The sequence below is a fragment of the Flavobacterium jumunjinense genome (assembly GCF_021650975.2).
Taxonomy (GTDB): domain Bacteria; phylum Bacteroidota; class Bacteroidia; order Flavobacteriales; family Flavobacteriaceae; genus Flavobacterium; species Flavobacterium jumunjinense.
On record NZ_CP091285.1, the window covers coordinates 3,400,604 to 3,458,274 of the forward strand.

Here is a 57,671-nt window from a genome sequence, read left to right on the forward strand (position 1 = left end):
TTCCACTTTCATTGATAACTAAACGCAATGCTTTTCTTGCTGTAATTAAAAGATCCTTACGAATTGGTTCTTTTAGACTCGCTAAATCATTGCTATATTTTTCTAAAAACACTTTATTGCTACTTGAAGCGGCAACAACTTGTAATATGTTTATTAATTCTTCTTGTTCCGCTTTTATTGGAGCAGTAAAAGCTGCCCAAGCTGCTTTTTTTCCAGCAAGAACTTCTTTTTTTGTTGCAGAGTCAATTTCTTCAATTTCTTCTTCAGTTGCAATGTTGTTGTCGATCATCCAAATCTTCATTTGTGAAAGACAATCGAATTCTGTTTCCCATTCTAAACGGTCTTTACTTTTGTATCTTTCATGACTTCCAGAAGTAGAGTGACCTTGCGGTTGTGTTAATTCATTAACATGGATTAATACAGGTACATGTTCTGTACGAGCAATTTTGGAAGCTTTTTGATAGGTTTCAACCAAAGCAGGGTAATCCCAACCTTTAACTCTTAAAATCTCATATCCATTAGTACCATCTTCTCTTTGGAAACCTTTAAGTATTTCCGAAATATTTTCTTTTGTAGTTTGATATTTTGCGTGTACAGAAATTCCATATTCATCATCCCAAACACTCATTACCATTGGAACTTGTAAAACACCAGCAGCGTTTATAGTTTCAAAAAATAAACCTTCAGATGTTGATGCATTTCCAATTGTTCCCCAAGCTACTTCATTTCCTTTATTAGAAAAATTAGTTAGATTTTCTAAACCAGAAACGTTTCTAAATATCTTAGAAGCTTGTGCTAAACCAAGTAATCTCGGCATTTGCCCAGCAGTTGGTGAAATATCTGCACTCGAATTTTTTTGCGCAGTTAAGTTGTTCCAGTTTCCATTTTCGTCTAAACTATGTGTTGCAAAATGCCCACCCATTTGACGACCAGCACTCATTGGATCATTATTAAGGTCTGTGTGACCATATAATCCTGCAAAAAACTGTTCAATATTTAAAGCTCCAATTGCCATCATAAAAGTTTGATCGCGATAATATCCTGAACGGAAATCACCATTTTGGAAGGCTTTTGCTAATGCTAATTGAGGCACTTCTTTTCCGTCTCCAAAGATACCAAATTTAGCTTTTCCAGTAAGAACTTCTCTACGTCCCAAAAGACTACATTCTCTACTAGTTATTGCTATTTTATAATCATTGATGACTTCAGTTTTGAAATCTTGAAATGAAAGTGTTTCTTTAGCGACAGAATTACTCATAGATATATAAATATTGATGTTGCCACAAATGTAATTAAATAGCAATAAAAATGCAATACCTAAAAGCTTATTTTTTTTATAATTAGTATTAATATTGGATTTTTTATAAAAATATACTATTAAATATGGTTTTAAGATGAGTTTTGTTGAAGATAATTCAAAGAAAATGAAAATGTTCAATTAAAACCATTTTCTCGTAAATAAAGAAATTAATGTTTTTGGACTTATTGTAATTATAAAACGAATTTTTTGTCCATAATTATCATCATTTAACTCAAAACCATTTTTAGAATATACTGGCAAAAATAGCTCAAAATAATCAGGAACCAAATTTAAATGTATACCAGAATCATAAACAAATTCGGTAGGCATAAATTTATTTTTTAATAACCCAACATCACCATAAACTTGTACCCAATTCCAAATGTTGAATGAAGCATTAATGGTTGTCATCCATTGGTTTGCATACCTTGTTTTTAATCGTGATTTAAATCCGCCTTCTTCACTAACAAACTGCTGACTAAATAATCCTGTTGATTCACTTCGCCCTATTAGGTTAGTTTGGAAGGTATAATCGGTTGGTTTGTCTAGACCAAAACTAAAGAAATTAGATCCAGTACTTCTATAAATGAAATTTCCAGCAAACAATCTCAGACTCAATTGTCTATTATTCTCAAACAGTTTTCTATAGTTTATTTCACTTGTGATGTTTCCAAATGAATTGGAAATTTGAACTTGATTATTAATACTAAAGTGTTTTGTACTTTCGGATTGAATGTTTCCATAGGAAGCACTAAAAACCGAATATTTAGAAGCTATAGTATTTACTTTTACTGCTGAACTTGCTTCTTTATCAATAAATAGTTGTCTAATTTGGATGAACTCTTTTTTGTTTGTCCTTAAATTTTTATCTCTAAAAAGGAATTGTATTGAAGGGATAAAACGAGTGTATTTTGCGTTTGGTGCGTAATGAGATTGTATACCACTTAATGAATATATTATTCGGTAAAGTTTACCTTCGTCTCTAATATAATCATCTACTCTTACCGAAAAATTACCTATTATTTTTCCTGTATTTGTAGAATAGTAGGGTGCAACACTAAAATTGAATGGTTTGTTTAATAATGACTTATTATTCAACCGTGGGCCAATTGCGATTCCATCGTACAAATTGAATTCAAATTCTGGAACATAGAATAATTGATTAAAATGAGGTTCTTCTAAATCTGTATAAAAATTCAGCTTTAAAGGTCTGTTGTTGAATAAAAAACCACCTAATGATTTCCAGTTGTTTCTTAAATTATATTCAGGGACTTCATTTTTATAATTTAAAACGAACTTATCTATATTTTCTCTATCAAAGACAAGAATTGTGTCTTTTTTTATGTTTTCTATCCAAATTTTTGAAATTACAGAGTCATTCCTAAGTTGGTAAAGTGAGATTGGAACATTAGTATTTGTTTTGTTTTTTACTTTTATAGTTATTTTATCTTCAGTCTTGGTTATTTTTCCGAATTTAAAATCAATTAATTCCCTTGTTTCTATTAATGTTCTAAAGAACCAATTAATGTCTTTTTCTGTATTTTTCTTTAAGATAGTTTCAAAGTCTATTTTGTTGGTTTGGAATTCTTTGTTCAATTCTATGAATTCTTGAATTGAATTTAGAACAATATCTTTTTCTAAATAACTATCTAAATATTTAAAACTTAAACCAGCTCTGTATTTGTTTGCAATTTGTTCGTTAAATTTAATTAATCTGTTTTTTGGTTCATTTAAAGGTTGGTCTAGATTTTTTCTAGCCATTAACATGTATAAATAATTGTATTGTTGGTTAAAATCTAAATTTACAAAGTGAAAAGATTTTAATAGTTTAAACTGAGATAAACTTCCTGTCATTTTCTTTTCTGGATGAAACTCATCAATGTATTGCATCATTAAAAACACCTGAATTCCATCATAGATCCATTGTTCTTTTCTAGGTGTTAATTGTAATGAAGATTTGAGGTAGTTGTTTAAATATGTTTTCAGAAACATTAGCTCAAACATGAACTCATTTGTAAACGGACTTAAAAATGATGGTAATTGATTTAGTCCATAGAAAGGTTGACGACTATAATCTTCTTGAGATACAATTAATTTATTTCTAGGACTTTTTCCTATTTTTTCATTAACAAAACGTGTAATTTTATCTATAATTACCGCTTTTTCTACATCTTCTATTTTAGAATTAAAGTTAGAAGAAACCTCAATGATATCGTTTTTATAATTAACAAATTCTTGTTTAGTTGTAAATACAGCAGTAACATCAAACTTATTACTTCCTTTAAATTTAAATATATAATTTTCCTTGGTAGATTCTTCTGTCTCATTATTTGCGTTTAAATCAGAAGTAACGGTGTAGTTTTTTGGTATTTCAAATTCAATTTCATAATCTGATGGAGCATTAGAAATATCATCTAAATTTTCATTACTTTGAATTACAAACTGTCTGTTTTCGTATCGGGTAGGAGAAAGGAACCAGTTTTTAAGATACATTCTGCCTTCATCATTAAAACCATATTTCGTAAATCGATCATTTGGTATTTTTACAATGTATGAAAGTGTTATTTTTTGATTTGAAAAAGGTAGAATCGGATTAACTAAATCCAAATAAACAATATCAACACGATCTTCATTTCTATGCCACTTTAATTGTTGAAATTTTGAATCGAAAGCATTATTAATTTTTGTATATCCTCGATCTTCGTCTTTAGCTAAATGAAAAGCTCTTATAAATTCATCAGAAAACCGACGCGCTAAACCAGAAGTTTTAGATGAGAAAGCGTTATTCCAATCGTTAAAAACGATGGTTTTAATTGTATCTGCCGTTGCATTTACGTAGGTTAACTCTTGTTTAATTTGAAGTATTTTTTCATTTGGATTTACTCTAACTTGTAAAATAGAGTTGTGCTGGGCAAAGCCAAATGAAAAAAGGAATATAAAAATTAAACTTTTGATTTTCAAAATACTGTTTTATTTAAGATTGCAATTTTAATGAAAAGTTGCGTTAGTTTACTTTTAAATGTACTATAATTTATTAAATATGTCAAAATACTTTTACAATTTCCTTTTTTTTGAGGATTTGTTAATAAAAACAGCTATTCGAGATAGTTTTTTAGCAAATAAATAAACTAACTTTGAATTTAAAGATAATTATTATGCTCCAAAAATTACTTTCCTTAGCTCTTTTCTTGCTTTTTAATGTTTCTTTTTCACAAATTGTGATTAATGAAATTGACGTTGATACAGACGGAACCGATCAACTCGAATTTATTGAATTGAAGTCTTCTACAGCAAATTTTTCTCTAGATGGCTATGTTTTAGTTTTGTTTAATGCAGGTAGTTCTTCTCCATATTCAAATACAGTGAGTTATTTTACTTACGATTTGGATGGATTTACTACAGACGTTAACGGTATTGCTCATTTTGGAAACACAATGGTTTCTCCTTCTCCAATGGGGAGTTTTTTAAATGGAACTATTCAAAACGGACCTGATGTTATTGCCTTATATCAAGGTAATCCTTCCGATTTTCCATTGAATACTAATGCTACAGCAACAAATTTGATAGACGCAGTTGCTTATGCAACCAATTCATTTCAACCTTCTAATATGATGTCTATTTTAGGGATTACATATTGTACAAATGAAAATCTAAACGGGCAAAAAGATACACAATCGATTCAGCGAAAAAATGATGGTACTTATGAAGTTAAAAATCCAACTCCAGGAGTCAATAACGACGGTTCTGGTGTTACTATTAATTTTGTAACTGTTACAACAGATCAGGCTTTCTATACAGAAGGAGAAAACTTCATGCTTACTTTTACAACAGATACACCTGTAACCAATCAAAATCTAATAATTAATTTTACCCTTGTTAATGGTAATTTTATGGTTAATGATTATTCTGGTGGAGGAGGTTTAACTGTTACAATTCCAATTGGTCAAACTACAGAAAGTACGACACTTACACTTGTTGATGATTCAACAAATGAAGGAGATGAAGAAATGTTGATAGATGTACAAACGCTACCTTTTGGCTATAGTTCTAGCAACGATAATATAATTATTAGAATTTATGATAACGATTATATTGTTGAAACGTATGGGACTCCTTTAAATCCTACCTATGGATTAGTTACTCCAACAATTCCAGCAGGTTATTATGATTCTTTAGAAGGTTTGTCTGGTGCTTCATTGAAACAAGCTATTCAAGATATTATAGCAAATCCATCTGTGGTTCATGCACATAATTATGGCGATATTTATGACATCTTAAAGGTATCAGATATAAATCCTGAAAACTCAAATCAGGTTTGGGAAATGTATGTTGAATCGCCAATTGCAATTCTAGATCAGCAGTTTAGCTCTAGTAATATTGGAGTGTGGAATAGAGAGCATATTTTTCCACAATCTAGAGGAGGTTTTTCTGGAGGAACAGATTCTAATCCAGACGGAATTAATGTATGGTTGCCTACAAATGCAAACGATATTTTAGCGGGTCATGCAGATGCACATCATATTCGTGTGGAAGACGGAGCAGAAAATTCAGCTAGAAGTAATAAAGATTTTGGATTGGATTATAACGGACCAGTCGGAAGTCAAGGAAGCTGGCATGGAGATGTTGCAAGAGCGCTTTTTTATATGGCCGTACGATATAATAGTTTAGGTTTAGTTAACGGTGATCCGTCTGACAGTACAGACGATCAGTTGGGGGATTTAGCTTCGTTATTACAATGGAATACTTCCGATCCTTCTGATGATTTTGAAATGAATCGTAATAATTATATTTATACGTGGCAAGTAAATCGTAATCCTTTTATTGACTATCCTTTATTAGCAGATTATGTGTTTGGTTCTAATTATGGAGATACTTGGTCGTTTGCATTATCGAATCAGAATTTTTCTACTGCCAATGTAAAAGTGTATCCTAACCCAACAACCGATTATTTAATGATTTCAGGAATTGAAGGAGCTGCTACTGTTGAAATATATACTTTAACCGGACAATTAGTGCATAAAAAACCTTTCGAAAATGCTATTCGATTGAATATTGATTTGACGTCTGGTATTTATTTGGTAAAAGTTTTGAATGGTACTGAAAGTGTTGTTAGAAAAATAATTGTTCGATAAAACACTTTTAAACTCACTTGTTCCATTGTAATAATGGAATAAACTTATAAAAAAAGTCAAATAGAGCATTAAAAAAATGCTTTTTTTGACTTTTTCTACATCATTCAATGATTGATGTAATCATTTTTTAATTTTTATATTAGTCAAAGAAACAGACATACATCTAGAACATAATTTTATAGCTCAGATTAGGAATGATGATTGCTTCTCGATACATTTCTACGCTTTGATTGGTAAAATTAAATCGATGTCCAAAGTTTTCTTTATATCCATTAGCATTAATTATTTTTAAAGATAGTTTTTGAGATGTTTTGGCTTTATTCCATTGATAATTAGCTGTGAAATGTGATACAAAACTAGCTTGATTTTGCAAACTAAAAGGATTACTTTCATTGTAAATAACATCTTGTTGGTTAACAGAAGCTGCAACATCTATTGGGGAATAACGATCTCCGCCTTGATAACTTAATCTAAAGTTTAAACTAAATAAATTTTGGTTTTCTTTTCCTGTTTTGAATTCTTTCCCTGCTAAGCAATTGATAAGAAAATTTCTATTGAACTTGGTGTTAAACCATTCATTATTAGTGGTTTTAAATTCTGAATTGAATATTGAAGCAGAAATTAGATAATAAAATCCATTTGTAATATATTTTTCAAGCATAAGATCGATACCATAATTTCGTGCCATTCCTTTATTATTAAAAGTATCTGTAACGAACCAATTATCTGTGTTGTTAATTAGGGATTCGTTTGTGTTTTGTATAATAGGTACGTCGAATAAATGTTGATAATAGGGTTCAATTCGTAAATGTAAATTATTAGAACAGTTCCAATTATACCCTAATACAACATGATGTGCTTTAGTAAAATCTAAATTCTTATTCGTTTGTTCATTTGTGTTTAACGGTTTAGAGAAATAGATGTTCAAATTTTCTAAACGACTGTGAAGTCCATAACCAAAACTAATTTCATGGTTTTCTTTAACTTGATAAGCAATTCCTAATCTCGGTTCAAAAGTTTTGTTATTATTAAGTGTAAATAATTGTGTGTTTAATCCCAAATTAAAGGTAAATTTATGATGTGATAATGTTGTGTTATAAAAACCAGAAAGTAATGTACTTGTTCCTTTTTCTGAAATCAAGTTTTCATAAGAATTATTAATTGTTTCAGCTAAGAATAAATTATAATTCATAATTACAGCATTCATTCCTGCTTTATAGGAATATTTAGCGTGTACCTTTTTATTGAAAATAGATTTGAATGTGATATTATAATTGGTGTTTTCAATTTTACTTTTCGGTTGTAAATCAAAATTGGTGTCTAATTGTTGTGTAGTAAAATTTAATCCACTGGTAGAAAGAGCTAATGTAGTACTTAATGAACCCCCATTTTTAAGAAAGAAACGGTTATTAATACCTGTTGCACCCATATATTGTTTGGCAACTTCTTTTTCTTTATCTTCTTCATAGTTCCATAATTGACTATCTTTTTCAGATTCCTGACCAGATGTGTCAATAAGTCCAATTCCCCAAAAGGAGAATGTTCCCGTTCTTTTAGTTGGTAATTTAATTTTATAAGCTAAATCTTGGTATTTTATTCCTTCTGCTTCATCAGGTAGTAAAGATGAAATTAAACTTAATGTTGAGTATCTATAGTTGACTAAATAGGATGAGTTATTGTTCTTACTTAAAGGTCCTTCAGATGCGAAATCGATACCAATTAATCCAATTTCAGAAGTATGTTCATGATTTGAATTGTTTCCGTTTCTCATTTGCATATCAAAAACTCCAGACAGCGCATTGTTGTATTCCGATGGAAAAGCACCAGTAAAAAAATCTGAATTGGCTAATAAATTGCTACTTAAAGCACTAAGTCCACCACCACCAAAAGTACCTAAGTCAGCAAAATGATTTGGATTTGGAATTTCAATACCTTCCATTTTCCATTGCGTAAATTTGGGAGCATTTCCTCTAATTGAGATAGCGTTATTACCAATATTACTTGCAACACCAGCAAAAGAAGAGGCTAAACGAGCAGGATCGTCAAATCCACCTGCATATCTATTTGCTTCTTCAACGCTTAGCATTTTGGCACTCACTAAGGCTTGTTTATTAATTGATTTTTCTTTTTGGACTTTTGCTTTAACAATAACTTCATTTAAAGTAGCAATGTTTTCAGTAAGCCGAATAGTAATTTGTGCCTCCTTAGAAGAGGAGAGAAGTATGTCATTAACAATTATTGTTTCAAAACCTAAGAAAGTTGCTTGAAGATTATAGCGTCCAGGTGATAAATTCTCTAAAACAAAATTTCCGTTTTCATCTGTTGCGGTTCCAATAACATCTGTTGTGTTTAAAACAAGTATATTAACGAATGGTAACGGTTCTAAAGAAGAAGCATCAATAACTTGTCCTTTAATGTTTTGCTTGATTTCTTGTGCTTTCAATAGCTGAAGTGTAAAGCAAGCAATTATTGTAATCCAAATTCTTAAAAACATAGTTTAAATCTTTATCGAATGAGGAACAAAGTTATAAACGCATTAAGGTGACTACAATACTGATTTATCAGTATATTGTTAGGCTAAATTATGTTTCATTGCATATTCTATGGCTTCGAAAGAATTGTTTGCATTTAATTTTTTTAAAATGTTTTGTCTGTGTGTATTTACGGTGTGAATACTAATGGACAAATTATCTGAAATTTCTTTACTTAGAAAACCTTTTTTTACAAAGCTTAGAATTTCTTCTTCTCTTTTGGAAAGTAATATTTTATTGGTGCTTACTTCATTTACATTTTCTGTTTGTCCTGTTTTCACATTGACTAACTGACTAATGACACCGTTTGAATAGGTTTGATTTGGGGAAACATCAATAACGCTTAAAGCCAACCAAATATTTCCTTTTGCATCGAGTTCTAATACTAAGTGTTGTTCTATAATTCTAATATATTCATTATTACCGTTTAATATTCTATAATCGTTTTGAAGTTTGTAATCTTTTCTTTCAATTTCTGGTAATGTATAGTAATAGTTGAGTAAGGAAGTTCCGTTTTGAAGGAGAGTTAACATATCATCTGGATGAATTCTAGAATTGTAATATTCAGTTCCTTCGTTCTCAATTTTGTTTAAATCATATCCAAAAAGGTCATTAAAATTATAGGAATTATAAATATGCTCTTTTTTATGAAAATCAAACACAGATAAACCACTATTTTTAATAGTTGCCATTTGGTTTAAAAACGGAATTTGGTTTTCAAAAATGGAATAATCTAAAAGAGATTCATCAAATATTTGTTTCTGAATGGTTTGATAATAATTATTGAAAGCTTCTTCCATTTTTTAAAATTTGTAGTATAATAACAACGTTTTTATTAGGTATTTATTTCAAGTTTACCCTTTTGTTTAAAACTGAATCTAATTGAAATGATTAACCCAATTAAGCCTCCAATATAGCTAAAGTTATGCATTGAACCCACCATTATAAAACGGTCTTTATGAATAAGTTTATTTGGAAAATACCAATTAGGTGTTGAAGTAGTTAAGAATAATTTACCAAAAAGCAAACCCATTAGACCAATTACAAGCGCAATTCCCGTTGTAATAAGTATTGCTTTTAAAGTTATGAATAACATTTTTTTACCATTTTCATGAATTAAACCAACTGAACCAAGTAATAATCCAGTTAAGAGTCCAACCCACCAAGTTGCAATTACTCCAACTATTGTAACTCCTAATCTTGGGTTATATAACTTTAATTCAGGAGAAGATATGGTTCCTATGTCTTGACCAATATTCCAATTGTTTAAGCCAAACTGTATAAATTTGAATTTTGTATAATATTCTTCAGATATTGTAAAGGTAATTTGATCGTGAATAATTCCATATATACTACTTAATAAAATAGAAATTATTACTATAATTATAAAGGCATGTGATTTTTTCATCTATAAATTACTACAAGTTTTATACTGGATTAATTCTTTGCCAAATTCCTCTTCATTACAAGCTTCAAAATCTCTTGCTATAACAAGGAAATTATCAGATTTTTTAAATGATTTTGAAAAATCATAATGCATTAGTCGTTTGCAAACTTTCAAATAAAGATTAAATACTTGTTGATTCCATTCGTCAAAAGCATCTTCATCATTCCAACCAATTCGATTTGATATTTCACTTGTCTTTAGGTAGTCAGATTGAATTTCTAAAGGGTAGAAGTCAACATCAATAGTTTCATCTTCTGAAAAATAATGCATATCAGGAGCATTATAATGCACAATGAGCTCTTCTTCTTTTAAATTTTCTTCAATTTCTGAAACTAATCCGATTGCAAGTGTTGGTGGAAATGGGTTTTGCATTGAATATTCAAACAAAACGCAATAAACGGGTTCGTCTATTTTTACTTTTTCTAAAATTTGATTCCCAATGTCTTCTATTAAAAAAATTTCTAAACGGGCTAAAACAGATACTATATTTTCTTCATTATTGATAGCATTATAGATTATTCTTTCTTGTCCGTCAGAAGTTCTTTCAATAATTTGTGAAATATTATACTCTAAATCGTAACTAAATTCTCCAAAACACTGATGATTTTGATTTGGCCATTCATATTGATAGCTTTTTATTAAGTTATTTTCGCAAGTATATGTCTTTTGGGTTACTCCATATTCTGAACATTCAATATATTCGAAAGGCATTCCATCTTTGAAGTTGAGATAGCAAATTTTAATGGCTTTTTGTTGTTCGGTGTTACGATATACAGTTGTACTTTTGTAATAATTATCGGTATATTCATAAATAGTATCATAACTAATATCTCCTCCCAAATCTAATTTTTTGAAATAGGTTTTTCGTGTTTCTAAATCAATTTTGAAGTGGTATAAATCATCTGAATCAGGGTCATAATCATCTTCACTTTCAATGAGTAATTTAGCGTCTTTTGGAATTGTTTTGTTGATTATTTCTGAAAAATAAGGTTCAATTTCATATAGATTATGTGTAGAAAGCATTGTAACTAATTTTTCATAGTTAGTTATTGTTTCTTCTAAAAGCCTAAATGTATCTGTAAGGTTGTTAAATTCTTTTTGAATTTGATTTATTAAAAGCGTATTCATCTATTTTTTTGTCCGTTTTAAGATGTAAATGTAGGTTTTCTTTTTCGTAACTGTTCTTTTCTCTTTATCCAATATTCATTAATTGCTTCAATAGACATTGTCTGAATTTCTTCCCATTTTAATTCAGTATCTAAATAGTAATTTTCAGTTATTTCTAACATAAAAGCTTTTGTTTCTTGAAGAAAAGTATATAATTCTTGGTAATTACTGTCCTTATATTTTTGTAGTAATTCATCAACTTCATTTTTAATACAAAGTTCATGGAGAATTAATGTTTTGGTTAGGTGATGAATGGCTTCGTTTTCATTATTTTTATATAAAGACAAACGCATCAAATATAAATACGGTCGACTATAGAAGCCTTTCGACTCTTTTTCAACTATCGAAATAATTTCTGTAAGTTCATTAAGACTTGGTTTTTCAATATTTCCATTATATAGATAACAATATTCTAAAAAATCGGCATAATGTGAATGTGTAGAAGGGTTTTGTTTAATAGAAGTAAGGTGAACTTCGTAAAAGTCTTTTGCTTTTTGTAAAGATTCTTCTGCTTTTAGATTTTCTTGCTGTTGAAGGTAAATTTTCGAAATATCCTGCCAAGCCTTTGCCACATAATAAACCTCAAATGCGTTTTCATCAATGGCATCAATAACTCTTTGATACAATTGTATTGCTTTTTCTATTAAATCAATTCTACTGTATTCTAATCCTTGATTATGAAAAAAATGTGATGCGTCTGTGGTTTCGAATCGGGTTGTTTTTTCAGGATAATAATTTAAAGATTTGTCTAACCAATAATGATATATTGTGTTAGGAAAGTTGGATAAGTCGATTTTAGACCATTTTAAATGATCTTTAAGTTCTTTAAAAGAAGCAGCAAAATAATATGGTAATTGCTTGTTGTTTTTGGTAAATGACTCTAGTTTTTCTTGAATTCTATTTTGTTCATTTTGTTGCGCGTCATTAATTTTTTCTGAAAGAAATATTTTGCTTTCATTTTGAAGATAAGGAAAATAAATTAATTGTAAATAGAAACTCCAAGCCGTAATCTGTTCTAGATTCAATGCTAATGAATTTTCAATATGTAGTTTTGCTTTTTCCCAATAGTTAAATGCTTTTTCGTTGCTAGTTTTCAAAACCGTTTTGTAGGTAACCGCTAATTGATAATCAATTTCGTATGCACTATTAGGCGATTTTAATTTTAAATTCTCCAATGCAAAAACTGTATTCTTGAGTATTTCTTCAATTTGAATATCCTTTTTTGCGACCAAGTGTTCTAATAAAATACTGTAAGCTGCACTTCTTGGTCGCCATAGTTTTTTGCCTAATAAAACTTCCATTTTATCAACCATTGGCAATAAATTAAAAATACCAGTTTCTGTTAATTTTCCACAGGCATTATCATAGTTCATTTCCCAAAAAAGAGAACAATAACCTTTCTTGGCTAACTGTTTTCTCTCTTTTTTGGAAGTATATTGAGTTTTGGTTAGTTCATATAGATGATCTAATTGCGTAATATCATAATTATGAGCATATTCTTTAATCTGCTTTTTAAATGTTTTATCCATTTAAAACGTATTTTCTTCTTTTCCTTTTGTTACTTTTAAAACTTTTGCGGTAGATTGATTTTTATCTAGATAAATTTCTATTTCAATGGTTACATTGGTTTCTTGATACTCTCTATAGATTTCTAAATTTAATACTCCGTCTGAATAAATTACGCTTTTTATTTCATCATACCAACCATCATGAGTGTCTAAAGTAAGATAGTTTTCTGAATAGATTTCTTTATCTTGAATAATCTTGATGTATTCGTACTTTTTATCGCGTCCATTATAGAATAGAATTGGACTTTGGTTATCGCTACAGAATGAAAGTTCTCCCATTTCTTCATCATAAACGCCAATATTGAAGTTTTTTGTTGGAATAAACTTAAATATAGTAGAATCGATAGTATAATTTACTGCTCGATTTTTGTTTTCTTTTTCAAATACAAACTTACCATATATCCAACCCGAAAATTTTTCGTTCTTAACCCAGATAAAATTGTGTAAATCACATCTTTCATTTGTCTGTTTTAAATTTATTTTTTCTTCAGAAATGCTGTCTATAGTAATAATCTCTCCATATGCATTTGTTATTTTATCAATTATATTTTTGTTGATGTCGTAGATTTTGATTGTGTCAGTTAAAATTATAGCTTCATTTTGATATTTTTTTCTTTTGAAACTTAAACTTTGTTCTGTTTGGATATGTTCAGGTGTAGGTTTGTCAATTTCTGAGTCGTCTTTACAACTCGCTAAAGTAAACACTAGTAGTAGTAGGGTAAATTTTCTCATTTTGTTTTTAATTATTAAATTCTAACTTTTTTTGAATTTGTAACTATTGTTTATTAAGTAGTTACAATTTTTCAATACAATAAAGCTAATTTTCTAATTTTAAATAAGAAGATAGTTGAATATAGAATTCAATCTATTTTTTATTCTGTCTATACTGTTTTTATTAATCTCTTAAAAAAGTGATATTGTATAGATGGAATAAAGGTAATCTTTTCATTATTTTAGTTATAGCACAACAAATATAGTAAAACCTATTATTTGTAAATAATATCGTACTGAGTATTTTACATTCAATATGTTTTTTTAGAAACTAATTTTCGTAATAATGAAGTTAAGAGTAGTGTTTTATAAAAATCGAATATACAAAAAATATATTAATAAGTTACTGATTTAGTGTAGTAATTGTTAATATTAAGAAAAATTAATATTATTTAAAAGAATCCATAATTCCGTTTGGTATGCGTTTTGAGCTTTAGTTAATTCTTCACTATTAAAATCAATTTCATTAGAATAGATGGGAATGTGTTTCTTTAGTGTTTGTTTATGACTCAATTTTGTTTTACTAGAAATTTTAGGAATTTAAAAAAGTTATCCAAATTAGTGAACTACTTAATTTTGATATCATCATTCGTATTTAGAACTCCATCTTTACCTTTTGAAATTATTATATATTTAGTGCGATTGTTCTCTACTTCATAATGATATTCGTTTCCCCAAAGGTCAATAGTTATATCTTTTCTTAATGGGTTATTTCTAATAATATCGCTTAGTTTTTCAGGATATATTCCAAAAGCTTCTTTGTTTTTTTCTAAGAGGGTTTCAATTTTAGAAATTTCATCTAAAGTATCATTTTTATTAGAATAGTTATACCTGTAAAAACCTATTAAACAAAAAATAGAGGAAAGAATAAGTAATAAGATACCGTAAATTTTAACATTAGGATGAATCATTGTTTTCTTTGGAAGGCTATTTGCTCTTTCAAACTCTCTTCTTTTCTTTTTCTCTTTTAGAAAATCAAAATGAAGATAATGTAATAGAAAATCAATAATAATATCTAACATTTTTTATAGTTTATTAAAATCGAATATAGGAAAAATAAAGTAGTTGAAGTTGCTTTTTATTTCTCAATTAATTTTTTCATAATTGGAATTACTAAATCCCAACCTCCTTCTGATTCTTCATACCTTTTTTTTGCATTTTCAGAATCATTGAAATCACCTTGTGTAATTGTTAATTTAGTTCCGTTTTCAAACTCAATTAATTTGTAAGTCAGAACTACATAATTTTTTGGAATATCCTTTATTCCAATATTTGGATCGAACATTGTAAATGATACACTTTTTCCTTTTGTAATATCAGTTATTTTTCCTTTAACATAAATAACTTCTTTTCCATGTTCAGTAAATCCTTTCCAAATAATTGAGCTTCCAACACTCCAATGGGATATTACTTCACATCCAAACATATATTGTTTCGTCATTTCAGGGTTGGTTAATAAATCCCAAATCTTTTCATTCGTAGCTTTAAAAGTGACTTCTTTTTTTATAATCATCGATTTATTCATCATTTTTTATCTTTTAGTTAATGTACAAATTTGATGAGTTTTAACCTTTTTGAATTGCAAAATCGGAATTATTTCTAATACTATCGGGAGAAGTACCAAATTCTTTTTTAAATGCATTAGAAAAATACTGAGGAGAGCTATAGCCTGTTTCATAAGCAATTTCTTTAGCAGATTTATCAGTTTCTAAAAGAAGTTTTTTTGCTAAATTCATTCTGTTTTTATGAATATATCCGAAAATAGTTGTTCCAAATAATTCTTTAAATCCTTTTTTTAGCTTGAATTCGTTTAAACTAATTTGTTTAGATAATGCCACAATTGTTGGTGGATTATCAATTTTTAATGTCAAAATTTCTTTTGCTTCAAATAATTTCTGTTTGTCTAAGTTTGATTTAATGAAATGAGTTTGATTCTTATTATTGTAAAGTTCTGCTTGTAAAACAAGTAACTCAATACTTTTAGAAAGTAAAAAAAGATTCTTTAATTCATTGGTATAGGAACAGTTAATTATTTCATTTATTACATATTGAATTTTAAAATTATTAGGCATCCATTGATCAGATAGGATTGCACTTTCTTTATTTAATATTTTTTCAGAAAAGCGTTTTAAAGAATCTGTGCCATTTTGAGCAATAGTGATAAAATATTCGGTAGAGAAATTAATACCAAAAGTTTCAATACGTTTACTTTTATTAGAAATTTCCATTTCAATACCGTCGGAGTATATAATATTATTGTGATGACCAGTGAAAGTGAATTCAGAATTCAATTGTTTGCATCTGAAATTATAATCACCATTTAGACCAAAATGTAACCGTACTAATTCTTTATCATTTTTGAATACTTTTTTCTCGAATGCACTATAATCAATAGTATTATGTGAAATTACAATATTTTCTAATTGCCAACTCTTATTATTTATTGTAGTATCGTGTCTATTTTTCATTTATCACTTTACATTGATATTCGTTTCTTAAAAAGAACAATTAATGTTGTACATTAATGAGTATCGGTTTTTATTGTATCAAATATACATAAAATAGCTAGTAATTTAAATGAATAGTTTATCAGCATTAAAGCCATATCATTTTCTTAAATATTTATAAAACTGATATTATTATATCTTTTTTTGATTGAGAAAGGAAACAAGCGTGTATCAATTTTTGTATTTTTGAAAAATAGAATTAATTATATATGAAAATTGTTATCTCTCCTGCAAAATCTTTAGATTTTGAATCAAAATTGCCAACTACTCGTTATACACAATCCGATTTTTTATCCCAATCGGAAACAATACATAAAACGCTTAAAAAACTGCAACCAAAAGACTTAATGAGTTTGATGTCTATTTCTGAAAAATTGGCCGATTTGAATTGGCAACGCAATCAAGACTGGAAAACTCCTTTTACTCCAGAGAATGCACGAGCTGCTGTTTATGCATTCAATGGTGATGTGTATACGGGTTTAGATGCTTATACTCTTCCTGTTGAAAAATTAGATGTTTTACAAGATAAATTAAGAATACTTTCGGGTTTATATGGTTTGTTGAAACCTTTAGATTTAATGCAACCGTATCGTTTAGAAATGGGTACATCTTTGGCAATTGGAACAAAGAAAAATTTATATGAATTTTGGAAAAAAACAATCACAGCAACTATTAATGATGAGTTGTCTGATGAGGAATTGTTTATAAATTTAGCGAGTAATGAATATTTTAGTGCTGTTGATACTAAAACATTGAAAGTACCAGTAATTACTCCAGAATTTAAAGATTATAAAGACGGAAAGTTGAAAATTATTAGTTTTTTTGCTAAAAAAGCGAGAGGAATGATGGTGCGCTATATTATTGATACTAACGCAGAAACTATTGATGATTTAAAACAATTTAACTATGAAGACTATGCTTTTGATGCTTCACTTTCAAAAGGAAATACGTTAGTTTTTACAAGATAGTTTTTGAATTATAATAAACTAATTATGGTAGCTGCGTTTATTCGGTTACCATAATTAGTTTTTTTATGCTTTATATTTCATGTAGGTATGATAGAATAATAGAAAGCAAATTATTCCGATTAATATAGGAATTAATGTATGTAGTGTTTTTTTTAAAAGACTAACTTTAGAAGTCCAAATGATATTTATACCCAGTATTACTGGACTAATAGTAATTATCCAAAACCAAGGATTCATAGAAACTATTGCCCGTATAGTTAAAACAATAGTTCCTATTCTTAATTTAGAATTCATATTATAACTTATCTAATAAATATTTTCCAGTTACAGAGTTTACATTTTTAGATATTTCTTCAGGTGTTCCAAAAGCCATTAATTTTCCTCCATGTTCACCACCTTCTGGACCAATATCTATAATATAATCGGCACACTTTATTAAATCTAAATTGTGTTCAATAACAATAATTGAATGTCCTTTTTCAATTAAAGCATCAAATGATTTTAAAAGTTTCTTAATATCGTGAAAGTGTAATCCTGTTGTTGGTTCATCAAAAACGAATAATGCTTTGTCTTTTATGGTTCCTTTCACAAGGAAAGAAGCTAGTTTTATACGTTGTGCTTCTCCACCAGAAAGTGTAGAAGAGGATTGACCTAATTGTACGTAGCCTAAACCGACATCTTGAAGTGGTTGTAGCTTTTGTGTAATTTTATTTTGATTGTGTTGCGAAAAGAAAGCTAAAGCATCGTCTATTGTTAGTTTTAAAATATCATCAATATTTTTACCTTCATAAGTAACTTCTAAAACTTCTTTTTTGAAACGTTTTCCAGAACAAGTTTCACACTCAAGGTGAACATCTGCCATAAATTGCATTTCAATAGTTACTTGTCCATCACCTTTACAAGTTTCACATCGACCACCGTCTACATTAAAAGAGAAATGTTTTGCTTGATAATTTCTTAGTTTTGAAATATTTTGTTTTGAAAATAAGTCACGAATATCATCATAGGCTTTAATATAAGTCACAGGGTTGGAACGAGAACTTCTACCAATTGGGTTTTGATCTACATATTCAATATGTTTAATATTCTCAAAATTACCAGCTAATTCTGTAAACTGACCTGGTTTTTCTCCAGCACCTTCTAATTTCTTTTGAATGGCTGGAAATAATATTTTTTTAACGAGTGTACTTTTTCCACTTCCAGAAACTCCAGTTATTACCGTTAAACAGTCTAATGGAAATGTGAAATTTTGGTTTTTAAGGTTGTTTTCTCTTGCTCCAATTATTTCAACATGATGTTTGAATTTCCTTCTTTTCTTAGGAACTTCAATCGATTCTTGACCGTTTAAGTATTTTGCGGTTAATGAATCGGCTTTTAATATTTCTTCATATGTACCTTGTGCTACTAAATAACCTCCATTTGTTCCTGCTTCAGGGCCAATATCAATAATCATATCGGCAGCTTTCATAATGTCTTCATCATGTTCTACAACGATAACAGTGTTCCCTAAATCGCGAAGTTCTTTTAAAACATCAATTAATCGTTCGGTATCTTTTGGGTGTAAACCAATACTTGGTTCGTCTAATATATACATAGAACCAACTAAACTACTTCCTAAAGAAGTGGCTAAATTGATACGTTGTGATTCTCCACCCGAGAGTGTTGCCGAGTTTCTATTTAGTGTTAAATAGCTTAATCCAACATTGAATAAAAAGCCTAAACGATTATTAATTTCTATTAAAAGACGTTTGGCTACTTTAGCATCATATTCGTTTAATTCTAATTTTTTAAAGAAATCAATTAAATTAACAATTGGCAAATCGACTAACTCAGTAATAGTTTTGTTTGTTATTTTTATAAAATTAGCTTCAGGGCGAAGTCTTTTTCCTTTACAAGTAGTACATTTTGTTTTTCCTCTATAACGAGAAAGTAATACTCGATTCTGAATTTTATAATTTTTCTCTTCAAGTTCTGCAAAGAAATCATTTAAACCAGTGAAGTACTCATTTCCGTCCCAAATTAGTTGTTTTTGATCTTCTGTAAGTTCAAAAATAGGTTTGTGTATTGGAAAATCAAATTTATAAGCATTGTTTACTAATTGGTCTTTAAACCAACTCATAGTTTCTCCTCTCCAAGGAAAAATTCCATTTTCATATACAGAAAGCGCTGTGTTTGGAATGATTAACTCTTCATCGATTCCTATAATATTCCCATAACCTTCACATTTTGGACAAGCACCATAGGGATTATTAAAACTAAATAAATGTACGTTTGGTTCTAAAAAAGTAAGTCCATCAAGTTCAAAATTAGAACTAAAATGTTGTCTTTCTTTTGTGTTTATATTTTGTAGGTAACAATTTCCTTTTCCTTCAAAGAAAGCAGTTTGCACAGCATCTGCCAATCGGTTATAGAATTCTTCTTCATCTTTAACAATGATTCTATCGATAATAAGTAGAATTTCCCTGTTGTCTAAAGAAGCTACATCAACTTCATCCAAACGAACCATTTCATTGTCTACCAAAATACGTGCAAAACCTTGTTGTAATAATACTTTTAATTTGTCTTCTAAGGGTCTTCCTTCTTCTAAATGAATAGGAGAAAGGAGTAACCATTTGGAATTCATTTCAAAAGTTTTAATCTGAGTAATTACATCGGAAACAGTATCTTTTTTTACTTCTTTTTCAGAAATAGGAGAGTAGGTTTTACCAATTCTTGCAAATAATAATTTTAGATAATCGTAAATTTCTGTAGATGTTCCAACAGTAGAGCGCGCATTGGTTGTGTTTACTTTCTGTTCAATGGCAATAGCAGGGGCAATTCCTTTGATATATTCAACTTTAGGTTTGTCTAAACGACCTAAAAACTGTCTTGCATAGGAAGATAAACTTTCAACATAACGTCTTTGTCCTTCTGCATATAAAGTATCAAATGCTAAACTTGATTTACCCGAACCTGACAATCCTGTTACAACAACAAGTTTGTTTCTAGGTATCGCAACATCAATATTTTTAAGATTGTGTAATTGAGCACCTTTTATTAAGATGTTTTTTTTTGGTTCTAGTTTTGAAAAATCTACTTTATTCAACGTATTATCTTTTTTGTATTAATAAAAAAATCGTTTAAAAAGTTAAACGATTTTTGAAGTGTAAAGATAAATGTTTTTTTTATTTTTTTGTTCTTTGTTTTTTAACCATTTCAGCAGTAACTTTAGTTTTATTGTTTCCCCAATTTGAATACACATAGGTTAACACATCTGCAACATCCTGATCTGAAAAATCTTTGTGCGGAATCATGAAGTTTTCATATTTTTTTCCATTAACAACAATTGGTTCTTGTATGCCATAAATAACAATACGAATAGCTCTATCTGTATCTGCATTTAAGAAATCTGATTTAGCCAAAGGAGGAAAACTTGTTCCATATCCTTCACCGCTTGCTTTGTGACACATTATACAAGATTTCTCATATAATTTTTTTCCATTATTTACATCTTGTAGTTCTGTAGTCTTCGTATATTTTTCATTTTCATAGGAAGAAAAAGAAGAAAAGGAAAAATAACAAAGTAAGATAAATAGAAATGAGGCAATAACTTTTTTCATTGTTGTTTGTTTTTTTTATTATCTCACAAAATTATAATTATGAAAATGAGCTATAAATGATAATTATCATATAAACGAGAAAAAAATATTTTATGTTTTAGATATTTCTATAAAGTTTTAAAATTTCTATAATAAAATATTTCTCTTTTTGATAAAAAAAATGGTCATCATGAAATCTAAAATCGAAATGATGTTTTTTTTCTATAATTAGGACAATATATAACTTTACATTACCTATACAGTTTTTATTATTATATATTGATTTACTAGTATTTTATATAGTGAAACTTATAGTTAAGTAAATTATTTAAATGTATGGTTTATATATACAATTTATTCTAGAATTGTATAGTTAATTATATAATTTAGGAAAGTACATCAAATTAGATTTTATAAAATAAAACGTTTCTTTTTATTAAAATTATAATACTATTTTTGAAAGTCTGTTTAACGATTAAAAGCAATAACGAATAATATATATTATGAAAGTTAGATTTTTTCTTATCCTTTTTTCTTTATCCTTTTTTTGTTCGGCACAAGAACTTCCACCAATTGTTAAATATTCACAAAGTGTGTATAAAGCAGGTAATCAAAACTGGATGATTAGTCAAGATCAGAAACAGTCTTTGTTTTTTGCAAATAATGACGGTCTGTTAGAATTTAATGGTGCTAATTGGATTGTATATCCTTCACCCAATGAAACAATTATTCGTTCTGTTAAGGTTATAGAAGACAAGGTTTATACCGGAGCTTATATGGAATTTGGTTTCTGGACAAGAACGGTTACAAATGAATTGAAATATCAATCGTTAAGCTCAAAAATTAAAGATAAAATAATAGATGACGAACAATTTTGGAACATTCATCAATATGAACACTGGATTATCTTTCAATCATTAAATAGAATATATGTATATGATTCAAAAGCAAAATCGATTGAAATTATTACCCAAGATGATGGAATTATTAGATCTTTTGTAACGGATAAAGCTATTTATTATCAGGTAATAAATAAAGGTTTGTTTGAAATTGAAAACGGAAAACCGAAATTAGTTTCAAATGATCCACTTTTTTTAAGTAATAAAATTATTAATCTTTTTTCTGTAAAAAGTGAGTTAATTGTGCATTCACAATCTAAAGGTTTTTTTAAGTTTTTAGATGGTAAACTAAGTAAAATTACTACAAGTATAGATAATATTCTGTCATCCAGTAATATTTATAGTAGTCTGTTATTGTCTAATGGAGATTATGCAATAGGAACGGTTTCGAATGGGATCTATATTTTAAATTCCGAAACAAATATAAAATATCATATTACACAGAATAAAGGATTAAGTAATAACACCGCTTTATCATTATTTGAAGATAACGACAAAAACCTTTGGATTGGTTTAGATAATGGAATTAATTGTATCAATCTTCAATCACCAATTAGAAGTTTTTCAGATGATACGGGTATTTTAGGAACAGTTTATTCTTCGGTTTTATTTCAAGGGAATTTATATATTGGTACAAATCAAGGATTGTTTTTTAAGAGTTTAAAAGGTGATACATTTAAATTTATTGAAGGAACAAAAGGACAAGTCTGGTCATTGTTTGTTCTTGATGACACATTATTTTGTGGACATGACTCTGGAACTTTCATTATCGATGAAACGAATGCAGAATTGATTTTTTACAATTCTGGAACATGGAAATTTGAAAAAGTACCCAATCGGAACGATTTATTATTGCAAGGGAATTATTTTGGAGTTTCAGTTTTAGAAAAGAGTAACGGTAAATGGAGATTTAGAAATAAAATTAAAGGTTTCGATTATTCGTCTAAACATTTTGAAGTAACCAATAATTTAGAAGTCTACGTAAGCCATGAATACAAAGGTGTTTTTAGGTTTCAATTAGACAATCAACTTTTAGAAACTAAAACATTTTTCACCTATGAATCACCATCTAAAGGAAAAAACTCCTGTTTGATAAAGTATAATGAATCCATATATTATGCTTATAAAGAAGGTGTTTTTAAGTTAGAAGAATCTTCAAAAATCTTCAAAAAAGACAAGTTATTAAGTGCTGTTTTCGAAAAAGACGAATACACATCTGGGAAGTTAATTGTAGATGAGAGTAATAAATTATGGATGTTTTCTAAAAATTATATTCACTATTTTTCCCTAAGTAAGCTAAGTAATCAATTAAAAGAGAATAAAATACCTATTCCTGCTGCTTTAACCAATTCTATGTTGGGTTATGAAAACATTACTCAGTTATATAATACGAATTATCTAATCGGTACAACCGATGGTTATTATACTATAAACCTCAACGATTTAAGTTTTAACAATTATAGTTTATCCATTACAAATATTGCAATAAATAAATTGAATGATAAATTAAAAAGTTGTTCAATACTTGAAAAAGGAAGTTTTAAACACGATGAAAATAATATCATATTTAACTATTGCGTTCCAGAGTTTAATAAATATATTAATGCAGAATATCAATATTTATTAGAAGGCTTTCAAAATGATTGGAGCGAATGGTGTTCTAAAACGACTTCTAGTTTTAAAAATTTGCCACCAGGCAATTATACGTTTAAGGTTAGAGCTAAGAATTCTAATACAGAAAATATAGCAAAATATAGTTTTACAGTTCTTAAACCTTGGTATACAACAAATTTAGCTTTAGTTCTTTACTTCCTTTTATTGAGTATTATAATATTCTATATTCACAAAGCCTACAAACACTATTATAATAAGAAAGAGGAAAAACTTATTGAAGAAAATAATTTATTGTTAGAAATTGCAGCTCTAGAGAATGCAAAAGAACTCATGAAGATAAAAAATGAGCAATTAATTCAAGATGTAGATAGTAAGAATCGTGAATTAGCCATTTCGACCATGAGTTTAATTAAAAAAGATGAGTTGCTTTCAATCATTAAAGAAGATTTAAAAAACACAACCGATGATGTTACAAATAAAAATGTAAAATCGGTTATAAGTACAATTACAAAAAACATCAATAAAGTAGATTCTTGGAGCGTTTTCAAAGATGCTTTTGATAAAGCCGATAATGATTTTCTAAAGAAAGTGAAACAAACTCATTCCACATTAACTTCAAACGATTTACGACTTTGTGCCTATTTACGACTCAATTTATCCTCTAAAGAAATTGCTCCATTATTAAATATTTCAGTAAGAAGTGTTGAAATAAAACGTTACAGATTACGTAAAAAAATGGATTTAGAACACGAACAAGGTTTAGTTGAATATATTTTGTCTTTCTAAAAATAATTTTCACCTATACAACACCTCAACATTAACGTTTTAGTTAGCTTCTACAGTGTTTTTTTGAGAAATAACTATTTTTGTTTAAATGCTATCAAATGGGTTGTTTTTTTATTGATAATGCATTTTTTTTAGATATTTTTAATGATGTATGTTTTTTGTTGTGGTTAGTAAACTTGAAATGTTAAAAGTTAGTTTTAATTTTAACAATAACAAAACCAAACAAATTATGAAATATAAATTTTTACTATTTACATTTCTATTGACTACTTCAATTTGTATTGCACAAAAAGTATCAATTTCAGGAAATGTATTAGATTCAAGTTTGAACGAACCTCTTCCGGGTGTAAACATTTTAGTTAAAAATTATCAACTGGGAACATCTACAGATATAGATGGTAATTTTAGTATTTCAAATGTACCCATTGGAAGTATTTTAGTATTTAGTTATTTAGGGTATCAAAATTTAGAATACAAAATAACCAAAGGAGAAGTTATAACAATTCGTTTGGTTCAGGATTTAAGCGCATTAGATGAAGTTGTTGTTTTAGGTTATACTTCTCAAAAGAAAAGAGATGTAACAGGAGCTGTTGCTGTAATTTCTAATGAAACAATTGAAGCACTAAAGCCTGTAAAGGTTGAACAAGCTTTGCAAGGTACAGTTTCAGGTGTAACGGTTACACAACAATCGGGTTCTCCTGGTGCTGCATTAGATATTAGAATTAGAGGTATTTCTACTAATGGAGCAAATGGTCCTTATGTTATTATTGATGGTTATCAAGGCGATTTGAGTATTTTAAATCCAGATGATGTTGAAACAATTACCGTTTTGAAAGACGCTCAAGCAGCAATATATGGTACTTTAGGGGCAAACGGTGTGATTGTTGTTACTACAAAAATGGGAAGGAAAAACTCTAAAACTAAAGTTTCTTATACAGCTTATACTGGATTTCAAGAAACAACAAAAAAATTAAATTTACTTAACGCAACAGAGTATGCCTTACTTTTAAATGAGAGTTATGCTAATGGTGGTCAAACTTTGCCTTATCCAAACGTTTCATCATTGGGAGAAGGAACGAATTGGCAAAATGAGGTTTTTAACAGAACACCCATAACAAGTCATGAAGTGAGTTTTTCCGGTGGATCTGAAAAAATAGCCTATACTTTCAGCGCAAGCGATTTGTATCAAGAAGGAATAATAGGTCAAAAAAAATCCGATTTTAAAAGAAATACAGCTCGTTTAGGGTTAAATGCAGACTTGTCAGATAAAATTAATTTTAACACAAATATAATCTACACTTATATTGATCGTGATGGCTTAAATGATAGCGGATTAGGTTCTGTTTTGTTTAATGCAATTAATACACCATCAACGCTTTCTGTCTATGATACAACTGGTAATTTTTCGCTTGTTCCTAGTAGTTCTGGTTTTGGAATAGAAATCATTAACCCTTTGGCTCAAATAGAAAATACGTATAATGACTATAAACTTAAAAAGATTAATGGGACAGTAAAATTAGATTATGACTTCATAAAAGATTTTAAGTTAACAGCAAGAATGGGTTTTAACACATCTAATAGTGATGGAAAAAGTTTTGCAAAAGAAATTGATTACGGAGGTAAAGTTTTTGATGTAACGAGAAGTAGTGTCTCTCAAAACAAAATTAACGATAACAATTATACATTTGATTTGTTTGTTAATTACGATAGCTATTTTGGAGAACATCATAAAGTAAAAGCGACAATCGGAACAACTGTTTACAAAGAATATGGTTCTGGTTTATTCGCAACAGGATATGATGTTCCTAACAACTCTTGGGAAAATGCAGACATTAGTTTAGCATTAGGAACAAGCTTAAATGGCGGTAGAGATGTAGGTTCTTATGCCTACGATGAAAGAAGACTTTCGTTCTTTGGTTTCTTTGAATATGCTTTTAAAGGGAAATATTTATTAACAGGAGCAATAAGAAGAGATTTGTCTACAAAATTCGGACCTGAAAATAGAGTTGCTATCTTTCCATCATTAACAACGGGTTGGGTTATTTCTGATGAAGCATTTTTTAAGAAGACAAATTTTTTAGATTTTGTGAAGCTGAGAGCTAGTTATGGGATTTTAGGAAATGATCAAATTAGAAATAATGGCTACGTTGGTTCATTAAGCGGACAAGGGAATTATGTATTTAATGGTAGTTTGGTTTCCGGAACAGCAATTGGAGTTTTACCCAATCCTAAATTGCAATGGGAAGAAGCTAAAAAGTTTGATGTTGGTTTGGATTTAAAGCTATTAGATGAAAAAGTAACCATAACATCTGATTATTTTATAGACACGAGAGATAATTTATTAATTGGAAATATTCCCGTTTCAGGAATCTCAGGTGTGTATGCACCAGGATCTTCAGCACCAACTATCAATGCAGGAGCTGTAAGAAACAATGGTCTTGAATTTGCAATTAATTATGAAGATAAAATAGCGAAAGACCTTACTTTTAAGGTGGGCTATAATATCACTACTATTAAGAATGAAGTTCTTGAAGTTAATAATAGTACGGGCTATTTAGAAGGTGGTTCTTTTGGAGTGGGACAATTAGCTCCTGTTCGAATGGAAGTTGGTCAACCTATTGGTTATTTCTATGGTTATCAAACAGACGGAATTTTTCAAAATCAAGCCGAAATTGATGCACACCCATCTCAATCTGCTTTAGGTGCCGCAACTGCACCAGGAGATATTCGTTACAAAGACATAAATAATGATGGGGTTATTAATGCAAAGGATAGAACCTATATTGGAGATCCAATTGCGAATGTTACAATGGGTTTTAATTTTTCAATTAACTATAAAAACTTTGATTTTGCATCTTATTCTTATGCTTCATTAGGAAACGATATGATTCGTAATTATGAAAGAACTTTATCAGATGTTAATCGAATGGATTATACATTAGAGAGATGGACGGGTGAAGGAACAAGTAATACTGTACCAAGAGTAACTACTGCTGCAACAAATAATACTGTACTTTCAGATTATTACGTAGAAGATGCTTCTTTTTTACGAATTCAGAATGTTCAATTAGGCTACAATTTACCAAATACTTTACTAGAAAAAATAGGACTTTCTAAACTACGAATTTATACAAGTGTTAATAATGTGTACACTTTTACAAAATACAGAGGTTTTGATCCTGCTGCTTCAAATGGAGCACCAATTGGTGGAGGAATAGATTATGGATTTTATCCTTCAGCAAGAACTTTCATCTTAGGGGTTAATGCTAGCTTGTAAGCATGTTTAATTATTGACAAATAAAATTATACAAATGAAAAAATATATTTTAAAATCAACATTAATTTTAATGCTCTTTACTTTAATCTGTATTTCATGTACAGATAGTTTTGTAGAGAGAGAGCCTGTATACGCTATCGATTCTGAAAATTATTTTAATTCTGAAGACGATTATTATAATGCATTAGTTGGTGCTTATGATTTATTACAATCGAGTTATATTAATGTATTATTAGGAGAAATAGCATCAGATAATACAGTTTCTGGTGGAGAAAGTGCAAATGATGTAATCGGTTTTCAACAAATAGACGATATGTCACATACTTCTATTAATAGCAATTTAAAAGATCTATGGAATTGGATGTTTGCAGGTGTAAATAGAGCAAATTATATATTAGAATTTAAAGACAAAACCGATTTTGTTGGTAAAGAACAAATTATAGCTGAAACTAGATTCTTAAGAGCCTATTATCATTTTGAATTAGTAAAATGGTTCGGAGGAATTCCATTAAAAGGAGATGCTCGATTTGCTTTAAATGATGAAAAAACCATTCCAAGATCTTCTACAGCTGAAGTTTATGAGTCTATAGAAGCCGATTTGTTATTTGCTATAGATAATCTTAATCCAATTGCTCCAGAAACAGGAAGAGCAACAAAAGGAGCAGCACAAGCACTATTAGGCAAAGTATATTTGTATCAAAACAAATTTGCAAGTGCTTCAACGGTATTAGAAACTTTAATAAATTCGGGTACTTATTCATTAGTAACTAATTACAACACCATTTTTGAAAACAACGCTGAAAACGGACCAGAATCTGTTTTTGAAGTTCAATATTTTGATGGTCAAGGTGCAGGTTTTGGTTGTTTGCAATGTAGTGAAGGTAATGTTGCTGTTGGTTTTAATGGAGTACGAAATTACACAGGGCCATTATTCGATTCTGGATTTAGTTTTAATCTTCCTACACAAGAAGTATATGCTGCTTTCGAAGTAGGTGATAATAGAAGAGATGTTGCTATATTAAATATAGAAGACTGGGCATTAACCACTGGAGCTACTTATGGAACTGGTTATAAACACACAGGTTTTTTTAATAGAAAATATTTACCTCGTCAAGGCGATTCTAATATAGGAGATCAAAATTTGACAAATCCCAATAATTATAGAGCCATTCGTTATGCAGATGTACTTTTAATGGCTGCTGAAGCCTTTAATAGAGGAGGACTTAACGATGTTAAAGCAAGAGAATTTCTAAATCAAGTCAGAAGAAGAGCTTTTGGAGATACAAATCATGACATTTCTGCATCTGGAGCTGCTTTAACCGATTTTATTTTAGAAGAAAGAAGATTAGAATTGGTTGGGGAAGGACATCGTTTCTTTGATTTGGTAAGAACAAATAGAGCAGCGAGTACAATTTCAGGCTTTGTAGCTAATAAAAACGAAATATTTCCAATTCCAATTGAAGAAATTCAATTTTCTAATGGTAATTGGCAACAAAATCCAAACTATTAAAAAAAATAATTATGAATAGTATTAAAAGAATAATTACTGTTTTGGTTGTGATTCTATTTTTTGGATGTTCAACAGAAAATGATAATCTAAACTTAGAAAGTGTAGATAAGCCAACAAACATAGATGCATTAATGACAATTGAACAAGATAACTCTGGAAAAGTAACTATTTTGCCAAGTGGAGAAGGTGTAACGCAATATGAAATCTATTTTGGAGACGGAACACTAAATCCTGTAGCAATACAACCAGGAGGTAAGGTTGAACATATTTATGCAGAAGGTGTTTATCAAGTAAAAATTATTGGCATCACAATAGATGGTCAAAGAACGGAAGTGATTAAAGAATTAACGGTATCATTCCTACCTCCAACAAATCTAAATGTTATCATAACACCACAAGCAAGTCTAATGGTGGATGTCTCAGCAACAGCAGATTTGGAAACCTATTTTCAGGTTTATTTTGGTGAAGATCCAAATCAAATTCCAGTAGATTTTATGGAAAGTGAAACCGTAACACATACTTATGCTTTAGCAGGTACATATCAAATTAGAGTAGTAGCATTAAGTGGTGGAGTTGCTACAACAGAATATACAGAGAATATAATTATTACAAACTTAACGGAAGCACCAACACCAACGTTCCCTTCTGGAAATGTAATTTCAATGTTTTGTGATGCCTATACAGATGTAAATGTAGATACATGGCAAACTTCGTGGTCGCAAGCAACATTAGATAATATTTCAATAAATGGTAATGCAACAAAAAGATATAGTGCTCTAAATTTTGTAGGTATAGAAACAACTTCTTCACCTATTGATGCAACAGCAATGACTTATTTTCATACTGATGTTTGGTCGTCCAATTTTACAGAATTTAAAATCAAGTTAGTTGATTTTGGAGCGAATGGAGTTTTTGGTGGTGGAGACGATGTAGAACATGAAATTACTGTTACTGCACCAGCTCAAGAGCAATGGGTAAGTTTAGATATACCGTTAAGCGATTTTACTAATCTAACCACAAGAGGACATATTGCTCAACTTATTTATGTAGCAGCACCTTCTGGAGCAACAACAGTATATCTAGATAATGTCTTTTTTTACAATCAGACACCAACACCTTTGGTAGCAGCTCCAACACCAACGTTCCCTTCTGGAAATGTAGTCTCAATGTTTAGCGATGCCTACACAGATGTAAATGTAGATACATGGCAAACTTCGTGGTCGCAAGGAACTTTAGAAGATGTTTTAGTTAGTGGTAACGCAACAAAAAAATATTCAGCTTTAAATTTTGTTGGAATTGAAGCAACATCAAATACTATAGACGCAACTGCAATGACTTATTTCCATACCGATATTTGGTCAGCTAACTTCACAGAATTTAAAGTGAAATTGGTCGATTTTGGAGCCAACGGTACTTTTGGAGGAGGAGATGATGTAGAACATGAAATTATTGTTACTGCACCTGCACAAGAACAGTGGGTAAGTTTAGATATTCCATTAAGCGATTTTACCAATTTAACTACTAAAGAACATATTGCTCAACTCATTTATGTGGCAGCACCATCCGGAGCAACAACTGTGTATGTTGATAATGTTTATTTCCATAATTAATAATTGATTTCAAATGAAAAAGATAACTATAAACCTATTACTTATTATATCCTTATTGTTTATAATAGGTTGTCAAGAAGAAGATAATGCATTTGGAGATCTAAGTGCTCCTACTAATATTCAAATAGAAGCAATTATTCAAGGAGTAGATAGCACAAATCCATACGGAGATGGTTCAGGTATTGTAAAGTTTACAACTACTGCAAACAATGCAATCTCTTATAAGTATGTATTTAGCGATGGAACCTCTCAAAATTCACCTAATGGAGTTTTTCAAAAAAGATTTACACAAACAGGCATTAATGAGTATACAGTTACAGCTATTGCCTCTGGTAAAGGTGGAGTTTCTAGTAATGCAATAATAACAATTGAGGTTAGAAGCGATTTTACCGACAATGAAGCTATAGAACTATTAACAGCTGGAACAACTCAAAATTGGTATTTTTCTGCATCAGAAGCTGGTCACTTTGGTGTTGGACCTAATAATACAGATGAGACTCAAAACTACTATCCATTTTATTATCAAGCAGCTCCTTGGGAAAAAGCAGGAAGCACAGATTCAGGCTGTTTGTATGAAAATGTTTTAACTTTTACCAAAGAAGGAGATCTTTTAAAATATGAATTGAACAATGGAGGTAAAACTTTTTTTAATGCAACCTATGAAAGTGTAGTAGGAGGAAGTAGCGGCTCTGATTTTTGTTATAACTATACTACTTCGGGTGAAAAGACAATAAATTTAAGTCCTTCGGAATCAGTAATTACAGCAAATGCAAATGCAGCCACTCAAACAAGAGGAACCATGCTAAATTTTTCTGATAATGGATTTATGGGGTATTATATTGGTCAAAGTTCTTATGAAATTTTATCAATTACGAGTAATAGAATGGTAGTTAGAGCTGTTATGGGTAATAACCCAGATTTAGCTTGGTATCATACTTTTACAACAGTACAACCTGTGCAAGTACCAGATGTAGATTATACAAATTTAGTTTTTTCAGATGAGTTTAATACAGACGGCGTTCCAGATCCATCAAAGTGGGGTTACGATTTAGGTGCAGGTGGTTGGGGAAACAACGAATCTCAACATTATACCAATAGTGCTACTAATGTAATTGTGCAAGGTGGAAATTTAAAAATAACGGCTAAAGCAGAAAGTTTTAGTGGTTCAAACTATACATCAGCACGATTAAAAACAGAAAACAAATTTGAATTTACTTACGGTAAAGTTGAGGTTAAAGCAAAACTACCAGTAGGAGGAGGTACTTGGCCAGCAATTTGGATGCTTGGCGAAAACCATGCTACAGTTGGTTGGCCAGCTTGTGGAGAAATAGATATAATGGAATATGTTGGCAATAATCCAGACGTAGTGCTTTCAACCCTTCATTTCCCTGGGAATTCTGGAGGAAATGGAGTCACAGGCTCTACAACTATTACAGGTGCTTCTTCACAATTCCATGTTTATAAAACCATTTGGAGTCCAACGACAATTAATTTTTATGTAGACGATCAATTGTTTCATTCCATGCCAAATAATAGTACTATTCCTTTCAATAATGATTTCTTTTTGATACTAAATGTTGCTATGGGAGGAAATCTTGGAGGAGCAATAAGCCCTAGTTTTACAGAATCTGCAATGGAAATAGATTATGTAAGAATTTATCAATAATCAATTTATTTTTTTTTAATTGTTCAACTTTATGGAGGTTGTAATAACCTTCATAAAGATTGAATAGTAATGATACACTTTATAATGAAATTCAAACAATTACAATATATAATTATTACATCGCTTATACTTCTTGTAACAAGTTGTAATTTTTCAAATCAAAAAAAAACAGTTTCTAACAAGCCTGATAATATAGAGGCTAGAGTTGATTCTGTTTTTCAATTAATGACATTAGATGAAAAAATTGGTCAGATGAACCAATATAATGGTTTTTGGGAAATTACAGGACCAGTTCCAAAAGAAGGACAAGCCGCAATGAAGTACGAAAACCTTAAAAAAGGCCTAGTAGGTTCTATGCTAAATGTAAAAGGAGCAAAAGAAGTGTATGCTTTACAAAAAATTGCAGTTGAAGAAACCAGATTAGGAATTCCTTTATTATTTGGGTTTGATGTTATTCATGGTTATAAAACAATAAGCCCAATTCCTTTAGCAGAAGCAGCCAGTTGGGATATTGAAGCTATTCAGAAATCGGCTGAAATTGCAGCTGAAGAAGCAGCGGCAGTAGGAATAAACTGGACTTTTGCACCCATGGTTGATATTTCTCGTGATGCAAGATGGGGAAGGGTCATGGAAGGAGCAGGAGAAGATCCATATTTAGGAAGTAAAATTGCAGAAGCACGTATTAAGGGTTTTCAAGGAACCGATTTGACTTCTAAGAAAACAGTTCTCGCTTGTGCGAAACATTTTGCAGGATATGGTTTTGCAGAATCAGGAAGAGACTATAATACTGTAGATGTTAGTGAAGCAACTTTGCAAAACATTATTCTACCACCATTTAAAGCTTCTGTAGATGTGGGTGTAAAAACGTTTATGAATTCATTTAACGAACTAAATGGTGTTCCAGCAACAGGCAATAACTATTTACAACGAGAGATTCTTAAAAAAGAATGGCAATTTGATGGATTTATAGTTTCAGATTGGGGGTCAATTAATGAAATGATTGCACACGGATATGCAAAAGATAGTAAAGAAGCTGCAGAAATAGCAATAAATGCAGGTTCCGATATGGATATGGAATCATATGCTTATATAGATCACTTAAAAATCTTAATTAAGGAAGGGAAAGTTGAAGAAAAACAAATAGATGATGCTGTAAAACGTATTCTTAGAGTAAAATTTGAATTAGGTTTATTTGATGATCCTTATAAATATTGCGATGAGGTTTATGAAGAAGCAACAGTTGGTAAAAAAGAATTTCATGAGGGAGTATTAGACATCGCAAAAAAATCTATTGTACTTCTTAAAAACGAAAATAAGCTTTTGCCTTTACCAAAGTCAGGAAAAAAAATAGCTTTAATAGGAGCATTAGCTTCAGATAAAACAAGTCCGTTAGGTAGTTGGAGAATTGGAGCAGATGATGAATCGGCAATTTCTGTACTAGAAGGTATGAAGCAATATAAAGACAATCAATTAGTATATGCAAAAGGAACTGATGTTGCTATTGGTCGTACTCAATTTATGTGGGAAACGAAAATTAATGAAACAGATTCATCTGGGTTTAATGAAGCGATTACCATTGCAAAACAGGCAGATATTGTGGTTATGGTATTAGGTGAGCATGGTCTACAATCGGGAGAAGGAAGAAGTAGAACCGATTTAGGTTTGCCAGGTTTACAACAACAATTGTTGGAAGCAGTTTATAAAGTAAATAAAAATATTGTTTTAGTATTGAATAACGGAAGACCTTTAGCTATTCCTTGGGCAAAAGAGAACATTCCATCCATTTTAGAAGCTTGGCATCTCGGTACACAAAGTGGAAATGCTATTGCTGAGGTTTTATATGGAGATTATAATCCAAGTGGAAAATTGCCAATGACATTTCCTAAAAGCGTTGGTCAAGTTCCAATTTATTATAATTATAAAAATACAGGAAGACCTACAATGAATGAGCCAGAAAGTGTTTTTTGGTCGCATTATATAGACGAAGAAAATACTCCATTATTTGCGTTTGGGTTCGGATTGAGTTATTCAAAATTCCAATATTCCAATTTAAAATTAGATAAAACTAGTGTTACAAATAATGAAAAGATTAAAGTTACCATTACGCTTAAAAACAATAGTAGTTTAAAAGGGAAAGAAGTCGTTCAACTTTACATTAGAGACCTTGTGGCAAGCGTAACACGACCTGTTAAAGAGTTGAAAGATTTTAAAATGGTAGAATTAGCAGCAAATGAAACAAAAGAAATAACGTTTCTAATTGATGAGAAAATGTTAGCTTTTTATTCAGGTAATTCAAAATGGGAAACAGAACCAGGAGGTTTTAAAGTTTTCATTGGAGGAAGCTCTGATAAAACACTAGAGTCTAATTTTAAATTCGTAAAAAAATAATCAAATGAAATATTTTTGGATACTATTCTTATTCTGTAATTTTTCTTTTTCACAACATCAGAATAAAAAACTAGTTTGGGAAGAAAATTTTAATGGCTCGAAATTAAACGATTCGATTTGGAATTTTGAAGTTGGCAATGGTTGTCCAAACCTTTGTGGTTGGGGAAACAATGAAGCACAAATCTATACAGATAAAAATCATAAAGTTGAAAATGGAATTTTAACCATTTCTGCTAATTATAACGGAACTACCTATACTTCAACTAAAATTACAACTCAAAATAAAAAAGAATTTCAATATGGAAGCATAGAAATTAGAGCAAAGCTACCCACTGGTGAAGGGTTGTGGCCAGCATTTTGGATGTTAGGATCAAATATACCTCAAGTGGGTTGGCCAAAATGTGGAGAAATTGATATTTTGGAATATATCGGTAAAGAACCGCATACTATTTTCACGTCTTTACATACTAAAGACAGTCATGGAAACACAATTAACACTAAGAAAACAAAAATAGAAACAATAGAAGAAGGGTTTCATACTTATGGAATCGATTGGACGAAAGATAAAATTGACTTTTTTGTAGATTCAATTCTGGTGTACACTTTTCAGCCTAAACTAAAAGATGAAAATACATGGCCCTATGATCAATCTTTCTATTTCATTATTAACCTTGCAATTGGTGGGAATTTTGGAGGGCCAAATATTGATAATAAAATTTTTCCGCAACAATTTAGTATCGATTATATAAAAGTGTATCAATAACCTGTCTAGTATAATTGATAACAAATCGAATAGGATTTTTGATTTGTAATGTAACCGTTTTTTTAACTAATTAAATATCAAAAATAAGTAAAACAAATAACAATAAATTTCAAGAATAGAGAACAAAAACTATTTTTTGAAAATCTTAATCTTTTAAACATTTAACAAACAAACACATGAAACAAACAAAACAAAAAAATCTTTCAAGATGGAAAATCGTATTCGTCTTATTAGTAACCGCTTTAGGGTATGGTCAGGGGCCAATACCATTTGAAATTAAAAACAATTCAACATTTAACGATTCCGAACTCTATGTAGCAATTGTAGGAAAAAATTATAATACAGGTCAACATGTTTGGGTAAACCCAAAGACAAGTCAAATTTTTCCAATGAATTCATCCTATAATACGGTTCAAGGACCAACACCAGGAGGAAATCAAGGACCAGGAGGAAATGGTAAATATGCAAACTGTTTTACCAAATTAAGCGAAATCTCTAATAAGACTTTTACTTTGCCACTTATAGAAGGTTGTAGGGTTTTTATTTCTAAAGGTTCGCAAATGTATCTATACTTCTTTGGTGCATCGGGTGCTCCTTCTGGATATGCGGGTCATAACCCATTAAATCCAACGGATCCAAATAATGGAATCCTATATGAAATTATAGAATTAACTAACAATCAATTGGGCTTTTTTGGCAATCCTTCTCGTGTAGATTCCTATAAATACCCAATCGGATTAGAGTTATTTGGAGCAAACAATTATCAAAAAAGAGTAGGAGAAATAAAATCTCATGCGCAAATTGTTTCTTTATTTCAAAACAATGTACCAGCTGAGTTTCAAGGTTGTTTGAATACAACATCGGGAGAAATTACAGCCCCATCTAAAACAGCTCCATTTGCAGATGGAACAGGTGGAACATCAGTTGGACCCTATGCAAATTATATGCAATCCTATATTGATGCTATTTGGAGTAAATACAAAAATCAAGATTTGATATTTTATGCAGGTCACGCAGGTGTTTTTAAAGGTAGAATTTACGGAGAAGAATTACGAGTTGTAGGTCAATCTGGTGGATTTACAGGAAGAACAGGAAGAGTACAACATAGACCATCAACTCAGGAAGCTTTAGAAGGAAAAGGAGTATTAGATAGAAGATTGGTTGATGGAGACTTAGATTTAGTTATTCAAGCACAATTAACAGCAGCAATTAACAGACATATGGTTGATGTAACGAGTGCAAATCCAGGGCAACAAAACTGGTACAATACCGCACAATTTTACAAAAGTAACCCTATGAATCATTATGCAAAATTTTGGCATTCATATGGTATAAGCGTTGATAATTTATCTTATGGATTTGCTTATGATGATGTTGCAGATCAATCTCCTTCTTTACATACAAATCAACCAACAAAAGTAATTGCAACATTTGGAGGTTTTTATAATACAAATAACGCTTCAAATTTAATTCAAGCAGAAGATTATTTTGCAATGAGTGGCATTCAAACAGAAACTACTACAGACGTTGGTGGTGGATTAAACGTAGGTTATGCAGATGCAGGAGATTGGATGGCATATAAGAATATTAACTTTCCAACATCAGGTTTTTATTTAATTGAATATAGGGTAGCTAGTGCAATAAATGGAGCAAAAATTTCATCAGATTTGAATGCAGGAGCAATAGGATTAGGAAGTGTAAATATTCCAAATACTGGTGGCTGGCAAAATTGGCAAACTGTATCTCAAACAGTAAATGTAAATGCTGGAACATATAATTTTGGAATCTTTATTCAAAATTCAGGAGTAAATTTAAATTGGATAAAAATCACAAAAACCAATACGCTATTAAAAACGAATGCTTTAGCAGAAAAAATAGATTTTACAATTTATCCTAATCCAGTTGAAAACACCTTAAATTTTAAAACGGATTTAAAAAATTCCACAATTCAAATTATTGATTTTCAAAGAGTAATTTATTTAGATTTACCTGTATTTGATAATAAAAGCATAGATGTTTCAAGTTTAAAACCTGGAATTTATGCAATAGTATTAGAAAATGAAGGACAAAAAACAACTAAAAAATTCGTTAAAAAATAATAATAACAAAATCTCATACAGATGAAAACAAAAAATCAATACATAATATATACACTGTTTTTATTACTTTTAATGAATACAGTTTTTTGTCAAAATTGGCAATTGGTTTGGCAAGACGAATTTACGAACACGATCAGTTCCGATTGGGTTTTTGAAACCGGAAACGATGGTTGGGGAAATAACGAACTGCAAAATTACAGACGCGAAAATGCGACTGTCGAAAACGGAAACCTTGTTATTACAGCTAAAAAAGAAGCAATAGGCGGTTCCAATTATACATCCGCAAGAATGAAAACTTACGGGAAAAAATCTTGGAAATATGGTAAGATGGAAGCAAGAATTGCAATGCCATCATTTCAAGGAATATGGCCAGCTTTCTGGATGTTGGGCGACAATATTTACGATCCAAATGTTGGATGGCCTAAATGTGGAGAAATTGATATTATGGAGCATGTAAACGCAGGAAACCAAATATTTGGTACAATTCATTGGGATCATAATGGTTATGTTTCCTATGGAGGAAATACGAGTATAAACGATATTACTGCTTTTCATACATATACTGTAGAATGGGATGAAAATTCAATAAAATGGTTTATTGATGGCGCTAAATTTCACGAAGTTAATATTGCAAATGGTGTTAATAGTACAAATGAATTTCATCAAAATTACTTTATATTATTGAACTTAGCAGTTGGAGGAAATTGGCCAGGTTTCACTATTGATAATAACAGATTTCCTGCAAAGATGTTAGTCGATTATGTTAGGGTCTATCAGAAAACAACAAGTCAACCCTCAGTATTAATTCAAGCTGAAAATTATTCTGCAATGAATGGAATTCAAACGGAACCAACTACTGATATAAATGGAGGATTGAATGTTGGTTATGCAGATAGAGGAGATTGGATGGCATATAATGCTATTAATTTTCCAAGTTCTGGTAATTACTTAGTTGAATACAGAGTGGCTAGTGCTGTAAACGGAGCAAAAATTTCATCCGATTTAAATGCAGGAACAATTCCGTTAGGAACAGTAAATATACCAAATACTGGAGGTTGGCAAAATTGGCAAACAGTCTCCCAATCGGTAAATGTAAATTCTGGAACGTATAACTTTGGAATCTTTATTCAGAATTCGGGTGTAAATATAAATTGGATAAAAATTACAAAAATGAATTCTAAAACAGATAGTACAGTTGTTAATGATAAAATTGAAGCACCTTTATCTGTGTATCCAAACCCAACTGATTCAATACTTTTCTTTACAAAGGAAATGTCTCAATCAAAGGTTAATGTCGTAGACATGAAAGGGCAAATTAAAGAGTATAAAGTTGAAGACAATAGTATAGATGTTACCGATTTAGAAAAAGGGATATATCAAATTGCTATTGAAGAGAATCAAGTAAAAACGAACATTCGATTTATAAAAAAATAGGGAGCTCTTTTTCATAATAGTAAAATTAGCAGGAATAGGTTTAGGCTTATTCCTGTTTCTTTATTCCTTTAATTTTTCGCAAATAATTTAAAAAGAATAATTTTTAAATCTTTTTTTGAGTTCTATTTGTTTTTTTATAAAAAAAAATGTTAAATTTGGCTCAGATATAAATCCAAAAAACAAAACGCTTATTCAATAAAAATACTTTTTAGAAAACTAACTCAAATTAACTAAAAGGTATCACTATGGATAATCGTACACTTTCAGATGCAATTCTTGTAAAAAAATATGTTGAAGGAGATGAGTCTACCTTAGCTATTTTAATCGAACGTCACCAATCAAAAATTTACGGTTTTATTTATACTAAAATTCAGGATAGAGATATCTGCGATGATGTTTTTCAGGATACTTTCATTAAAGTAATTAAAACACTTAAGACTAAATCATACAACGAGGAAGGTAAATTTTTACCTTGGGTAATGCGTATTGCTCATAATTTGGTAATTGATTATTTTAGAAAATCTAAAAAAATGCCAATGCAGAGAGATACTGATGAATATTCTATTTTCTCTTATTTATCTGATTCAAGCTTAGATGTCGAAAAACAAATTATCACTGAACAAATAGAAGAAGATTTAACTAAACTCCTTGATGAGCTTCCTGATGATCAAAAAGAAGTGATTATTATGCGTATTTATCAAGATTTAAGTTTTAAAGAAATTGCTGATTCAACTGGAGTTAGTATCAATACTGCATTAGGAAGAATGAGATATGCAATTATGAATCTTAGAAAGATTATTGAAAAAAATCAAATAATTTTGAGTGTTTAAACAATATTTGTTTTTCTAGGGCGTTATAGAATAAATAACATAAAAAATTCTATGGCAAAACTTTACTCTAAAAAACAATCGACATCTCAAAAAATGTCACCTAAAAAAGAAACAATTTCATTTTTAATCAATTATTCTAAATCATTGAGTATGATTAAAATAAAAAATCTTTCTTTTGAAATTATTGCTAATTAATAATTTTAGAAAATGCTTCATAAGTTTTAAATTATGAAGCATTTTTTTTATAATATTCTTCTAAAACGGACTTACGACCAATTGTATTGGTTATTATGTCTTTTTCTAAGTCCCAACCTCTTGCAGGAGAGTATTCTCTACCATACCAAATAATTTGAAGGTGTAAATCGTTCCACAAATCTTCTGGGAAAATTCTTTTTGCATCTTTTTCTGTTTGCTGAACGTTTTTTCCATTTGTCAAATTCCAACGATACATCAAACGATGAATATGTGTATCAACAGGGAAAGCAGGTACACCAAAAGCTTGACTCATAACAACACTTGCTGTTTTATGTCCGACAGCAGGAAAACTTTCTAAAGCTTCAAAACTTTGGGGTACTTCTCCGTTATATTTCTCAATTAGAATTTCAGATAAACCATGTATTCCTTTAGATTTCATTGGAGATAAACCACAGGGTCTAATAATTTCCTTAATTTCTTCAATACTCATTTTTACCATATCATATGGATTATCTGCTTTTGCAAATAGAAGTGGTGTTATTTGATTGACTCTTACGTCTGTACACTGTGCAGAAAGTAAAACCGCAATCAATAAGGTATATGGATCTTTATGATCTAACGGAACAGGTATTTCAGGATATAATTCGTTTAACGTATTTATAACAAATGTTATTTTTTCTGCTTTGGTCATTTTTGTACTTTTATAGTCTGTTATAGCTTTTACAAAGTTAAACTTTAAACACTTTAAAAAAAATAGAATGACAACATTAAAAAAAGGAGATAAAGCGCCAAATTTTACAGGTTTAGATCAAGATGGGAATACACATACATTAGAAAACTATAAAGGTAAAAAATTAGTAGTTTTCTTTTATCCTAAAGCAAGTACACCTGGTTGCACAGCAGAAGCTTGTGATTTAAGAGATAATTACGAACGTTTTCAAGCGAATAATTATGCCATTTTAGGTGTTAGTGCAGACAGTGCAAAACGACAAGCTAATTTTATTGTTAAAAATGAATTACCATTTCCATTGTTGGCAGATGAAGACAAATCTGTAATTGAAGCCTTTGGAGTTTGGGGACCAAAAAAGTTTATGGGCAAAGAATATGATGGAATTCATAGAACTACCTTTGTAATCGATGAAAACGGAATAATTGATGAAGTTATAGAAAAAGTAAAAACGAAAGCACACGCTGAACAAATTTTAAAATAAAAAAAAGAGTCAATTTGTTTGACTCTTTTTTTGTTTTTTTAGTTACTATTTTGGTATCCGAATAATTGATGTTCTTTAATTAATTCCGGAATTCCTTTTGGAAGCATTTCTTCCCAACCTGTTTCACCGTTTCCTATCATTTTAAGGATTTCTCTAGAGAATATTTCTAGATTTTTCTCATCAAAATCAGTAATATCAACAACTTTTCCATTAAATTTGAAGAACTTATATAATTCTTTCATTCTTGGATGCACTTTTAAATTGTCAGAAGTAATAAGCGTTCCATCTTCTTCTTTCATTGGATATAAATAGACTTTCAAATCACGGTAAAATAATTTACCAAAAGCTTCTAATATTCCTCCAGATAAATGACGGTAATATTTCTCATCAAATATATCTACTAAATTATTTACACCCATAGCTAATCCCATTCTAGCTTTTGTATAATTAGAGAAATATTCTACAACTTTATAATATTCTTGAAAATTAGAAATCATAACGGTTTGTCCTAACGAACAAAGTAATTCTGCTCTGTCTAAGAAATCACGCTCATCAATTTCTCCTTCAGCTTTAAGGTTTGAAAGTGTTATTTCAAAAACTACAAAAGTGTTTTCAGGATCAACTTTTTTTTCTTCAATAAACATATTGTATGACTTAGTGTACATATTCATGTTTACCTTAGTAACAGGTCTAAAACTACCTCTTAAAGCAAGGATGTTCTTTTTATATAAAACAGCAGCTGGCAAAATGTTGTTCCCGTCAGGCCCAAACATTACTGCGTCTGTCATACCATTTTTCACTAATTGAAGACTCATTAAACGATTGTCTACATCGGCAAAACGAGGTCCAGAAAAGTTAATAGTATCAATTTCTAATTGATCTTTATCTAAATGATCGTATAAATAGCGTAATAATTTTTTAGGATCATTATATTTATAGAAAGCACCATAAATTAAATTCACTCCAAGTATACCAAGAGTTTCTTGTTGCAATTTAGCATCCGTTTCTTTAAAACGAATATGAAGCGTAATTTCATTATAGTCTTCGTCTGGTTCAACTTGATATTTAATACCAACCCATCCATGACCTTTATATTGTTTAGCAAAATCTATTGTAGCAACAGTATTTGCATAACTAAAAAATATTTTATTTGGATGTTTATCTCTTCTTAAACGCTCTTCTGTTAACTGATTTTCATGGGCTAACATTTTTTGAAGTCTACTTTCTGTAACATATCGACCATCTTCTTCAATACCATAAATGGCATCACTAAAGTCCTTGTCATAAGCTGACATCGCTTTTGCAATGGTTCCTGAAGAAGCCCCAGCTCTAAAAAAATGCCTAACCGTTTCTTGACCCGCACCAATCTCTGCAAAAGTACCATAGATACTCTCATTTAGATTAATTCTTAGTGCTTTATCCTTGATTGAAGGAATTTGTTCAATAACTTTATCACCTCTTAGTCTGATGTCTGTAATTATACTTTTCATTAAAGTGTTTTTTTATTGGTACTAACAGTAATTAATTCTTTAGTTTATGCAAAGTTAGTTAAAATGATAAAATCTACTACAAATATTATTATTTTTGTGAAATATGAGTGATATAAAAGTTTATTTTTTAGGAACAGGTACTTCTCAGGGTATTCCAGTAATAGGAAGTAACCATTCTGTTTGTTTGAGTAAAGATCAAAAAGACAAGAGATTAAGGGTTTCCGTTTGGATTCATTCCGACGATTTTTCTGTAGTAATTGATTGTGGCCCCGATTTTAGACAACAAATGCTTCAATCTAAATGTGAAACTATTGATGCTTTATTGATAACACATGAACATGCAGATCATACTGCTGGTTTAGATGATATTCGTCCTTTTTATTTTAAACAAGGTGATATTCCTGTATATGCACATGAAAGAGTCTTGAAAAACTTAGAAAAAAGATTTGACTATATTTTTGCCCTGGAAAATAGATATCCTGGTGCTCCTGCAATTTTAGCCAATGAAGTGAAAGAAAACGAAAATTTTAAAGTTAAAAATTATCTTATAGAGCCAATTAATGCATTACATGGTAGTTTACAAGTTTTTGGTTATAAAATTAAAGGTTTTGTATATTTGACAGATATAAAAACGATAGAAGAAGACCAAATCTATAAAATAAAAAAATGTAAAGTATTAGTTATTAATTGTTTGAGGGAAGAACCGCACAATACACATTTTAATTTAGAAGAAGCGTTGGATTTTATATCTTTGGTGCAGCCAGAAAAGGCATATTTAACACATATTAGCCACCTTTTAGGTTTTCATGAAGAAGTACAACAAAAATTGCCAAAAGATGTTTATTTGGCATACGATAATTTAGAAATTTCAATTTAATATTATGAAGAATACATTTTTATACCTATTTATTTTTTCAGTTTTAGTTAATATTTTTCAATATGTAAATTCTAATAAAATATTAGACGCAAAAGAAAATGAAGTGACTTTAGTTAGAGCAGTGTTAGCATCTACAGAAAAAAAGATGGACTCTATTCAATATGGAGATTATTTTGATATTCAAAAAGATGAAGATGCACAAGAGTATTACTATTCTCAGAAACTAGATTATCAAAAGGTGATGAGTAAAGTGAATGAAGATTTAGAAGAAATGAATGCTAACGAAAATGGAAACTCTTTAATTCCTTATGAACCAATTGGAGGAAAAATATTCATAGTAAACAAAGCAAAGATATTAAACCACAGATGGATTATTGCAGAATTTTCGAATGGTGAACTTTGGGGACAAATTTTAGTAAAATATTTTCATAATGCAGATAAACCAACCGATTTTGAAACGGTAGAAACTATCCTTTATGAAAGACAAAGACAAGAATAATTAAAAAAGCTCCATCATGGAGCTTTTTTATTACAGAGTAATCTCTATTTTTGCACAACACAACTAAATTTTATTATGTATAAGCTATTCATCAGACCAATTCTTTTTCTATTTGATCCAGAAAAAGTACATCATTTTACATTTTCATTAATTCGTTTTCTAAGTTCAATTGGTTTTTCTTCTATTTTTAAAAATATTTATGAAATAAAAGATACACGATTAGAAACAGAAGTATTTGGATTGAAATTTAAAAACCCTGTAGGTTTAGCTGCTGGTTTTGATAAGGATGCTAAGCTGTATAAAGAGTTGTCGAATTTTGGTTTCGGTTTTATAGAGATAGGTACATTAACCCCAAAAGGGCAAGAAGGAAATCCTAAAAAGAGATTATTTCGTTTAAAAGAGGATAGTGCTATCGTTAATCGAATGGGTTTTAATAATGGAGGTGTTTTAGAAGCTGTTGAGCGATTAAAAAGAAATAATGGTGTATTGATTGGCGGAAACATAGGTAAGAATAAAGTAACACCAAATGAAGAAGCTGTAAAAGATTACGAAATTTGCTTTGACGCTTTGTTCACACATGTAGATTACTTTGTAGTAAACGTAAGTTCCCCTAATACTCCAAACCTTCGAGAGTTGCAAGATAAAAAACCACTTACAGAGTTGTTACAAACATTACAAGATAAAAACTTAGCAATGCCTGTCACTTCGAAAGGAACAGAAAAACCAAAGCCAATTCTATTAAAAATTGCACCCGATTTAACTAATGAACAATTATTAGATATAATAGATATTGTAAACGATACAAAAATTGCTGGTGTAATTGCTACAAACACAACAATTTCTAGAGAAGGACTGGAAGCAGAAAATAAAAAAGAAATAGGAGGGCTTTCAGGAAAACCATTAACCAATCGTTCAACCGAAGTGATTCGTTTTCTTTCTGAAAAAAGCAATAAATCTTTTCCAATAATTGGAGTAGGAGGAATTCACACGGCAAAAGATGCATTAGAAAAGTTAAAAGCAGGTGCAAGTTTAGTTCAGTTATATACAGGTTTTATTTATGAAGGACCAAAATTAATTAAAGAGATAAATAAAGCAATATTAAGTGCTAAAACGATTTCGTAAAACACAATTCTTTTTTATCTTTGAGGGCAAATGAAGAAAGTTAAAATAATTGAATGTCCAAGAGATGCTATGCAAGGTATTAAGGACTTCATTCCCACAGAAAAAAAAGTGCAATATATTCAATCTCTTTTGAGAGTTGGTTTTGATACTATAGATTTTGGAAGTTTTGTTTCTCCAAAAGCTATTCCACAAATGCAAGATACAGCAGAAGTTCTTGCACAGCTAGATTTGTCTCAAACAAAGAGTAAATTATTAGCAATTGTTGCCAATACAAAGGGAGCACAATTTGCATCTGTTCATCCAGAAATAAAATATTTAGGTTATCCTTTTTCTATTTCGGAAAACTTTCAAATGCGAAACACACATAAGACAATTGCAGAATCTATAATTACATTACAAGAAATTTTAGAAATAGCAGATGTTAATAATAAAGAAGTAGTAACTTATATTTCAATGGGTTTTGGAAATCCTTATGGAGATCCTTGGAATGTTGATATAGTAGGAGAGTGGACAGAAAAATTGGCAAAAATGGGAGTTAAAATTTTATCTCTTTCCGATACTGTTGGAAGTTCAACTCCAGAAGTTATTGATTATCTTTTTTCAAATTTAATTCCAAAATATCCCAACATAGAATTCGGATCACATTTGCATACAACACCCGATTCTTGGTTTGAAAAAATAGATGCAGCCTATAAAGCAGGTTGCCAAAGATTTGATGGGGCAATTAAAGGTTTTGGTGGTTGTCCAATGGCAAAAGACGATTTAACAGGAAATATGCCAACTGAAAAAGTACTATCCTATTTTACTTCCAATAAAATAGATACAGATTGTCATGCAATTAGCTTTGAAAGTTCTTATAATGAAGCGTTGAAAATTTTCGATAATTATCATTAATTCGTTATTTATTATAAGTAAAGCATCAGAAGCGTTTAAAAATTTATTAGATGAGTAATTTAAAATTAGAAACGTATTTAAAATATCTAGGATGGTATGAAGTTTTTATACCTGCTTTTCTATTTATTTTCCTAACTTTATTTTTCATAATTAAATATTGTAAAGTAAAAGGTCCAAATTCAAAGTTTGCAACATTTTGTTTTTATATTCCAATGATAGGGTCTGCAATATTAGGAGTATTACTTTTCTACTCACCGTATTTTTGGTCAACTTTTGCAATTTATACAATAGTCTTCTTTTTGCTCAATATAAGCTCATTTAATGCTTTAGGGCAATCTATAGAAGATAAAACAGGAATGGGAGTTACTATGTTTTCGGGATTGATAAGTATGTCTATATTCTTTTTTTCGGGAATAGTTCGTTTTATTAATTTTTCTTTTTTTAGTTAATCCTAAAAGCTAAATATTTTAAAAACGTCTCGCATATTTTTAGGAGTAGGTTTTTTATGGCTTCTATTTTTTACAAGTAAATAGATATAAATAACAAAACTAAAGAATAGAAATGAAATTTGTTTACCAATAATATTACCAAGCAAAAGACTACTATAATTGTATTCGGTGTAAAGTACTATCGTATAAAAGAAAACAGAATAGAAAAGACTTATTACAGCTGTTGAAACTAAAATTTTTAAATAAATGTATTTTTTAGAAAACTTATAATTTAAGAATTCATAACATGGAATCTATGTATAAAAGACTTCTTCCTGTTAGAAATATATTTAAATCAAAATTAAAAATGGCTTTTAAATATTCTAAATTAATTGAATGCTCATCCATGATAACTTGTTCTAAGAAAATAATAGGATAAGTGTGTTATTGCAATGTTAGAAAATATCAAGCCATAAATTAAGCTTCTTGTCTTTTTTAGACTTTCAGTATGGAATACTAAAAATACACAAAAAAGTGTTGAAGTAAAAAGTACAGACGAACCTGTAGAAAACACAAACAAATCGAAAAAAAAACATTATAAGCACTTCCTGCTAATATAGATTGTAAAACTCTATAGAACCTCAGAATATCAATAAAGGTGCAATTCCATATTTTTTTATTGATGAATACATAATTATTATCATCAATGTCATAATTAAAGTTTCAGTAAATAATAAAATTATTGCTTTTAAGTTTGTAAATGTTTAATAACAAATGTATTGTATTTATCTCTATTTTTTATTGCTGTTTTTATTTTAATTTATTCTAAATAAAGTTTGCTATTTTGATTTTAGTTATTATTTTTGCAGAAACAATTATTTTAAATAAATCTAAATAAATAATAAAATGCGATTAACTAATTACTTTTTAGGTTCACTTTCAATAGCTCTTTTCATATTAACATCATGTTCAGATAACGATGATGCTGTGCAAGAAAATAGTTTATCTGTTCCACAAACTTATACATTTGAAAGAAACAGTGCAACAACTGTTGATTTTGGTGGACAAACGAGCAGAATATTAATGTTAGAAGAATTAGGGAATTATATTAAAGGACACGCAACAGCTGGAACAGTGGTAGATGTTGCTACTTTAGAAAACATGTATACAAATACAAATAATCCGTTTTCAACATCAGATTTAAATACTTCAGGAAAACAATTAAAAGATAAAACGGCGGCTTCAAAAGATTATTTTGTAAACTTTGGCGGAGGTGGTTCTTCAGCAGAACAAGTTGAAATAAGAAGCAATTTTGAAGCTCAATTTTTAAATGCTAATGATGCAAGTCAAGGTAATGTTGCAGTTGCAGGTACAGCGGGTTCTTATGTAGATGGATCATCAACACGTCTTTTTGCAGCAAATGGAGTAGAGCCTCAACAAATTTTATTAAAAGGATTAATGGGTGCTTGTTTAATGGATCAAGTGCTTAACAATTATTTAAGTGTTGCTGTTTTAGACGAAGCAACAAATAGAGTTGATAATACTAATAAAGTAGTAGTTACAGGAAAAAATTATACAAACATGGAGCACAAATGGGATGAAGCTTATGGTTACATCTATGGTGCAGGTGGAGGAAAATTTTGGGACAGCTACATTAACCAAGTAAATGCAGATGTTGACTTTAATAATGTTAAGGCAGATATAGAATTAGCTTTTAGAAAAGGTAGAGCTGCAATTGTAGCAAATGATTATGCTGTTAGAGATGCACAAATTAAAATCATTAAAGAGCAATTAGCGAAGGTACCAGCAGTTAGAGCGGTATATTACTTAAAAAGCGGAAAAGCGAAATTAATTACGGATAATGGTGCAAAAGCATTTCATGCACTTTCAGAAGCTTACGGTTTCATCATGGCATTACGTTATACAAATAACCCAAGCACTGATGCACCTTATTTATCTAAAGCAGAAGTAAATGCAATCTTAGCAGATTTAGAAGCTGGAACAAATGGTTTTTGGGATGTGGATTACTTAAACGCAAACATTGATGCAATGGCAAATACAATTGCTACTCGTTTTGGATTTACAGTAGCACAAGCAGAGACAGTTAACTAAAAATTAGTAATTGCTTAATTGGTAGTCCAATAATTTTAGATTAATTTCGCAAAAATTTAATAAATGAATAAATTATTTTTTATACTTCTTTCTCTACTCGCTTTGGTTTCATGTTCGAGCGATAATGATTCTAGTACAAGTGGAGACGATTATAACAGAACAGAATTACTGACAAATTGGGCAGATAATTTGATCATTCCTAGATTAACAAATTATCAAACGAAAGTAGCAACACTTCAAGCAAGTACAACAACTTTCACAACAACACCAGATCAAACGAGCCTAGATGTACTACGTACTGCATGGTTAGAAGCTTATAAAGCCTATCAGTATGTTGGATCATTCAATATTGGTAAAGCAGAAGAGATTAATTTTAATGCTGCTACCAATACTTATCCAACAAGTGCAACAGGAATTACAACTAACATTACAAATGGAGGTTATAACTTTGCATTATTATCACAATATGATAAACAAGGTTTTCCAGCATTAGATTATATGTTAAACGGTTTAGCTGTTACAGATGCTGAAATCATAGATTTCTATGTATCTAATGGAAACGCAACGGCTTACAAACAATATCTTACAGATTTATCAAATACATTAAAATCGAATATTGATTTAGTAGTTACAGATTGGAATACTTCTTACAGAGCAACTTATATTGCTAGTAATGGTAATGCAATTAGTAGTTCGGTTAATAAAACAATAAATAGTTTTGTGAAATACTATGAAAAAGATATTAGAGCTGGAAAAATTGGTATCTCGGCTGGAATATTTTCAACAGGAACAACTTTTCCAGAAAAAGTAGAAGCATATTATAAAAATGATGTCTCTAAAGAGCTTTTAAACGAATCTATTATAGCAACTAAAGATTTTTTTAATGGAAAACACTTTAATAGTGCTACAGTCGGTGTAAGTTTAAAATCGTATTTAGATTACTTAAATGCGGTTAGAGATGGTCAAAAATTGAGTGATATAATCAATAATCAATTTGCGACAATCAATTCGACAAACGCACTTTTAAGTGATAGTTTTTCAAATCAAGTAACTACAAATAATACTGCAATGCTTGCAAGTTATGATGAGTTACAAAGATTGGTAGTTAATTTTAAATTAGATATGATGACTGCTTTCAACATAACAGTTGATTATGTAGATGCTGATGGCGATTAATTTATAAATTCTTGAAATTGATACAAGATTATTTAAATAAAAAATCACAATCCATAACGCTAGCTTTCTTTAGGCTAGCGTTTGGTTTAATGATGCTATTTAGTATTATTAGATTTGTAAGTTATGGTTGGGTCGATAAATTCTATATTCAACCAAAATTTCACTTCACTTTTTATGGTTTTGATTGGGTAAAACCATTTGGTTATTTTACTTATTTGTTATTTATAATTTGTGGTTTTTCAGCTTTTTTTGTAGCCATTGGTTATAAATATAGAATAGCAATTATTACTTTTTTCTTGAGTTTTACCTATATAGAACTCATGGATAAAACAACCTATTTAAATCATTACTATTTTATTTCTTTAGTAAGTTTTATTCTTATTTTCTTGCCAGCCAATGCAACTTATTCTGTTGACGCTTATAGAAATGAAAAACTAAGGTTTAAAGTAATTCCAACTTGGACAATAGACATAATAAAAATAATGCTATGTATTGTCTATTTCTATGCAGGATTAGCAAAACTAAATTCAGATTGGTTAATAGAAGCTATGCCATTAAAAATTTGGTTACCTAATCAGTCTAATGTTCCAATATTCGGAAGTTTTTTACACGAAACTTGGGTGCAATATGCCTTTAGTTGGACAGGAGCAGTTTACGACTTGATCATTCCGTTTCTTTTATTTAATAAACGAACACGAAATTTTGGATTCTTTTTCGTAGTTGTATTTCATATTGTAACAAAAATTTTGTTTCCTATTGGTGTTTTTCCATATGTGATGATAATTAGTACTTTAATCTTTTTTGATGCTTCTTTTCATAAAAAAGTGATGGATTCAATTTTCAGAATATTTCGAATAAACGCTACTATTTTTGAAAGCGGAAGAAGTATACTTTCCAATATAAAGCTTCCAATAAATAAGATTAGAATTGGTTTTTTAGCCTTTTTTATTTTCTTTCAAATAACTTTTCCTTTCCGATATTTGCTTTATCCAGACGAATTATTTTGGACAGAAGAAGGTTTTCGGTTTTCATGGAGAGTGATGCTAATGGAAAAAGCAGGATATACGCAATTTTATGTGACAGACTCCAAAACAAAACAAACCAAACACATTGACAATAGTCGTTTTTTGACAGCGTTTCAAGAAAAACAGATGTCATTTCAACCCGATTTTATATTGCAATATGCTCATTATTTGCATGACTATTATGAAAAGATAGGAATGAATGATCCTATTGTTACTGTGGATAGTTATGTAGCACTAAACGGACGATTGAGTAAACGCTACATAGACCCTAATATTGATTTAGCAAAAGAATACGAATCATTCCAACATAAAACTTGGATATTACCATTTAACGATGAAATTAAAGGCTTATAATATTTTACTTTTACTAGTAACCACAACATTGTTTGCGCAAAATAGTGTGAAAGGAAAAGTAACCAATAAAGAAGGAAAAGGACTCGAATTTGTTGAAATTTATAACAAAGCAACTTATGAGTTCTTCAGTACAGATGAAAACGGAATCTTTGAAATTAAAAATTTAACTAAAGGAAACAACGTTATTGTTTTTTTTCAAGCGAATTATAAAATTAAAGAGATCACCATTGAAGCAGGTGTAAAAGAATTGAAAGTTGTTTTAGATGATTTGGAAACCAATCTTTCCGAAGTAGTACTTATTAAGCAAAATGAAAAATTATTTGCTATAAATAAATTGAAAGACATTGAAGAAACGGCGATTTATGCAGGAAAGAAAACAGAAGTAATTAGTTTAGACAAAATTACGGCCAATAAAGCTACAAACAATTCAAGACAGGTTTTTGCCCAAGTAGTTGGGTTAACCATTAATGAGAGTAATGATGGTGGTTTACAATTGTCCTTAGGAGGTAGAGGTTTAGACCCAAATAGAACAGCTAATTTTAATACACGTCAAAATGATTACGATATTAGTGCTGACGTTTTAGGTTATCCTGAAAGTTATTATGCCACACCTACAGAAGCACTAGAAAGTATTCAAATTGTTCGTGGAGCAGCTTCTTTGCAATATGGAACTCAATTTGGTGGAATGATAAATTTTAAGATAAAGAAACCCGTTGAAAAACCAATAGAATTAGTAACAAGAACAACATTAGGGTCTTATAATTTGTTTACTAACTTCACTAGTTTAAGTGGAACCAAAGGAAAATTTAGCTATTATACCTATTATAATTACAAGCAAGGAGATGGTTTTAGACCTAATTCTAAGTTCGATTCGAAATCTTTTTTTGTTAATTTAAATTATCAATTCACAAAAAACACTTCGTTACATTTAGATTATACGCATTTCAATTATTTGGCACAACAAGCAGGTGGTTTAACCGATTTTATGTTTGCTCAAAACCCAGAACAAAGTAATAGATCAAGAAACTGGTTCAAAGTAGATTGGAATCTTTTTGCCTTACGTTTCAAGCATCATTTCGAACATAATGCCGATTTTTCATTGCAATTATTTGGTCTCGATGCATCAAGAAAGGCATTAGGATATCGTTCCAATCGAGTTTCAAATCCAGATACAGAAGGAACAGTAAGAGATTTAATTCTAGGTGATTTTGTCAATTGGGGAGCAGAGGCACGTTATTTAAAAAAATATAAATTCTTTGGTAATGATAATGCTTTTTTAATTGGAGCAAAATATTATCAGGCAAAAAATTCAGGTGTTCAAGGGCCAGGAAGCTCAGGAAGCGATGCTAATTTCGGCTTAGCAACTGCTGAATTTCCAAATTATAGAACCCAATCAGATTACGCATATCCCAATTTAAACTTTTCAGTTTTTGGAGAGAATATATTCAAAATAACACCTAAATTTTCAATAACACCAGGGTTTCGATATGAGAATATAAAAACACAAGCAAACGGATTTTATAGAAAAATAAATACCGATTTGGCAGGAAACATATTGTTAGACGAAACCGTGTTTGAGGAAAACATAAAAGAAAGAGATTTTTTCCTTTTTGGTTTAGGCTTAAGCTATAAAATGAATAACGGATTAGAAATATATGCCAATGCTTCTCAAAATTATCGATCTGTAACGTTTAATGACATTCGTACTGCAAACCCAAGTGCAGCAATAGATGAAAATTTAACTGATGAAAATGGTTATACTTCAGATATTGGAGTTAGAGGAAAGTTACTAGATAATGTATCTTTCGATGCGAGTGTTTATGCTCTATATTACAATGATAAAATTGGTGAATACCTAACGCAAGTACCTAGTAGTGCAGCTCTTGTTAGATATAGAGACAATGTTGGAACAGCACTTACTTATGGATTTGAATCTTTAATTGATTGGAATATAAGCAAAACATTCTTTAGAGAAAATGATCATTTTATTTGGAGTGTATTTTCAAATTTAGCACTCACCAATTCAGAATATTTAGAGTCGGATATTAAAAATATAAAAGGAAATAAAGTAGAATTTGTTCCCAACTATAATTTAAAATTAGGAACCGGAGTAGGGTATAAAAACTTTTTAACAAGTGTACAGTTCACCTATGTTTCATCTCAGTTCACAAATGCAGAAAATAATCCAATAGATGTTAATGATAATACCTATGGTATTTTTGGAGAAATACCAGCCTATAATGTATTAGATTTTTCATCTTCTTATAAATGGAAAAATTTCAAATTAGAAGCAGGAGTTAATAATGTACTCAATAATTGGTATTTCACAAGGAGAGCAACTGGATATCCAGGACCAGGAATTATTCCATCAGAACCAAGAGTTTTTTATGCAACATTAGAATTGGTTTTTTAGAATAAGTTTGTTGCTTTTATATAAATGAGGTTTTAGAATTAAAATATATATACAATGTAAAGCGGGCTTTAAGCCCGCTTTATTAATCAAAAAAAGAATCTAAAATATTAAAAATTTGCATTTATAAAATTTCTAAGATTTGGATCTTGTTGACTTAAGTAATTTCTATCATAAGGAGGACGGCTAGTACCCGAAAAATAAGCTTCAACACTAGTACCTAAATATTCTACTCTATTAGATAAAACATAAGCAGAAGAAGGATAAATACGATTTGCTCTCGCATTATTGTAAAGACTATTCACTGTAGAATTTCCGAAACCACCCGATAAATGCCTGTCATGATAATAATGAGTTAATTCATGAGGTACCACACCAGAAGTAGATTGTTTAACTCTTCTATACGTAGTATAGTCGTTAATAACAACACGACCATTACTATAATACATTCCTCTACTACCTGTAGGAGCTAAATATATACCCGTAACATTATCCATTTTGGCTAACGTAGTCGCTTTCATACCAGAAGCATACATCTGGTCGATTTCTTGTTTTGCAAGCGCAATAATGTCAGAAGGTGTGTTGGCATCTACAATGAGTCTAAAATTCCTGTAAATAGTTGTTGAAGCCTTTGATGTAGCAATTTTCTCATCAATTTCTGCATCAATTTTTGCAATTAAATTAGGATCAAGAGTTTCCCAAGTGTTCTCAAGATCTGCCGATTGCTCTACCGGTTTAGTGTTCGAGTCGTTTTCACAACTTGTAAAGTACAAAGCTGCAACCAATGCTAACGAAAGTAGCTTTAGATTTTTTTTCATTTGATAATTATTTGTTTGTTTATTTTGTAAATATATGGAAACGAAATAATTATGAAAATTTTGTTGTATTTAATAACAATTTTATTAAAAATTAGTAATAACAGTAACAATTTGTGTTTTTTAACTTTAATTATATTTTTTATATACTTTATAAGTGTTTTTACCGTATTTATTTACATTTAACTGTTTTGGCAAGAGACCTGGCCTAAAAAAAGATGAGATGCAATATAAGTCTCAAAATATTATTTTTTATATTCCCACATGTTATCTAAATCTATTTTTTTGATAGGAATCTCTTTATCTCCTTGTTTAAAAATTAATTTACGATTGCTTAGATCTTCATTCATTCGCAACACAATTTCTATTGGTTTTGAAGCATCTGCTTGTTGGAATAAATTGAAAATTTCTTTTTCGTCTATATTCTTAAACTCGAAAACATAATGTATTCCTTTTGGATTTGTAATTATGAATGACATGTAGTCAGGAATTGCTCTTTCTTTAAACTCATTTTTTAAAAGTGCTTCATCAAACAAAGTCTCTCTTTCTCCATTAAACATTTCTATAGCAATTTTCTCAAATGTATAATTAGGAATATCAATATTTGTTTTCCAATTATATTTTTTACGATAGGTATCCCAAAGTCCAAACTCAATTCCTCCTTTTTGTTCGATATTTTTTATAGCTTCGGGTAATTCGGTACTAAGATCCATATATTCTTTTTGAGAAATTGTTGGGTTATTAGGAACAAAGTCCTTCATAGCTACCTGTGTTTCTTTAGCTTGAAAACGACCAATTTCTACCTGATTTCCTTCACCATACATCCAGACAACTGCTACTCCTCCTGGAGCTAACCCAACTATAATTTGATTATATGTTTTCTTTTTCTTGGTTCTATAAGCAACTACTCCTTCTTTAAAAAGTTTGGTCATTTTTTCTTTGGGTAATGCCCAACTCCCTGTATAGAATTTGTTTTCTACAAAAGAGGCCCATGTAACTTCTAACCTAATTGGTACAGGTTTAAAATCATCTCCTGTCACATGAGTTGACCCATCATTACCCCAACCACTATGTGCTAAGGCTGAACAAGGAATATAAACACTATTTCCATCTTCAAAAAAAAGATGGCCATTATAAATTTCCATTGGGTATAATTTTGGTGCGCTTTCTGAGGGCAACCATTCAAATTTTTCTTCCATAGTTGTTGTTTTGCAGGAACTTAATATTATTAGTGCTATTAAATAATAAATGCTATTTTTCATGTTAGGAGTCTTTTGCTGTTTTTCTAAATCTGCGAATAGTAAATTTATTAGTAAATTCATAATTAGGACCTAATCCAACCTCTCCGAATTTTGCGGACCAATGGAAATATTTATTTCTCAACTCTAATAGCATATTATGATCGTTTACTATTAAATTAAATTTTTCTATTGTCATCTTTTTGTTTGCTAGTTGCTCTCTAAACACCTTTATTTGAGCATTAGTATAGTATGTCATTTTAGGTTTTTCTCCTGAAATATATTTATCTAATCGTTTTTTTACTTTTGTTAAATCAAGTGGGTATTTGGAGTCTTCAGTACCGTCAGGAATTGGGAATTTTTTATTTAGTTTATCTAAATTCATTGCCTCTTTTTGAAAATCAAATACTTTTTCGCCCATAATATGTAAGGGTATAAAGCTATATCTGTTGCTAATATTTGATCTTTTTCCGTATGTTTCATGCCATTTGTTAGGTCTAACTACTTCTTTTTCTTTGTACCAACCTTGCGTAATTAAATTATTTAAATCATTATTCAATACGGTGTCCCATTCATCATCGTCATACCCATCAAAAGCTATATTATCAAAATCTAGTAGTTGAACATTATCTGGTGAATCATGAACATAGGCTCCTCCAATATCGCAGTGTACTCCGGGTAAAGAAAATTCGCTTCCTCCAGCTGCTTTCACACTTGTAAGCATGAAATTTGTTCTATGCTCATCTTCAGCGGCTAGTTGAATCACCTTAGCTGCTTTTCTAATACCATTCAAATGAAGTTCTTCAACATCATTTTCAAAATTTTTAAATGATCCATTTGTACTAGGGTCATAAGATGAAACAGTGTCATACAAACCTACAAACTGAACTTTAACAATAATATTATTTACATCAATTCCTGCTTCTGTTAATTTCAACCCTAAATGACCATATTTTGGTAACATTTCTAAGTCTGTTTTAGCACCATGGCTATCGCGTTTTTCTAAATCTCGGGTACCATTTTCATTTTCAACCCATGCTTCAATTGGTTTGTATTTATCTTTGGTTACTTCATAGACAAAATTTCTAGCAGCAGCTGCACCTCGGCTAAAACCAAAAACATCGATATAAATAATTTTTACATCATTATCGTTTTTTAGTTTACTTATTTTTTCTACTGCTTTTTCACAACCTTTTTTAACTTTAGCGACTATGCCTGTAGAACCTGCTCCAAAGGCTCCACCTGCACCTTTTGTAAAATAGGAACTATCTCTATCAAAATCTTCAGTTCCAATTCCTTCAATATATATTTTAGATATAAATTTATCTGGTTTTTCAATATATGCAGTTTCAAGTCTAGCAATATTAGACCAGTCATTTTCATAACTATCATCTCCGCTATATTTTTTATATCCCTTATTCCCTTTGTCACCTTCTTTTCCTAGTCTAGCATTTGTATTTGTTCTATTATTCATTGTTCCATCTAGGAATACTCCAATTCTTATATTGACTATTCCATTTGGAGGTGGTGGCGGAGTATAATCTCCAAAACTAATGTTTGTTCCCATCGGATACTATTTTTTTATTAGAGATTAAGTTTAAATTACCGTCGGTAGCTTCTATATTATGTTGACTGCTTATTTTCTTAAATTTTCCTCCAACTATTAAATTATAATCTGTTACAACAGTAATAGAAATGTTTTTTGCTTTTTTATGAATTGCCATAATTAAAATAATATAGATAGCCTAGCTCTATTTTAGTTTGTTGTTTTTCGATGTCGAAGTTAAGATAAAACTTCAGTTTTTTATACGAAATTAATAGTCATAACTTCATATTTCTTGTATTTATTAGCTCTTGCTATAGACCTGTTTTTTAGTGTATACCTTTTATATTTGTTTCTACACCCACATTAATTTCGGCTTCCCATTGCCTTCATGAGTTTTGGTTTATGTTTATTTGTTTTGTTGCGCCCAAATATAC

At 29.9% G+C, this 57,671-nt stretch carries 45 protein-coding genes (1 of these 45 cut by a window edge); 23 read left to right on the forward strand and 22 right to left on the reverse strand.

What is annotated here, in order from left to right; translation table 11 throughout:
* Positions 1 to 1,258 carry the 5' portion of an alpha-ketoacid dehydrogenase subunit alpha/beta gene (locus tag L2Z92_RS15405; RefSeq protein WP_236455251.1) on the reverse strand. Its footprint begins 1,148 nt before the window's first position, so 1,258 of the gene's 2,406 nt are visible here — the first part of the coding sequence; the start codon lies at positions 1,256 to 1,258; its stop codon lies off the left edge, out of view.
* Between the two features lie 180 nt (positions 1,259 to 1,438).
* On the reverse strand, positions 1,439 to 4,261 hold the full coding sequence (locus tag L2Z92_RS15410; protein ID WP_319800378.1) for a gluzincin family metallopeptidase: 2,823 nt from the start codon (positions 4,259 to 4,261) through the stop codon (positions 1,439 to 1,441).
* 194 nt (positions 4,262 to 4,455) lie between these two features.
* Here L2Z92_RS15410 and L2Z92_RS15415 point away from each other — a divergent pair, with 194 nt between their 5' ends.
* Positions 4,456 to 6,432, forward strand: a complete 1,977-nt coding sequence (locus L2Z92_RS15415; protein ID WP_236455252.1) for an endonuclease — start codon at positions 4,456 to 4,458, stop codon at positions 6,430 to 6,432.
* A 163-nt stretch (positions 6,433 to 6,595) separates the two neighbouring features.
* Here L2Z92_RS15415 and L2Z92_RS15420 read toward each other — a convergent pair whose 3' ends face one another.
* The 9 genes from L2Z92_RS15420 to L2Z92_RS15460 form a co-directional block, all read right to left on the reverse strand.
* Positions 6,596 to 8,926 carry a TonB-dependent receptor gene (locus L2Z92_RS15420; RefSeq protein ID WP_236455253.1) on the reverse strand — a complete coding sequence of 777 codons (2,331 nt, stop codon included), beginning with the start codon at positions 8,924 to 8,926 and terminating at the stop codon, positions 6,596 to 6,598.
* Between the two features lie 78 nt (positions 8,927 to 9,004).
* Positions 9,005 to 9,763, reverse strand: a complete 759-nt coding sequence (locus tag L2Z92_RS15425; RefSeq protein ID WP_236455254.1) for a LuxR C-terminal-related transcriptional regulator — start codon at positions 9,761 to 9,763, stop codon at positions 9,005 to 9,007.
* Positions 9,764 to 9,798: 35 nt separating this feature from the next.
* Positions 9,799 to 10,371: a hypothetical protein gene (locus tag L2Z92_RS15430; RefSeq protein ID WP_236455256.1), complete on the reverse strand. Its 573-nt coding sequence runs from the start codon at positions 10,369 to 10,371 to the stop codon at positions 9,799 to 9,801.
* Complete coding sequence (locus tag L2Z92_RS15435) at positions 10,372 to 11,538, reverse strand: hypothetical protein (RefSeq protein WP_236455258.1); 1,167 nt, start codon at positions 11,536 to 11,538, stop codon at positions 10,372 to 10,374.
* A gap of 17 nt (positions 11,539 to 11,555) precedes the next feature.
* The gene (locus L2Z92_RS15440; RefSeq protein WP_236455260.1) at positions 11,556 to 13,106 is read right to left on the reverse strand and encodes a tetratricopeptide repeat protein; all 1,551 of its coding nucleotides are present in this window, start codon (positions 13,104 to 13,106) and stop codon (positions 11,556 to 11,558) included.
* Positions 13,107 to 13,877 (reverse strand): hypothetical protein, encoded by a 771-nt coding sequence (locus L2Z92_RS15445; RefSeq protein ID WP_236455262.1) that lies wholly within the window; start codon positions 13,875 to 13,877, stop codon positions 13,107 to 13,109.
* Positions 13,878 to 14,482: 605 nt separating this feature from the next.
* A complete protein-coding gene (locus L2Z92_RS15450) occupies positions 14,483 to 14,938 on the reverse strand; it encodes a type II secretion system protein GspG (RefSeq protein ID WP_236455263.1) in 456 nt (151 codons plus the stop codon).
* 56 nt (positions 14,939 to 14,994) lie between these two features.
* The gene (locus L2Z92_RS15455; protein ID WP_236455265.1) at positions 14,995 to 15,444 is read right to left on the reverse strand and encodes an SRPBCC family protein; all 450 of its coding nucleotides are present in this window, start codon (positions 15,442 to 15,444) and stop codon (positions 14,995 to 14,997) included.
* 37 nt (positions 15,445 to 15,481) lie between these two features.
* Positions 15,482 to 16,384, reverse strand: coding sequence for a helix-turn-helix transcriptional regulator (locus tag L2Z92_RS15460; RefSeq protein ID WP_236455267.1), 903 nt, complete (start codon positions 16,382 to 16,384; stop codon positions 15,482 to 15,484).
* Positions 16,385 to 16,632: 248 nt separating this feature from the next.
* Between L2Z92_RS15460 and yaaA the strand changes: the two genes are divergently transcribed.
* Positions 16,633 to 17,391, forward strand: a complete 759-nt coding sequence (gene yaaA, locus L2Z92_RS15465; protein WP_236455269.1) for a peroxide stress protein YaaA — start codon at positions 16,633 to 16,635, stop codon at positions 17,389 to 17,391.
* Between the two features lie 63 nt (positions 17,392 to 17,454).
* Here the strand turns inward: yaaA and L2Z92_RS15470 are convergent, their stop codons facing one another.
* The 3 genes from L2Z92_RS15470 to L2Z92_RS15480 form a co-directional block, all read right to left on the reverse strand.
* On the reverse strand, positions 17,455 to 17,685 hold the full coding sequence (locus L2Z92_RS15470; RefSeq protein ID WP_236455271.1) for a hypothetical protein: 231 nt from the start codon (positions 17,683 to 17,685) through the stop codon (positions 17,455 to 17,457).
* Position 17,686: 1 nt separating this feature from the next.
* Positions 17,687 to 20,476, reverse strand: a complete 2,790-nt coding sequence (gene uvrA, locus L2Z92_RS15475) for an excinuclease ABC subunit UvrA (protein ID WP_236455273.1) — start codon at positions 20,474 to 20,476, stop codon at positions 17,687 to 17,689.
* Between the two features lie 79 nt (positions 20,477 to 20,555).
* Positions 20,556 to 20,990, reverse strand: coding sequence for a c-type cytochrome (locus L2Z92_RS15480; RefSeq protein ID WP_236455275.1), 435 nt, complete (start codon positions 20,988 to 20,990; stop codon positions 20,556 to 20,558).
* A 482-nt stretch (positions 20,991 to 21,472) separates the two neighbouring features.
* On the opposite strand from L2Z92_RS15480, the gene L2Z92_RS15485 reads away from it, so the two are divergent.
* The 11 genes from L2Z92_RS15485 (at position 21,473) to L2Z92_RS15535 (ending at position 40,040) form a co-directional block, all read left to right on the forward strand.
* Positions 21,473 to 24,268: a helix-turn-helix and ligand-binding sensor domain-containing protein gene (locus L2Z92_RS15485; RefSeq protein WP_236455277.1), complete on the forward strand. Its 2,796-nt coding sequence runs from the start codon at positions 21,473 to 21,475 to the stop codon at positions 24,266 to 24,268.
* Between the two features lie 229 nt (positions 24,269 to 24,497).
* Positions 24,498 to 27,545 carry a SusC/RagA family TonB-linked outer membrane protein gene (locus L2Z92_RS15490; protein WP_236455278.1) on the forward strand — a complete coding sequence of 1,016 codons (3,048 nt, stop codon included), beginning with the start codon at positions 24,498 to 24,500 and terminating at the stop codon, positions 27,543 to 27,545.
* A 34-nt stretch (positions 27,546 to 27,579) separates the two neighbouring features.
* Positions 27,580 to 29,055 (forward strand): RagB/SusD family nutrient uptake outer membrane protein, encoded by a 1,476-nt coding sequence (locus tag L2Z92_RS15495; RefSeq protein ID WP_236455285.1) that lies wholly within the window; start codon positions 27,580 to 27,582, stop codon positions 29,053 to 29,055.
* Positions 29,056 to 29,066: 11 nt separating this feature from the next.
* Complete coding sequence (locus L2Z92_RS15500; RefSeq protein WP_236455286.1) at positions 29,067 to 30,665, forward strand: hypothetical protein; 1,599 nt, start codon at positions 29,067 to 29,069, stop codon at positions 30,663 to 30,665.
* A 13-nt stretch (positions 30,666 to 30,678) separates the two neighbouring features.
* Complete coding sequence (locus L2Z92_RS15505) at positions 30,679 to 32,331, forward strand: glycoside hydrolase family 16 protein (RefSeq protein ID WP_236455289.1); 1,653 nt, start codon at positions 30,679 to 30,681, stop codon at positions 32,329 to 32,331.
* Positions 32,332 to 32,400: 69 nt separating this feature from the next.
* Entirely contained in the window at positions 32,401 to 34,719 is a 2,319-nt protein-coding gene (bglX, locus tag L2Z92_RS15510) for a beta-glucosidase BglX (RefSeq protein ID WP_379678103.1), read from the forward strand.
* A gap of 4 nt (positions 34,720 to 34,723) precedes the next feature.
* Complete coding sequence (locus L2Z92_RS15515; protein WP_236455291.1) at positions 34,724 to 35,482, forward strand: glycoside hydrolase family 16 protein; 759 nt, start codon at positions 34,724 to 34,726, stop codon at positions 35,480 to 35,482.
* A 176-nt stretch (positions 35,483 to 35,658) separates the two neighbouring features.
* Positions 35,659 to 37,581: a beta-1,3-glucanase family protein gene (locus tag L2Z92_RS15520; protein ID WP_236455293.1), complete on the forward strand. Its 1,923-nt coding sequence runs from the start codon at positions 35,659 to 35,661 to the stop codon at positions 37,579 to 37,581.
* Between the two features lie 21 nt (positions 37,582 to 37,602).
* Positions 37,603 to 39,015: a carbohydrate-binding protein gene (locus L2Z92_RS15525; RefSeq protein WP_236455296.1), complete on the forward strand. Its 1,413-nt coding sequence runs from the start codon at positions 37,603 to 37,605 to the stop codon at positions 39,013 to 39,015.
* A gap of 245 nt (positions 39,016 to 39,260) precedes the next feature.
* On the forward strand, positions 39,261 to 39,845 hold the full coding sequence (locus L2Z92_RS15530; protein ID WP_236455298.1) for an RNA polymerase sigma factor: 585 nt from the start codon (positions 39,261 to 39,263) through the stop codon (positions 39,843 to 39,845).
* A gap of 51 nt (positions 39,846 to 39,896) precedes the next feature.
* The gene (locus L2Z92_RS15535) at positions 39,897 to 40,040 is read left to right on the forward strand and encodes a hypothetical protein (protein ID WP_236455301.1); all 144 of its coding nucleotides are present in this window, start codon (positions 39,897 to 39,899) and stop codon (positions 40,038 to 40,040) included.
* 31 nt (positions 40,041 to 40,071) lie between these two features.
* On the opposite strand, the gene L2Z92_RS15540 is transcribed toward L2Z92_RS15535, so the two are convergent.
* The gene (locus L2Z92_RS15540; protein WP_236455303.1) at positions 40,072 to 40,731 is read right to left on the reverse strand and encodes an endonuclease III domain-containing protein; all 660 of its coding nucleotides are present in this window, start codon (positions 40,729 to 40,731) and stop codon (positions 40,072 to 40,074) included.
* 67 nt (positions 40,732 to 40,798) lie between these two features.
* On the opposite strand from L2Z92_RS15540, the gene bcp reads away from it, so the two are divergent.
* Positions 40,799 to 41,251, forward strand: coding sequence for a thioredoxin-dependent thiol peroxidase (gene bcp / locus L2Z92_RS15545; RefSeq protein WP_236455304.1), 453 nt, complete (start codon positions 40,799 to 40,801; stop codon positions 41,249 to 41,251).
* A gap of 38 nt (positions 41,252 to 41,289) precedes the next feature.
* Here the strand turns inward: bcp and L2Z92_RS15550 are convergent, their stop codons facing one another.
* Positions 41,290 to 42,732, reverse strand: a complete 1,443-nt coding sequence (locus L2Z92_RS15550) for a TonB-dependent receptor (RefSeq protein ID WP_236458871.1) — start codon at positions 42,730 to 42,732, stop codon at positions 41,290 to 41,292.
* Positions 42,733 to 42,853: 121 nt separating this feature from the next.
* Here L2Z92_RS15550 and L2Z92_RS15555 point away from each other — a divergent pair, with 121 nt between their 5' ends.
* The 5 genes from L2Z92_RS15555 to L2Z92_RS15575 all read left to right on the forward strand — a co-directional run bounded on the left by L2Z92_RS15555 (position 42,854) and on the right by L2Z92_RS15575 (position 46,582).
* Entirely contained in the window at positions 42,854 to 43,618 is a 765-nt protein-coding gene (locus L2Z92_RS15555) for an MBL fold metallo-hydrolase (protein WP_236458872.1), read from the forward strand.
* A 4-nt stretch (positions 43,619 to 43,622) separates the two neighbouring features.
* Positions 43,623 to 44,117 carry a hypothetical protein gene (locus tag L2Z92_RS15560; RefSeq protein WP_236455306.1) on the forward strand — a complete coding sequence of 165 codons (495 nt, stop codon included), beginning with the start codon at positions 43,623 to 43,625 and terminating at the stop codon, positions 44,115 to 44,117.
* 75 nt (positions 44,118 to 44,192) lie between these two features.
* Positions 44,193 to 45,239: a quinone-dependent dihydroorotate dehydrogenase gene (locus L2Z92_RS15565; RefSeq protein WP_236455308.1), complete on the forward strand. Its 1,047-nt coding sequence runs from the start codon at positions 44,193 to 44,195 to the stop codon at positions 45,237 to 45,239.
* Between the two features lie 30 nt (positions 45,240 to 45,269).
* Entirely contained in the window at positions 45,270 to 46,133 is an 864-nt protein-coding gene (locus L2Z92_RS15570) for a hydroxymethylglutaryl-CoA lyase (protein ID WP_236455310.1), read from the forward strand.
* Between the two features lie 50 nt (positions 46,134 to 46,183).
* Entirely contained in the window at positions 46,184 to 46,582 is a 399-nt protein-coding gene (locus L2Z92_RS15575; RefSeq protein WP_236455312.1) for a hypothetical protein, read from the forward strand.
* Between the two features lie 2 nt (positions 46,583 to 46,584).
* Here L2Z92_RS15575 and L2Z92_RS21540 read toward each other — a convergent pair whose 3' ends face one another.
* Positions 46,585 to 46,875: a hypothetical protein gene (locus L2Z92_RS21540; protein WP_379678126.1), complete on the reverse strand. Its 291-nt coding sequence runs from the start codon at positions 46,873 to 46,875 to the stop codon at positions 46,585 to 46,587.
* 86 nt (positions 46,876 to 46,961) lie between these two features.
* A complete protein-coding gene (locus L2Z92_RS21545; RefSeq protein WP_379678098.1) occupies positions 46,962 to 47,135 on the reverse strand; it encodes a hypothetical protein in 174 nt (57 codons plus the stop codon).
* Between the two features lie 332 nt (positions 47,136 to 47,467).
* Here L2Z92_RS21545 and L2Z92_RS15580 point away from each other — a divergent pair, with 332 nt between their 5' ends.
* The 4 genes from L2Z92_RS15580 to L2Z92_RS15595 all read left to right on the forward strand — a co-directional run bounded on the left by L2Z92_RS15580 (position 47,468) and on the right by L2Z92_RS15595 (position 53,641).
* A complete protein-coding gene (locus L2Z92_RS15580) occupies positions 47,468 to 48,673 on the forward strand; it encodes a DUF4856 domain-containing protein (RefSeq protein WP_236455318.1) in 1,206 nt (401 codons plus the stop codon).
* A gap of 63 nt (positions 48,674 to 48,736) precedes the next feature.
* Positions 48,737 to 49,849, forward strand: coding sequence for an imelysin family protein (locus tag L2Z92_RS15585; protein WP_236455320.1), 1,113 nt, complete (start codon positions 48,737 to 48,739; stop codon positions 49,847 to 49,849).
* 11 nt (positions 49,850 to 49,860) lie between these two features.
* Positions 49,861 to 51,228, forward strand: a complete 1,368-nt coding sequence (locus L2Z92_RS15590; RefSeq protein ID WP_236455322.1) for an HTTM domain-containing protein — start codon at positions 49,861 to 49,863, stop codon at positions 51,226 to 51,228.
* Positions 51,209 to 53,641 (forward strand): TonB-dependent receptor domain-containing protein, encoded by a 2,433-nt coding sequence (locus tag L2Z92_RS15595; RefSeq protein WP_236455324.1) that lies wholly within the window; start codon positions 51,209 to 51,211, stop codon positions 53,639 to 53,641. Before L2Z92_RS15590 ends, L2Z92_RS15595 begins: the two co-directional genes overlap by 20 nt.
* Positions 53,642 to 53,748: 107 nt before the next feature.
* On the opposite strand, the gene L2Z92_RS15600 is transcribed toward L2Z92_RS15595, so the two are convergent.
* The 4 genes from L2Z92_RS15600 to L2Z92_RS15615 all read right to left on the reverse strand — a co-directional run bounded on the left by L2Z92_RS15600 (position 53,749) and on the right by L2Z92_RS15615 (position 57,415).
* A complete protein-coding gene (locus L2Z92_RS15600; RefSeq protein ID WP_236455326.1) occupies positions 53,749 to 54,456 on the reverse strand; it encodes a hypothetical protein in 708 nt (235 codons plus the stop codon).
* Between the two features lie 242 nt (positions 54,457 to 54,698).
* Positions 54,699 to 55,652: a DUF2931 family protein gene (locus L2Z92_RS15605; protein ID WP_236455328.1), complete on the reverse strand. Its 954-nt coding sequence runs from the start codon at positions 55,650 to 55,652 to the stop codon at positions 54,699 to 54,701.
* A 64-nt stretch (positions 55,653 to 55,716) separates the two neighbouring features.
* Positions 55,717 to 57,258 (reverse strand): T6SS phospholipase effector Tle1-like catalytic domain-containing protein, encoded by a 1,542-nt coding sequence (locus tag L2Z92_RS15610; protein ID WP_236455330.1) that lies wholly within the window; start codon positions 57,256 to 57,258, stop codon positions 55,717 to 55,719.
* Positions 57,242 to 57,415 (reverse strand): hypothetical protein, encoded by a 174-nt coding sequence (locus L2Z92_RS15615; RefSeq protein WP_236455332.1) that lies wholly within the window; start codon positions 57,413 to 57,415, stop codon positions 57,242 to 57,244. The genes L2Z92_RS15610 and L2Z92_RS15615 overlap by 17 nt, the downstream gene beginning before the upstream one ends.
* Between the last annotated feature and the right edge of the window lie 256 nt (positions 57,416 to 57,671).

Bases quoted from the DNA above. Each gene is read 5' to 3' on its own strand.
- L2Z92_RS15570 (WP_236455310.1), top strand. From the start codon at position 45,270: ATGAAGAAAGTTAAAATAATTGAATGTCCAAGAGATGCTATGCAAGGT.
- L2Z92_RS15505 (WP_236455289.1), top strand. From the start codon at position 30,679: ATGAAAAAGATAACTATAAACCTATTACTTATTATATCCTTATTGTTT.
- L2Z92_RS15530 (WP_236455298.1), top strand. From the start codon at position 39,261: ATGGATAATCGTACACTTTCAGATGCAATTCTTGTAAAAAAATATGTT.
- L2Z92_RS15490 (WP_236455278.1), top strand. From the start codon at position 24,498: ATGAAATATAAATTTTTACTATTTACATTTCTATTGACTACTTCAATT.
- L2Z92_RS15425 (WP_236455254.1), bottom strand. From the start codon at position 9,763: ATGGAAGAAGCTTTCAATAATTATTATCAAACCATTCAGAAACAAATA.
- L2Z92_RS15440 (WP_236455260.1), bottom strand. From the start codon at position 13,106: ATGGATAAAACATTTAAAAAGCAGATTAAAGAATATGCTCATAATTAT.
- L2Z92_RS15460 (WP_236455267.1), bottom strand. From the start codon at position 16,384: ATGAAAAATAGACACGATACTACAATAAATAATAAGAGTTGGCAATTA.
- L2Z92_RS15515 (WP_236455291.1), top strand. From the start codon at position 34,724: ATGAAATATTTTTGGATACTATTCTTATTCTGTAATTTTTCTTTTTCA.
- L2Z92_RS15615 (WP_236455332.1), bottom strand. From the start codon at position 57,415: ATGGCAATTCATAAAAAAGCAAAAAACATTTCTATTACTGTTGTAACA.
- L2Z92_RS15605 (WP_236455328.1), bottom strand. From the start codon at position 55,652: ATGGAAGAAAAATTTGAATGGTTGCCCTCAGAAAGCGCACCAAAATTA.
- L2Z92_RS15435 (WP_236455258.1), bottom strand. From the start codon at position 11,538: ATGAATACGCTTTTAATAAATCAAATTCAAAAAGAATTTAACAACCTT.
- L2Z92_RS15540 (WP_236455303.1), bottom strand. From the start codon at position 40,731: ATGACCAAAGCAGAAAAAATAACATTTGTTATAAATACGTTAAACGAA.
- L2Z92_RS15420 (WP_236455253.1), bottom strand. From the start codon at position 8,926: ATGTTTTTAAGAATTTGGATTACAATAATTGCTTGCTTTACACTTCAG.
- L2Z92_RS15520 (WP_236455293.1), top strand. From the start codon at position 35,659: ATGAAACAAACAAAACAAAAAAATCTTTCAAGATGGAAAATCGTATTC.
- bcp (WP_236455304.1), top strand. From the start codon at position 40,799: ATGACAACATTAAAAAAAGGAGATAAAGCGCCAAATTTTACAGGTTTA.
- L2Z92_RS15450 (WP_236455263.1), bottom strand. From the start codon at position 14,938: ATGTTAGATATTATTATTGATTTTCTATTACATTATCTTCATTTTGAT.
- L2Z92_RS15575 (WP_236455312.1), top strand. From the start codon at position 46,184: ATGAGTAATTTAAAATTAGAAACGTATTTAAAATATCTAGGATGGTAT.
- bglX (WP_379678103.1), top strand. From the start codon at position 32,401: ATGATACACTTTATAATGAAATTCAAACAATTACAATATATAATTATT.
- L2Z92_RS15525 (WP_236455296.1), top strand. From the start codon at position 37,603: ATGAAAACAAAAAATCAATACATAATATATACACTGTTTTTATTACTT.
- L2Z92_RS15610 (WP_236455330.1), bottom strand. From the start codon at position 57,258: ATGGGAACAAACATTAGTTTTGGAGATTATACTCCGCCACCACCTCCA.
- yaaA (WP_236455269.1), top strand. From the start codon at position 16,633: ATGAAAATTGTTATCTCTCCTGCAAAATCTTTAGATTTTGAATCAAAA.
- L2Z92_RS15535 (WP_236455301.1), top strand. From the start codon at position 39,897: ATGGCAAAACTTTACTCTAAAAAACAATCGACATCTCAAAAAATGTCA.
- L2Z92_RS15485 (WP_236455277.1), top strand. From the start codon at position 21,473: ATGAAAGTTAGATTTTTTCTTATCCTTTTTTCTTTATCCTTTTTTTGT.
- L2Z92_RS15600 (WP_236455326.1), bottom strand. From the start codon at position 54,456: ATGAAAAAAAATCTAAAGCTACTTTCGTTAGCATTGGTTGCAGCTTTG.
- L2Z92_RS15455 (WP_236455265.1), bottom strand. From the start codon at position 15,444: ATGATGAATAAATCGATGATTATAAAAAAAGAAGTCACTTTTAAAGCT.
- L2Z92_RS15560 (WP_236455306.1), top strand. From the start codon at position 43,623: ATGAAGAATACATTTTTATACCTATTTATTTTTTCAGTTTTAGTTAAT.
- L2Z92_RS15595 (WP_236455324.1), top strand. From the start codon at position 51,209: ATGAAATTAAAGGCTTATAATATTTTACTTTTACTAGTAACCACAACA.
- L2Z92_RS15470 (WP_236455271.1), bottom strand. From the start codon at position 17,685: ATGAATTCTAAATTAAGAATAGGAACTATTGTTTTAACTATACGGGCA.
- L2Z92_RS15445 (WP_236455262.1), bottom strand. From the start codon at position 13,877: ATGAGAAAATTTACCCTACTACTACTAGTGTTTACTTTAGCGAGTTGT.
- L2Z92_RS15480 (WP_236455275.1), bottom strand. From the start codon at position 20,990: ATGAAAAAAGTTATTGCCTCATTTCTATTTATCTTACTTTGTTATTTT.
- L2Z92_RS15430 (WP_236455256.1), bottom strand. From the start codon at position 10,371: ATGAAAAAATCACATGCCTTTATAATTATAGTAATAATTTCTATTTTA.
- L2Z92_RS15585 (WP_236455320.1), top strand. From the start codon at position 48,737: ATGAATAAATTATTTTTTATACTTCTTTCTCTACTCGCTTTGGTTTCA.
- L2Z92_RS15495 (WP_236455285.1), top strand. From the start codon at position 27,580: ATGAAAAAATATATTTTAAAATCAACATTAATTTTAATGCTCTTTACT.
- L2Z92_RS15580 (WP_236455318.1), top strand. From the start codon at position 47,468: ATGCGATTAACTAATTACTTTTTAGGTTCACTTTCAATAGCTCTTTTC.
- L2Z92_RS15565 (WP_236455308.1), top strand. From the start codon at position 44,193: ATGTATAAGCTATTCATCAGACCAATTCTTTTTCTATTTGATCCAGAA.
- L2Z92_RS15415 (WP_236455252.1), top strand. From the start codon at position 4,456: ATGCTCCAAAAATTACTTTCCTTAGCTCTTTTCTTGCTTTTTAATGTT.
- L2Z92_RS15500 (WP_236455286.1), top strand. From the start codon at position 29,067: ATGAATAGTATTAAAAGAATAATTACTGTTTTGGTTGTGATTCTATTT.